Origin of the sequence: Deinococcus frigens DSM 12807 (genome assembly GCF_000701425.1) — a bacterium.
In the GTDB taxonomy this organism is placed as follows: domain Bacteria; phylum Deinococcota; class Deinococci; order Deinococcales; family Deinococcaceae; genus Deinococcus; species Deinococcus frigens.
The window spans coordinates 115,344-159,653 of record NZ_JNIW01000001.1 but is presented as its reverse complement, the minus strand read 5'-3'; the positions used below and the strand labels follow the sequence as shown (position 1 = coordinate 159,653).

Here is a 44,310-nt window from a genome sequence, read left to right as displayed (position 1 = left end):
TGAATGGTTCTTGTCCATGACGCTGTCATCGAAGATGACATAGCCCCTGTCGCTGAATTGGACGTGTGGGCGCACCTGCGTCCACAGCTCCGCTGCCGTCAGGCGATCTCCTTGCAAGTACCGCTGAACTGCGTCATGAGCAAAATCGTCGATGTGATCGGCAAAATAGGTTTGCGTTCGGTTGATCTGTGTGGCAGCCAAAAACTCGCAGTACCGTTGCCGACTGACTTTCCGAGGTCTTCCCATCAGCTCAGAATCTCAAATTTGTCCAGTTTCGCGTAAGCCCTAAGTTATGAAATGACTGCGAAACCCGACCAACGGGAGAAGGAAAAGTACGGATTCCAGAATGGTGTTGGCTTTTGGTGCTGTCCCAAAAGATAACTGAATGACCGCAATCCGCATCAGCTCTGTTCGCCTGACATTCTGCGGCAGCGGACGTGCCTTCGCCCATCAGCCTCCGGGGCGCTCAGATGTAGGCGGCCCCGCAGCCCGCAGCAGTTGCAGCTTGATCATGCCCAGGCGGGCCGGACTCAGGACGCCGCGCGCCAGCACCCGTTCACCCAGCGCCAGCACCGGCACGTCGTCGCCGTACTGCCGCCGCCACTCGGCGCGCGAATCCACATCCAGCAGTTGGACCCGGAATTCCAGCCGGGTCAGGTGCTCCTGCGCCTGCTCGCACAGGTGGCAGCCCGTTCGGGTGTAGAGGGTCAGCAGCGGCAAGTCAGACATCGGCAGTTCAGATGTTAGAGCAGGCGCGGGGGAATGCTTGTGCCAGGGAGAGTCGGGGCATGGTCAGGAGCGATTCAGGAGCCTGCGGTGTTGACGAATTCCCGGACCGGACACTGATGGCAGTCTGGGGGCCGCGCTGCGCCGGGACGGCCTCCTCCGCATCCAGTTTCTCGGCCACCGTCTTGCCCGGTGGGGGCGTGGCTGCGCCGATTTGTGGGCGGTCCAGCAGCGTCATGGCCTGTACCGGGGCGTACATGTCGCGGCTGGAGATGGGATCGCCCGCGCTGGAGATGGTCCGCAGCATCTGCCCACCCTGGCGCACCGCGTAGATCTGGCCCTCCGGCCCCACGCTGATCAGCCACGGGGCCGCAGTGGGTTCGCCCACCAGCGTGTCCAGCGCAAAGGTCAAGCCGGGGGTGCCGTCGGCCCCGATCTTGCGCAGTTTCCGGGCCACGCCGTCCACGATGTACACCGCGCCCAGGCGGTCCACGCCCAGGCCCTCCAGGGTACGCAGACCCTCGCTGTGGCGGTCCAGACGGAAGGCGTAGCGGCTGAGGTACTCGCCCTGCGCGGTGAAACGCTGGACCTCGTTGTTGCCGGTGTCCAGCACGTACAGGTGGCCGTCCGGGGAGGCCACCAGGCGGCGCGGCCTGTCAAAGCGGCCCAGGCCTGGCCCGCGCCCGCCGAATCTCCGCACGAACTGCCCAGCGGTGTTGTACACGACAACGTGGTGCGCCTCGCCGTCCAGCACGTAAACGTGACCCTGCGTGAAGGCGATGTCCAGCGGTTGCAGCAGTTCGCCCTCGCCCAGGCCGTAGGGACCGAAGGACAGCAGTTCCTGGCCCTGCGGACCGAGCTTGCGGACCAGCGCGCCCGACTCGCCCTGGCGGTAGTCCTGCAAGGTGACATACAGGTTGCCGTCGGCGTCCCCGGCCAGGGCGTTGGGCACGCTGGGCAGGCCCTGCGACGTGCCGCCATCACTGCCACCACTGCCCCCCTGGTCACACAGGCTGGCGCGCAACTTGCCGTGCAGGTCCAGCAACCTCACGGTGCCGCGCTTTTCCTGCACGCTCAGGACCAGGGCCTGCGGATCGCCAAAGACCTCGTCGCTCAGCAGGCCCGCATCGATGCGGGCGATCACCTCGTCCAGGGTGGGGCGCTGCGCCGGGTCCTTCTCGATCATGTTCAGGATCAGGTCGTTGAGGCGGCCCGGCACCTCCAGCTGGATCTGCTTGGGCGGCTTGGGAGACTCGAAGACCTGCTGGTGGACCACCGCCTCGTAGCTGCCCCGAAAGGCGGTCTGGCCGCTGACCAGCTCGTAGGCCAGCAGACCCAGCGAATACACGTCGCTGCGGGCGTCCACGCGGTTGCCCTTGGCCTGCTCGGGGGCCATGTAGATCGGGGTGCCCACCCGCGCGCCGCTCATGGTCAGGCGGGTCAGAACCTTGCCCACCGCGATGCCAAAGTCCATCAGCTTGACGCCGCCCTCGCGGAGCTGGCCCCCGTGGAAAGCGTTTTTAAGGATCATCACGTTGCCGGGCTTGATATCGCGGTGAACCACATTCTGCATGTGGATGTGGCGCAGGGCGTCGGCCAGCGCGCGGATAACCTGCACCGACTCGCCAAAGGCCAGGCTGCGGTCTTCCAGCATGTGTTCCAGGCTCTCGCCGTCCAGAAACTCCATGACGATGTAGTGCTCGGGGTCCTGCATGCGGTAGTCGTAGACCCGCACGATGTTGGGATGGCTGAAGCGCTTGAGCACCTCGGCCTCACGGTAAAAGCGCTTGACGAATTTGGCGTCGGCCAGGTATTTCTCCTGCGGCACCTTGAGGGCCACGATGCGCCCGTCGTGGTTGCGCCGCGCCCGGTACACGCTGCCCATCCCGCCGATGCCGATGCGGTCCATGACCTCGTACTCCTGGAACCTGAGGTCCGATCTGGTCACCGACAGGGGACTGCGCCGCGTCAGGGTGGGCGTGCGGGTGACCCGCGTGGGTTTGCTGGTGGGCAGCCTGATCCCCCTGCGGCGCGCAGTCTGCGCGTGCAGGCCAGAAGCCTGATGCAAAGAGATCAGGCTGCCGCCCAGAATCACGGCCAGCACGCTCAGCGCGCCCTGCGCCCGGTCCAGCGCGGCGGTCCAGGGTGCCTCCTGCGCCGCGCCGCCCAGTGCCAGCGCCAGCCCGATCAGGGTGCCCACCAGTCCCAGCCCCAGCAGCGCCGCCAGAACGCTCAGGGCACGTTCCGGAAAGCGCACCAGCAACAGCAGACCCACCACGAACAGGGCGGCCAGCAGCAGGGCGGTCACGGGCGCTGGCCTCGGCTGAGCAGGGACAGGACGCGGAAATGGATCATCTCACCCCGTTATACCCTTCGGCTCCTTGCGCCACGCTTACAAATGGGGGATTCAGCCTCCCAGAGCGGGAGAAATCTCGCACCCCACGAGGGCATATAAAAGGCGCGGAAGACAGATCCAGAGTCTGGTACGGATTCCGTTTGTTTCGCGCATGAATGGAGAAAGCTCCGCTTCAGCCATTCCACGTCCAGAACCCTTCGTCCTCCCTCCTACGGTCGTCCAGGGCAATGCCCATGAGGACGCCTGGACGCCCGCTTGGATCTTCGCTGAAGCTGACGGCGGCCAGCAGCGCCTCCGAGCCGTACACGCTGCGGCTGCTGAGCTGATCTTGCGGGATTTTCCCGCCGCCGATCATCGCCCACCAGGGCTGGAACTCCTGGGGCCACCGCCGCGTGCTGGGCAAGGATCAGGCCGAGGCGGGCAAGCTGGTATACGGACAGGACGGGCCGGGCTGACCTTTCTTCCAAGACAGAGTGGGGGAAAAATTCATGCCAGTGAAGGTGCTTCGGCCCCACTGGCATGACCCTCCTTCTGGTAGCTGACCCAAACGCGGGGCAACCCCCTGAACATCAATCCGACTTGCTCTCACTCTTACCGTCCAGCTCGTTGAATTCCCGTTCGGCCCCGCTCTTGATCGGGTTGTGGAGGGTCAACGGGGTCTCGGCCTCGCTGCCGGGAATGGCGTCATCGCCGGGGATGGGGGCGGGCAGGAAGCGGGTGCCCAGCGCCAGCAGATCGGCGGTGAGCTGCGGGGCCAGCGCCTGGGCGTACTTGAGGACGAAAGCAGAGCCGCCGATGGGGGCCTCAGCGTCGCCGCGCACCAGAGCGTCCACCATGCGGCGGGCGGCCACGCGGGCGTCCAGCGAGATCAGCGGCAGGTTGTCCACCGTGGCAAACAGGGCGTATTCCTTCTGGTGCTGTCCCTTGACCTGCGCCTGACGCGGGCTGCCCGTCCGCATGACCGTGGGGCAGACGGTGGTCACGCCGATGCCGTCCCCCGCCAGCTCGGCGCGCAGGGCCTGCCCGATGCCGGTCAGGGCAAATTTGCTGACGCTGTAGGGGGCCAGGTGCGGCACGGCCACCTTGCCGCCCACCGAGGACACCAGCAGCACCCGCCCGCCCCGGCGGCGCAATTCGGGCACGGCCAGCCGGGTCAGGATCAGCGGCGCAAAGGCGTTGACCTCCATGATGTCGCGGAAGTCGGCCTCGGTCATGTTGGCCAGCGGGCCGCTCTGGATCAGGCCCGCGTTGTTGACCAGCACGTCCAGACCGCCGTGAACACGCGTGGCCTCGGCCAGGGCGCGGCGCAGGTCTTCCTGGCGGGTCACGTCGCCAGCCACGGTCTGCACGCGCCCACCCGCGCCGAGTTGCGTGGCCGCGCGCTCCAACTCCGCAGGATCGCGCGCCATCAACGTGACGGCGGACCCGCGTTTCAGGAATTCGGCGGCCAGCGCCAGCCCCAGGCCGCGCGAACCACCAGTAATCAGCACGCTCTTGCCGGTCAGCTCGTAGGGCGCGGTGAACTTGCGGCGCGCGGCGATGGCCGTGATCGCCGCCGCCACCATCAGGCGTTTGGGAATTCGCATTCCCGCATTGTGGGGACTGGCCTGGACGCGTGGGCGGCGGGTGAAGGCCCGCTCAAGAGCCTGTGGCAACGGGGTGAAGTTTGCCTGGCGAGGAGAACAAGACGGATCGCGGTTGAGAATTAATCTCAGCCGCGATCCGTCTTGCCTGCACCTCCTACTTTCTCAAAAGGGCGTCTCGTCTTCTACCACGGCCACCGGCGCGGGGCGCGCTGCCGCCACAGGCTGGGGCCGGGGCGCGGACGGGCGGGCGGCCTGCTGAGGTCCACTGCCTGCGCGGCCCCCCGGCACGGCGTAACGGTCCTGCCGCTTCCCACCCCGGAAGATCGCCAGCGTCACGTATTCAAATTCGCCGTCGGCCTTCTCGCGCACATGTTCGGGATCGGTCCCGCGCGCGCCCCGGCTGTATTTGACGGCGGCGGGCAGCTTCATCTTGCGGCTGTCCACGGCCTCCAGTTCGCGGCGGCGGTAGGCCAGCCCCCGGTGAATGACCATGTCCTCGCCCTCGGCATTGGTCCATTTCCTGGCCCCGATCAAAGACCAGTCAAAGTCGCTCTCGTTGTCCAGCGGGAACTGGTAGCCGCCGCCGGGAACCGCACCACTGGTCCAGCCCAGACGGCCATACTGACGCTGCACGTCCAGCAACTTGTCGGCACCCTCCACATCCACGGTGACCGTCGCGCCCAGATCGGTGACGAATTCTATGTGCAACATTCAGACCTCCTTATGTAAATAACATAACACAGTTGGGAGAGGCGGGTGCTGGGCTGGCGGCTCTGGTGAGGATATGTCTAAAGGCCATGCCGTCGAACGGTCTGACCGCAGAATGAACCGTCTTTTGGCAGGTGGAACGTCTGACCTGTGGATGGTTAGACTGCCCGCGTCAGCACGTAGAACACCCGCTCCCCTTCCGAGGCCAAGTCCGTGACCCCGTAGCCGCGCGCCAGATACTCGCCCAGCGCCTCACGCAGCGCCAGCCGCCAGCTCAGGCGCAGCGCCTCGTTCATCAGCTCGGCCTTGCGGGGCACCTCGGCCAGCACTTGCGGGCTGTTCAGATTCAGGATCGGCGCATCCGGCTCCTCGCCCTCTGGCACGGCGGCCAGGACCACCTCGCCGTCGGGAGCGGGGGGTGGGTGCGAGGCGCGGGGACGTGTCAGGTCCCACTCGATCATCAGGCGGTCTGCCGGAAAGGCGGTGGCCGGATCGTCGCCCAGCGCGTACCAGTCGGGGTGATAAGACACGGCCCGCGCGCCCAGTTTGCCCAGATTCAGGCGGGCGTTGCGGGCGATCAGCGGGTCAAAGGTCCAGGTCATGCGCCCTATCCCCTGCGCCAGCACCCGCTCGCGCTGCGCGTGCTTGAGGGCCACGGCCAGCCCACTGCCGCGCCAGTCGGGGTGAACCGCCAGCAGGTGCGAGTGGTGCCACAGTTGCCCGCCCACCAGCGCCGGAAAGCCGTAGGCCAGCCCGAAGGGAAGCTGCGGCCCACTTTCGGGTGCGTCTGCCGCATAGGCCCCCAGCACCACGCCGCCGCACGCCGAGCTGATGCGGAACATGCTGCTGGGCAGCACCTCGCGGTCCGGGTAGCCCCAGGCGTCCACCTGCACGGCCTCCAGACCACGCATGGCCCAGGGATCGGTCACGTCGCGGATCACGTAGGGCCGCCGGGGCAGCGGGGCTTCTGGCAGCGGGCCGGACGCCTCGCTCAAGGGCGGTGTTCCTCCGTCAGCTCGGCCACGCTTTCGATAAAGTCACGGTTGAGGGTCACGCCGATGCCCGGCCCCTCCGGCACGGGCATCAGGCCGTCCACCGCTTCCAGCGGTTCGTTGATGATGTCGGTGTCCCAGTAGCGGCTGGCGCTGGAGGTATCTCCCGGCAGCGTGAAATTGGGCAGGGTGGACAGGTGAATGTTGTGCGCCCGGCCCACGCCGCCCTCCAGCATGCCGCCGCACCACACCGGCGCGCCGAACGCCTGCGCCACGTCATGCACGCGCCTGGCCTCGGCGTGCCCGCCCACGCGGGCCACCTTGAGGTTGATGACACCGCCCGCACCAATCGCCAGGGCCTTGCGGGCATCTGCCGCGCTGGCGATGCTCTCGTCTAGGCACAGCGGGGTCTGGAGGCGGGTTTGCAGCGTGGCGTGGTCCACCAGGTCATCCCAGGCCAGCGGCTGCTCGATGTAGGTCATCTTGTACTCGTCCAGCGCCCGCAACCGCACCGAATCGGCCAGCGTGTAGGCGCTGTTGGCGTCCACGGTCAGGCGGATGTCGGGGAAGGCCTCGCGGGTGGCGCGCACCGGGGCCTCGTCCCAGCCGGGCTTGATCTTGAGCTTGATCCGGCGGTAGCCCTGCTCGACATGGCGGCGCACGGCGTCCACGGTGGCGGCCTCATCGGCCTGAATGCCCAGGCTGACGCCCACCTCCACCTGCGTCTTGCGTCCGCCCAGCAGCGTTCCCAGCGGCACGTTCAATGTCCGCGCCCACAGGTCCCACGCAGCCATCTCCACCATCGCGCGGGCCATCCTGTTGCCCCGGAATGCGCCCAGGGCGTCGTTCAGCTCCTCCGGGTTGGCAAAGGTCTTGCCCAGGATGCGCGGCAAGAAAACCCCACGCAACAGGTCCAGCGCCCCGGCCAGGGTTTCCTCGCGGTACATCGGGGCGACTTCCATCGTGCCTTCCGACACCCCCTGAATGCCGTCGCCGTGCAGCACCAGCAGCGGCACCGTGCGGGCGGTCTGCACCCCGAAACTGGTCTCGAAGCGGAATTTCAGCGGCAGGCGGACAACCATGATCTCGGCGGCTTCTATTCGCAGCATGGCACACAGTATGGGGGCTGAGACCTAGAATGGGGGCTGGAAAACAGGCGGGCGTGGGATCAGAGAAGACGGGACGACGAACCGGGTTCTGGCCCGCCGCAGCCCGACGGCACTCCAGTCTGGTTGCCCACTTTCGAGGAGAGGCACATGAACGAACCGGATACGAACGCGGCCCAGTCGGCAGCGCAACTCATCACGGACAAAATTGCCGGACTCGGAGACTGGCGCGGCGAGACGCTGGGCAGACTGCGCGGGCTGATTCTGGACGCAGAACCGGACGTGACCGAGACCTGGAAATGGGGCAGGACGCCGGTCTGGGAGCATGACGGCGTCATCTGCACCGGCGAGACATACAAAAAGGCCGTCAAGCTGACCTTCGCCAGAGGTGCGTCCCTGGACGATCCAGCCCGGCTGTTCAACGCCAGTCTGGACGGCAACACGCGCCGTGCCATCGACGTCCATGAGGGCGAGGAGGTAGATGGGGCGGCCTTCAAAATCCTGATTCAGCAGGCGGTGGACCTCAACAGCGCGGGAAAGACACCACCGAAAGGGGCGAGGTCCTGAGCCTCCACCGTCCCCACATCAGTCACAGCCGCCGGGCGGCCAATCGCGCGGACGCGGTATAACTACAGGCACTATGGCGGACATCAAAGTTCCAGTTTTTTCCGAATCGGTCAGCGAGGGCACGCTGCTGACCTGGCACAAGCAACCCGGCGAGGCGGTCAAGCGCGGCGACGTGCTGGCCGAGATCGAGACCGACAAGGTGGTGCTGGAGGTCACGGCGCAGGCCGACGGCGTGTTGCAAAGCGTCGCCAAGAACGAGGGCGATACGGTGCTGAGCGAGGAAGTGCTGGGCGTGATGGGCGACGCGGGCAGCGCGCCCGCCGCCCAGGCTCCAGCCGCCGGTGCGTCCCAAGCTGGCTCCACTGAAGAGGAAACCAGCGGCCCCATTCCCGACGAGAAGAGCGCGGGCGGCACCGCCGTTCAGCCGGACAGCGCGGGAACGCAGCCTGCCGCCCAGGGTGCGGAGCGGCGTGAAGACCTCTCCCCCGCCGTCCGCAAGGTGGTCGCCGAGAACGATCTGGACGTAAGCCAGATTCCAGCCAGCGGCCCGCGCGGCAACATCACCAAGCAGGACGCGGTGGTGGCGGCGCAGGGCGGCAGCACGGACCAGGGACCGCAGAAAGCGGCGGCTCCGGCAGCGGCACAGCCGGCTCAGCCCTCACCCCCGGCGACCATTCCCAGCGGCCCGCGCACCGAGCAGCGGGTGCCCATGACCCGCATTCGCGCCCGCATCGCCGAACGCCTCAAGGAAGTGCAGAACACCGCCGCGCTGCTGACCACCTTCAACGAGGTCAACATGCAGCCCAGCATGGACCTGCGCAAGAAGTACCAGGATCAATTTGTCGCAAAACACGGCGTCAAGCTGGGCTTCATGAGCCTGTTCGTGCGCGCCGCCACCGAGGCCCTGAAAGCCTTCCCGCTGGTCAATGCCAGCATCGACGGCAAGGACATCGTGTACCACGGCTTCTACGACATCGGAATCGCGGTTGCCAGCGAGCGCGGCCTAGTGGTCCCGATCCTGCGCGACACCGACGCCATGGGCCTGGCGACGATTGAGAAAGAGATTGCCAACTTCGCCGGAAAGGCCCGCAGTGGCAAGCTGACCATGGAGGACATGAGTGGCGGCACCTTCTCGATCACCAACGGCGGCACCTTTGGCAGCATGATGAGCACCCCGATCATCAACGCCCCGCAGAGCGCCATCCTGGGCATGCACAACATCATCGAGCGGCCCATCGCGCAGAATGGTCAGGTGGTTATCGCGCCGATGATGTACCTGGCGCTGTCGTATGACCACCGGATTATTGACGGCAAGGAAGCCGTGCAGTTTCTGGTGATGATCAAGAACCTGCTGGAAGACCCGGCGCGGATGCTGCTGGAGCTGTAAAGAGGGTTGATTGGGGGCGGCTTCCGAGGGGTGGAGGCCGCCTTTTCGTTTCTGTTCCGGCATAATGCCCACTGCCACCGCCCGCGCTGCCGTCTGCTGGGCCAGTTCCCACAGCTCCGGGAATTTGGCCAGCGCCTGAGCGGAGCGGGCGCGCCAGCAGCTCCATGGCGGGGCAGGACCTCGTGGGGGCCCTGACGGGGGATAGCCTGGCTGGACGGGCGGACAGTTGCCGTTTGAATGCGGGAGCGTCGGCCCGGTTGACGTCACACTCCTGGTCAGTGTGCAGAGGTTTTACGGTGTTCGGGCTGAATCTCTGAAAACGAAAAAACCCCGGACTAAGCGGGGTTCTCTGTACCTTGGTGCGGATGCCCAGACTTGAACTGGGGACCTCACGCTTATCAGGCGTGCGCTCTAACCAACTGAGCTACACCCGCGCACCTCTCGCACTACCGGCTCAGGACCGAACAGGCGGCAGTCAATGTAGCAAGGGGGCGGCGGGGTGTCAACGTATGCCCGAATGGCCGCAAAAAAGCCCCCAAAGGCCCACAAGCAAAAACCCCCGCCGAGGCGGAGGCTCAAGTTGGTGACCCCAACGGGATTCGAACCCGTATCGCTACCTTGAAAGGGTAGTGTCCTAACCGTTAGACGATGGGGCCACACCCTCAGCATTCACTTTTTTCAGTGTGTCCGCCGCCCTTTCAAGGGGTGCTTTTCAGCACGGCGAGAATCATAGCCCAGCCAGGGTGGTACGTCAATGGGCAGACGCCGTCTGGGCGCGCCCCGGCAAAAAGTGGCAGGGCAAATCCGTGAACTGTGCGGAACGGGGGGAGAGTTGATCTCCTGACCCATCACCACGGTGGTCAGGGCGTTCCTGGCGTCAACGCCCACGCGCAGCCACCGCCGTGCCGTCCCAGTCACAGATTCTCCTTGAAAAAGGCCACGCTGCGGTCCAGGGCCAGCCGCAGGTTGCCACTCAGGTTGTGGTCATCGCCGGGATACTTGTAGGCGCTGAAGCGCTGCCTGGCGGCCCGCAGATCATCAGCGAAGTCCTTTTGAAAGCTGTACGGCACGTCCTTGTCGGCGGTGCCCTGGTGAAGCTGAATGGGCCGTCCATCCAGCTCTTGCAGGGAGGCGTTGGGACTCAGGGCACGCAGGTAACGGCGGTTGAGGTTGTCCAGCGTCGGCTGCTGCTCGCCGCTCGGCGGGTTCCAGTCGGTGGCCAGGATGTCGTAACTGGCCATCACGCCTGCCCACAGCGAGGCGGCCTTGAGGTCCGGGTCCACCAGCATGGCGCGTAAGGACAGTTGACCGCCCATGCTGTGGCCCCACACGCCCATGCGCCCTCGGTTCACGCGCGGGTCTTTTTTGAGGCTGGCGGCGGCGTTCAGCACGTCCACCGTGTAGCCGGGATCGTTGTAGCCACCACGGGCCGTGCCCTCGGAGTCGCCGTGGCCCCGGTAGTCGCTCTTGAGGGTCACGTACCCGGCCCGCGCGAAGGCGTCCTGGTACGCCACGTAACGCTCGGTGGTGCGGTAGACGTTGGGCGGAATATAGCCGTGGTTGAACACGATGGTGGGCCAGCCTCCTTTTGGAACGACGCCACGCGGCACGGTGAGCAGCGCAAAGATCTTGAGTCCGTCGGACTGGTAGCTGATCACCTGACGGCTGTAGTTGCTGCCGGGGTTGAGATTCCGTACCACACCCATTGTGCTGCCCGGATACTCGCGCGCCCGCAGCGCCTGAATGCTGATGGGCTGCCGGGCCACCAGCGCCCCGATGGCCGCGTCGGTGATCTCGCCCAGCGGGCCGGTCTGGACGGTGGGACCAGGGGCTGGCTGGTCAGGTGCCGGAGTCGGCTCAACCTGCGGGCCTGGGGCCGGCGTCCGCCACGGCACCTTGAAAGGCAGGGTCTGCGGCTGCGTCACGGCGAGATACCCGACCCCCAGCACCAGCAGCCACACCACCACATTGATCAGCCGCCTCATGGGTTCAGAGGTGCTCCTTGAAGAACTGCACGCTGCGGTTCAGGGCGGTTCGCAGGTTCCGGCTGAGGTTGTGGTTGTCGCTGGGATAGACGTAACTGGCCGCCGACTGGCCCGCCGCCTTCATCTGCTGACTGAGCGTGGTGTGGAAAACAAGCGGCACGTCCTCGTCCGCCGTGCCGATGTGAAGCTGGAGGGGGCCGCCCAGATCCCCCAGGTAGCTGTTGGCGCTCAGCGAATTCCAGAATTTGGGATTGCTGGCCGGGGTGCCGTATCTGGCGACAGCCTTCTTGCGGAGGTCCAGTACGCGCTGCGGGATGCTGGCGGGCACCGGGCTGTTCCACTTGGTCATCATGTCGCCGTAATCGCCCACCACCCCGGCCCAGATCACCCCGGCCTTGATGCCCGGATCGATGACCATCGCCCGCAGCGTCAGAAAGCCGCCCATGCTGTGGCCCCACATGCCGATGCGCGCGGCGTTGACCCGTTTGTCCTGTTTCAGGCTGCCCAGCGCGTTCATCACGTCGTCGGTGTAGCCGGGCGAGTAATAGCCGCCCAGCGCCTCGCCCTGGCTGCTGCCGTGGCCCCGGTAATCGCTCTTGAGGGTCACGAAGCCCGCGCGGGCAAAGGCGTCCTGGTACGCCACGTAGCGTTCGGTGGTGCGGTAGGCGTTGGGCGGAATATAGCCGTGGTTGAACACGATGGCGGGCCAGCCTCCCCTGGGCGGCGTGCCGCCGGGTACGGTCAGCAGGGCGCGGATGCTCAGGCCGCCAGACTGGTAGGACACCACCTGGCGGCTGTAGTTGCTGCCCGCGCGCAGGTTGGTCAGCACCTTCAGGGCGCTGCCGGGATACTTCTTTTCGCGGGCCGTCTGGATGCCCATGTCGGCCACGTCCACCTTTGCAAGAGCGGCGGCGGACTGTGCCCCGGCCTGTGCGCCCACAACGGGTGCGCCGAACAGCAGGGGCAGCGTAAGCAAGAAGACAGGTTTCATCCCCCCAGGCTAGAGCCAGGTTAGCCCCGCAAAAGCGTCAGGGCCGACGTTATAACCCACGGGCGAAGTCGCGGGCCGGCCCACCATGTCAGCGGCTGATGTCGTAGCCCGTGATTTTCGTGACCGGGCGCGGGTTGCCGTCGCCCAGCGTCTGGGAGCGGTCATACAGGTTCCAGCCGCGCGTGACTTTCATTTCGGGCAGCAGTTCGGCCCCGCCGCCGGGCCAGTTGTCGGGCAGCTCGAAGGGACCGAAGGTGCCGCCCGCCGGGCTGAAGACCAGCCACAGGCGGTTGCGCGCCACCGTCTCGCCGAGGCTCAGACGCGCGTCGTTGTTGGCGTCGTCGTAGGCCACCACCTGATACACGCCCGCCACACCGGGAATGTTCGGCAAATCGAAGCCGTACTGCCAGGTGTTCACTCCCGTGCTGACCACGTTCTGGGCCACGGCGCTGTCATTGGTCACGGCCACCGGCACGCCTGTCCCCACCAGCGCCAGCCGCAGCTTCGGCGAGCTGCCCCAGTCGCCTCCCAGGCTGCCGCTCAGGGGGTAATCGGCAGGGGCTTTGACGCCCTGTTGCCCGCAGGCGGCCAGGGTCAGGGGAAAGAGAAGAAAGCCGGGCAGGAGCTTACGCATGGCCTCAGGATAAGCTGCGCCGGGGTGAGAACCAGCCCGTCACTTGATGAACACATCATGCCATTTACAGCGGTCAGAAGTTGGCATTTGCACAGCCCACAGGAGTTCTCTGTCGCATTTGTTAGCAAAGGCCCAGGACGCCAGTAGATGAGACATTGCGAGACGCTTGCTCACCTGAACTTCACGCGCTATCTTGCGCCCGTCCCACAAACAGCTTGATGCCGCAGTCAAGCGCCTCAGTCTCAGAGGAATGCCCTCACGCGTTCATTGGCCTGTGTTCATTCTTCATTGCACCTAAGGCCCCCCACCGGACCACGCAAACCACTCGGAGACTGGTCCAAAGGAGATCACATGAAGCGATCCTCACCCCTCGCATTGCTGGCCCTCACCGGGTTGCTCCTCACCGCCTGTGGCGGCTCGGACACCCCCCAGCCCCAGCCCGGCGACACCACCAAGCCCACCGTCACCCTGACCGCCGCCCCCAAAACCGTGCAGGCCGGCGGCACCGTGACCCTGACCGCCACCGCCGACGACAATGTGGGCGTCATCAAGGTCAGCTTCTACCGGGGCAGCACCCTGATCAGTGAGGACACCGCCGACCCCTACACCGCCACCGACACGCTGGGCGCAGGGATCGGCGGCCCCCTGACCTACCGCGCCGTCGCCAGTGACGCCGCCGGCAACACCGCAGAAGCCACCGACTCCGTGACCGTGAACCAGGTCACGAGTACCGTGGGCAGCGGCAGCGCCACGGTTCCCGGTTATCTGGCGAACTCGCAGGGCGGCGCGGTGGTGCCGGGCAGCGCCATCACGGTCCAGGGACCAGGCGGCACCCAGAACGGCGTCACCGATGCCAGGGGGCAGTTCACCCTCAAGCTGGACCCCGGCACGTACAGCATCGAGTTCAAGAAAGCTGGCTACGCCGCGTCACGCATCGAGGGCTTCAAGGTGGTGGCCGGCACCAACGAGACCCTGCAAACGATCCAGAAAAACGCCTTTGCCACCACGCTGCCCACCACCGCACCGGCTGTGAGCGTCAAGCAGCTCGTGGGCGCGGACGCCAAGGATTTTGACCCCGCCAAGCCCGCCGAGTTCAAGGCCAGCGCGGGCGTGCCGGTGCAGGTGACCAACACGGCCACCAACGCGCAGAACAGCCCGGTCTACACCTACGTCGGCGTGGGCGGCGTTCCCGGCGCAGGCTTCTTTGGCACGCGCGCCATCGCCACCAACGATCCCAAGAACACCTCCTTTACCACCACCGTCACGCTGGCCAAGAACAGCCTGCGCGGCGTGCGCGGGCCGACGCAACTGTACGTGGTGGCCTACGACAGCAACGAGAACCGCACCGAGGTCCGGGTGCCCATTGTGATCACCGACGACCAGCCCAACGACACGCCGCTGGCCAGCGTCAGGGACGCCAAGGCCCGCGCCGTCACCATCGCCCAGAAGGTCGGCTTCAACAGCCCGATCCGCCCCACCGGCGCTCCGACCGAAATGAGCACGCTGTGGGTAGACCTGACCTGGAATGCTCCCTCGGGTGTCCTGGGCGGTCCGCTGGGCGCGCGCATCTGGAAAAGCGACGACAACAAGACCTTTATGGTGTACAAGACCGTGCAGGGAACGGCCAGCACGGCCCGCGACGGCAGCGCCAGCCTGGAAGTCGGTAAGCCGGTCTACTACCAGATCGAGGTCTTCAACAGCACCCAGAGCGTCCGCAGCGACGTCCTTCAGACCACACCGCTGGACAGCTTTACCCTGACCAACATCAAGCCCAGCGAGAACAGCACCGGGGTCTCGCGCACGCCCACGATTTCCTGGGACGTCAGCAAGAAGGTGGGCGATGTGCGCAACTTCTACGTGATGGTCAACGATTACCCGCAGCAGAGTGCCAACTGCTTCTGGGGCGACCTGCTGTGCAGCGGCGAGGCCACCGACAACATGTTCACCGACGACGGCAAGACCCCGGCCCTGATGAACACCGGCAACAGCTATTCGGTGGCCTTCAATGTCAACAAGACCGCGCTGCTGCCCGCGCTGGAGAGCAACCACGCCTACACCCTGGACTTCTCGGCTGCCGCTTACAGCAAATCCGGCGACGCCGTGAGCATCGCGCAGGATTACCACAAGGTCTTCTATGATCTGGATCTGTGTAACTTCGGCGGACCGGTCTGCGAGGGCCAGGTCAGCAACTTCACCACAGGAGACAAATAATGAACCGACGCCTCGTTTTCGGCGCTCTGAGCGCGGCGCTGCTGCTCGCGGGCTGTAACACGGCCAGCACGCCCCAGACCACCACCGCAACGCCCCCGAAGCTGGACCTGAGCAGCTACCGGACCCTGGGCAGCGCGCTGGGCCAGACCCTGCCGCCGGTCAGCAGCATGCTCAAGACGGGCCAGGAGGGCGACAGCTCGCAGGAACTGGTCATCGCGTACCAGGACCGCGCCTTTGTGGACCGCCTGGCCGCCCATCTGAGTGCCCGTGTGGGGGGCGACCTGCCACAACTGGGGCTGGCGCTGCTCGCCTTGCCGGAGCAGTACAGCGCCAAGCGCGCCGCCGCCGCCCTGAGCCTGTCGCCGCACAGCGGCCTGCGCTTCGCCGAGGCCAACAACTACGACGCCAAACTGCCCGAGATTCCCCAGTCCAGCGAGGCGGGCAGCAAGCTGTCCGCGCAGGCGACGGACCCCGATCCCCTGAGCATCAAGCAGTGGTGGATCGCGCAGGTCAGTGCCGACAAGGTGCGTGACCTGGCCACCGGCAAGGGCGTCATCGTGGGCGTGGTGGACGACGACTTCGACCGCCAGCACGAGGACCTCAAGGCGGCGGGCAAGATCGTGACCGGCATCGACACCAGCACCGGCAAGGAACTGACCCCCGACATGCCGCTGACCAACGGGGCGCACGGCAGCGGCTCGGCGGGCACCATTGCCGAACGCCTGGGTAACGGCGTGGGCGGCGCGGGGATTGCGCCCGACGCCATCCTGATGCCCGTCCGTATCTTTTCGCCGGGCTTCAGCGGTAGCTTCAACGTCGCCAGGGGCCTGGTCTATGCGGTGGACCACGGCGCACAGGTGCTGAATAACTCCTGGGGCGGCGGCGGCTACACCCAGATTATCAAGGAAGCGGTGGACTATGCGCTGAGCAAGAACGTCGTGGTGGTCGGTTCTGCGGGCAATGATTACCGCGCGCAGATGAGCGGTCCGGGAGCCTACACCGGAGCCATCAACGTCGGGGCCAGCGCGGGCGACGACATGAAGGCCAATTTCAGCAACATCGGCCTGCGCAACGACATCTACGCGCCCGGCGACAACGGCCTGACCACCTACATCAACGCGGGCCTGAAGTCGCCCGAACGGGAGCAGAGCTACGGCCTGTTCAACGGCACCAGCATGGCGGCCCCGGTCATCTCGGGCGCAGCGGCGCTGCTGCTGGAGGTCAACCCCAAGCTGACTCCCTATCAGGTCAAGAAGATTCTCGCCGCTACCGGCGATCCCATGAAGGACCCCAGAACGCAGGGCTTCAACCGGGTCAATGTCCTCAAGGCGGTTCAGGCCGTCAAGGCCGGGCAGATCCCCGCCGACGGCGGCAGCGTGGAGGTCGTGGTGGTGGACAAGGCCGAGGCCTCACCGATCACGGGAACGGACGTGAATCTGGTGCCGCTGGACGGGCAGAACCGGGGCATGCCCTATCTCGGGCGCACCGGCAACGGACGACTGGCGGCGTCCCTGCCCGGGGCCTTCGATCCCAGCGGCGCGGCGCGCTTCTTTGGCGTCGAACCGGGCCGTTACCGGGTCACGGTGGCCGGACCCAGCGTCAATGTCTTCGGGGGAACCCGCGACAATATCGTCGGCGAGATCAACGTGCAGAGCGGGAAGAACCAGCAGCTCAGCTACACGCATCAGGTGGATTTCTACGAGTACAGCCAGGACGCCAAGGGCAACGATGGCCGCAACAACACGCCCGCCCTGGCGACGGATCTTACCTTTATCCCAGCGTCGGCCTTTGCCCAGGGCCTGCTGTTCGGCGGCACCTTTGACAACGCCAACTATGTCTACGCCCCGCCCACGACCGGTAAGGACGTGGACCACCTGAAATTTGCGGTGGGGGCCGGGCAGACCCTGACGGTCGAGGCCCTGGCCCGCGCGCTCGGCTCCTCTGCCGTGGTGCAGGCCGATCTGCTGGACGCCAGCGGGGCCGTCGTGGCGACGGGCAAACCCAGTGCCGCGACTGGCCGCGATAGTGTGGTCAGCTTCAAGGCACCGGCCAAGGGCAATTACATCGTGCGGTTCAGCAACCAGACGGCCAACGAGGGACTGGGCGCGTTCTACACCAGTATCGTCGCCATCAAGTAAGCCTGGCCGGGCGCTCTGTCGCCCGCACTCTGCACCAGCAACAGAAGGGGGCCGCCAACGTTTCAGGCGGCCCCCTTCTGTTGCTGGTGATTTGCCGTGGTGACCATGCGAAGGAGCTATCAGTCCGGCGTCATCAAACGCAGGCAGGATGGATCCATGTCCACCCGTCTCCTTCTGGGCGTTTCGTGCTGCGCCGCGCTGCTGCTCGGCGCGTGGCTGCCTGCGGCTCTGGCGCAGGGACCCTCGGACCTGCCCACCGCACTACCGCCCATCTATCGGCCCGCACCGCCACAGCGGGGTCCGGGCGCTGGAGAGGTGCGTCCGCCCTCCCTGCCAGTTGAGGCGGGCGTCGTGGACCTCACGCCTGTGCCCCGCCTGATCCGGGCGGCGCAGGGGGGACGCGGCACCCTGCTGGCTGAATCGGGGCTGGCCGAACTGGGGTTGGTTGAAGCGGGGCTGGCCAGAGCGGGCCTCTGGCAGGTGCAGTTGCTGAGCAGCGCGCTGTCCCGTGATCTGCGCAGCGCCCGCCTGACCTTCCGTTTTCGGGCGCTCGGCGGCAGCCCGCCCACGCTGCCGCAAGTCCACGCGCAGGTATGGGGAGAGCTGGGGTCCCGGCTGCCGACGCGCTGGGAGACGCCGGAGCCGGGCGGCACCGTGGCCCTGACCGTCTTCCTGCCCAGCGAGGGCCAGGGCGCACGCGAGATTCGCGGGGGCGAGCGGCCCAGCCGGCTGATCCTGTACACCGGACGCTCTGGACTGGTCCTTCAACTGTCCTTTTAGCCTCGACTGTCCTTTTGGGCTGCTGTCCCTCAACACCTTGCCCCAAGAGGCGATACCGTATCTTGCGGCGCGAGTCAATCCGGAACTCCAGACATCGAACCGGCCCTCCGTTCCGCCCTCCCAAAGGAGTTTCCATGCCGCGCCCCCACTCCCCCCTGCTGCTGCTGGCCCTGAGCGCCGTGCTGGCGGCCTGCGCCGACACCCAGCCGCCACCGCCGCTCACAGCCAGCGAAACCGAGCCAAACGACAGCGCCGCCGCCGCCAACGCGCTGAGCATCGGCACACCGCTGAATGGGCGGATTGCCGGGCAGCCGCGCGACGTGGACTCCTTCAAATTCAGTGCGGAGGCCGGCGCGAGGTTGAAGCTGACGGTCAGAAGCGTGGGTGTGGACCCGCAAAGCACGCTGGACCCCTACGTGGAAGTGCGGCTGCCGGATGGATTCACTGTGCTGGAACACGACGACGACGGCGGCGCGGGCCTGGAATCCGAGCTGCGTTTTAATGTGACGCAGGCGGGAGCCTACTTTGTAACCGTAACCAGCTTCAAGATTCACGACGACGAGCGGGCCAGTGACGACCGGGCCACCAACACCTACCAGATTGCCCTGACGCGCCGATGAAAGGAGACGCCATGAAAGGTCCGCTCAGAATCTCGCTGCTGGGGCTGACTGGGGTGCTGGCGGCCTGCGGCCCAGGTCAGGGCACCACAGCGCCCATACCGCCCACGGCAACCACCGGACCTGGCATCAGACTTCCGGGCGGCGCGGCCCCGGCCAGCGACAGATGGTTCGTGGAACTGGCCGGCGATCCCACTAACCTCAGCGCCCAGGGTCTCGGCGCGCAGCAGACCAGCTTCCGGGCGCAGGCTGCTGGCAGCGGGATCGAGTACCAGGAAATCGCCAGCTACCGCACGCTGTTCAACGGCTTCGCGGTGGGGGCCAGTCCGGCGGAACTGGGCCGTCTGTCGCGCCTGCCGGGGGTGACCGGCGTGTACCCGGTGCGGCAGATCGCCCCGCTCAGAACTGTCCGGCGGCCCAGTGATCAGCCCAGTGGTCAGCCCAGTGATCAGCTCAGTGCCCAGGCCCTCAGCCCCGACGTCCTGAGCGCGCTGGGCATGACTGGCGCGGACCTCGCCCAGTCGCAACTGGGGTTGAGCGGCAAGGGCGTCCAGGTGGGCATCATCGACACCGGGCTGGACCTGAGCCATCCGGCCTTCCGGGGCCGCGTGGTGGCCGGATACGACTTCGTGGGCGACAGCTACGACGCCTCGCAACCCGGCTCGCAGCCAGCGCCGGACAGCAGTCCGGACGACTGCCAGGGCAACGGCACGAATGTGGCGGGCCTGGTGGGCGGGAGCGATCCGGCAGGGGGGTTCGTGGGCGTGGCCCCCGCCGTCAGCCTGGGCATCTACAAGGTCTTCGGGTGCCAGGGGACCACCGACAGCGCCACGCTGCTCACGGCGATGGAACGCGCCGGGGCGGACGGCATGCAGGTGCTGAACATCAGCCTGGGCGTGCCGTTCCAGTGGCCCCAGTACCCCACCGCGCGGGCCGCCAGCCGGCTGGTCAAGCGGGGCGTGGTGGTCAGCGCCGCCGCCGGGGACAGCGCCAGTGACAGTGCCGGTAATAGCGCAGTGGGCGCAGTGGCCGGGCCGTACAGCGTTGGCGCACCCGCCCTGGGCGAGAACGTGCTGGCGGTGGCTTCGGTGGAGAACACCAGAATTCAACTGGGCAACTTCACTCTGAGTTCGGGGGGGGCGCCGGTCGGCTACCGGCCCGTCAGTGGCGCACCCCTCCCGCCCGTGGGCCTGAGTCTGCCCGTAGGCAAACTGCCGTCCAGCACGCCGGGAACCGACAACGACGGCTGCTCCATCGACGGCCTCAATCCCTTTGCGCCAGGCAGCCTGAATGGGCAGGCCGCGCTGATCCGCCTGGGCAACTGCCCCGCGCGCGAGAAGACCATCAACGCCCGGAACGCCGGGGCGCGGGCGGTGGTGCTGTACAACAACCAGCCGGGCTTCGCCAGCGTGACCGCCGCGCCGGTCAATCCAGGCGACAGCACGGCCATCGACATCCCCGTCGTCTCGGTCCTGGCCGGGGACGGCGCGCGAATTGACGCGGCCATTGCGGCGGGCGTGCGGCTGACCATTGGCGCGGCCCCGCAGACGTTTGACAACCCCGGCGGCAATACCCTCAGCCGGTTCTCGGCACTGGGCGCGTCGCCGGACCTAGAACTCAAGCCCGATCTGGCCGCGCCGGGGGGCTGGGTCCGCACCACCACGCCTCTGAAGACAGATGCCAGCGGGTACGCGGTCCTCAGCGGCACCGGACTGGCCGCGCCGCAGGTGGCCGGAATCGCCGCGCTGCTGCTTCAAGCCCGGCCCGGCATTCCGGCCAGGGACATGGCGGCGCTGCTGATGAACAATTCTTCCTTCCGCACCAGCCCAGACGGCAGCGCACCGGCCCCCGTCCAGCAGCAGGGCGCGGGGATGGTGAACGTGCTGGCAGCTTACGGCAATCCGGTCACGGCCACCCCTGTCAAACTGAGCCTGGGCGCGAGTCAGACCTTCGGCACCCGCAGCAAGGTGATCGTGCTGAGGAACAGCGGCACACAGCCGGAAACGTTCACGGCGAAGAACGTTGTGGCCCAGACGCTGGACCGCCTGGGCAACGTCATGCCACCGCAGCCCACCGGCATGACCATCAACGGCCAGAACGCGAACGGCGGCGGGGTCAGCGTGACCGTACCTGCGGGCGGCCAGACCGAGTTGAATGTGGTGGTGACGCCGCCCACCCGCCCCACTCTGGGACAGTACGGCGGCTCCGTGTCGCTAAACAGCGTCGGCGGACACGCGCTGGTCATCCCCTACAGCGGTTTCGTGGGCAACTATCAGGGCCTGACCGTGCTGGGCGACGTGAGTTTCGACGGGGGCCGGACCTTCAAGAACTTCCCGGCGCTGTACGATCCCAAGACCTTCGAGTTCTACCCGGAAGGCCTGAACATCGCCAGTCCGCCCGCCTATACCCTGAAAGACGTGCAGGTCTTCGACGACAACGGCCAGAGGATCACCGTGCTGGACGCGCCGCAACTGCTGGTTCACTTCGGCCACCAGGCCCGCCGCCTGACGCTGGAGGTGCTGGATGCGGGCGGCGGGAGCCTGGGCAGCGTGTTCACGCAGGAGTACCTCGGGCGCAGCGCCACCGACATCTACACGGACCCCAACAGCGACGCCTTCGGTTTCGTGGGCTGGGACGGCACGCTGGCGGGCGGTCAGCTCGCCCCCGCCGGAACGTATCAACTCAGGTTGAGGGTGCTCAAGGCGCTGGGGAATCCCGCCGTTGCCGCCGACACCGAGACGTATCTGAGCCAGAAGTTCACGGTGGTGCGGGAATAGAGCGTCTGTCAAAAGAGCTGTCCACCTTTGACCGAACAAAGTGACTAAACGACCCTGCACTGAAAGTGCAGGAGTTTGGGAGCGACTGAAAGTCGCCGTCAACGCCACAGCACTCCGCCTATCAGCACGTCATATCTCTGGCTCGATGCTCTTTTGACACGCCAAGCTTCCTCTTCTTACTGCCCAGCCGCTCAGTTTTTCGTGACGGCGCAGGTCTGAAAGACTTGCACTGAAGTGCATGGCTTCGGACCAGCGCGCTCGGAGAGTGAATTTTACCGGGTATTCGGGACTGGCACAGCTCCGTAGGAAAGAGTGGAAGCATCGGGATTCTCCTTTTCCGCTGATGTCATTCGGACAAATGCTCTGGTACAGCGTCAAGCGATCAAATGAGAGGTTGGGATGAGGCGATACGCGCTCTGAGCGAAATCAGCTCCTCTTAGAAGATCGGTGGACCGTTTAGTAGACGGGAGTGGCCCGCCCAGAAACCTGCTTTTCAGACCACAGTCCTTCCGGCAACTCGGCCAGGATGGTCTGAATCACGCCGTCCAGGGTCAGCGGGCCGGTGTCGATCACCACCGCGTCGGGGGCGGGCGCACTCTGCACGCGGTCCAGGGCGTCGCGGCGGACCAATGCGGCCTCGATGGCGGGAACATCTTCCGGGCGCTCGCTGGCGCGGCGCTGGGCGCGGATGTGGGGGCTAGCGGTCAGGTAGAACTTGGCCCCCGCGTGCGGAAAGACATTGGTGCCCATGTCCCGGCCCTCGGCCACAAAGGGGGACGGCAGAGCGCGCAGTTGGGCGTCCACCCAGCCGCGTACCTCGGGCAGCGCGGCCACCACGCTCACGCCCGCATCCACGCGCGTGGAGTGCAGTTCGCCGGTCAGCTCGCGCTCGCCCTGCCAGATGCGGTTGCCCCCGGCCAGCGGTTCCAGACGCAGCGAATGGGCCAGAAGGTGGACCAGCAGGCCAGAGGCGTCGTGCAGATCCAGCGCGGCCTCCAGGCCCAGCAATGTCGCGGCGCGGTAGAGCAGGCCGCTGCTGACATACGGCACGCCCAGCGCCCGCGCCACGCCCGAGGACACACTGGATTTACCGCTGGCCGCCACGCCGTCAATGGTCACGATCATCAACTGGGCAGTGTACAGGAGGCAGGCTGACGCTGGGGCCGGGCCTTCAGGACAACTTGCCGGAAGAAAAGTCTGCCAGAGCGGGACAGCGGCGCGCCGGACGGCCCGTTTTCCCGGCCCACAGCCCAGCGCCGCCGCAGCGATGCCCTAGAATGCCTCCCAAACGCCCGTTAGGAGGCCCGTATGGACCGCAACAAGAGTGAAATATCAGACCGCCGGATACGGGTCCTGATCGCCAAGCCGGGCATGGATGGGCATGACCGGGGCGCAAAAGTGGTGGCCCGCGCCCTGCGCGACGCCGGGATGGAGGTTATTTACACTGGCCTGCGCCAGACCGCCGAGATGATCGTGAACGCCGCCGTGCAGGAGGACGTGGACGCCATCGGCCTGAGCGTGCTGTCCGGCGCACACATGCACTACTTCCGCGACGTGATGGCCCTGCTGAGGGAAAAAGACGCCACCGACATTATCGTCTTCGGCGGCGGCATCATTCCCGATCAGGACCTGCCCAAGCTGAAAGAACTGGGCGTGGGCAAAGTCTTCACGCCCGGCGCAAATACCGGCGACGCCGCCACCTACCTTCAGGAAGCGGTCACCGAGCGCTGGCGGGCGCAGGGGGAAGGGTGAGCGTACCGCCTTCACCTCTGTGCGGCCCTCGCCCATGAGTAAAGCCGCGCCCGCCCCCCAGCAAACATCCCGCATTGAATTGGGCCGTCTGGTGCCGCTTTACGCCGCACAGGCGCTGGCCACCGGGGCCACGACGGTCAGTACCATCCTGGCGAGCATCATCATGGGCACGCTGGGCTTTGGCAGTTTGTCGGGCCTGCCCAGCACGCTGATCAGCGTGTCGGCGGCGCTGTCGGCGGGGTTCTTCGGGGCGCTGATGCTGCGTTCGGGGCGCAGGCTGGGGCTGGGGCTGGCCTTTGCGCTGGGCACGCTGGGCGCAGTGCTGGGCTTTTTTGGCGGCAAGCTGGGCCTCACGCCGCTGTTTCTGGTGGGCGCGTCGATGATGGGCGCGGCGCAGGGCGGTTACCAGCAGGCACGTTACGCCGCTGCCGAGAGCGTGCCGGACAACCGGCGCGGCACCGCTCTCGGCGCACTGATGCTGATGAGCGTGCTGGGATCGTTTTTGATGACCGGCTTCTCGCGCCCCATCGAGCGCCTGGCCGTCACCTTCGGCACCACGCCCGAAATTGTCGGCTGGCTGGTGGGCGGCGGCCTGCTGGGCGTGGCCGCGCTATTGATGCTGTTCTGGACCCCGGTGCGCGAACCCGTCGCGGCGACAGTGGCCGGGGCCACGCGCAAGACGCCAACTTTCTCGGAGGCGTTCCGCACGCCGGGCGTTCGCAGCACCGCGCTGGCACTGGCCACCGCACAGGGCCTGATGGTCACGCTGATGAGCCTGACGCCGCTGCGGGCGCACAACATGGGCATGGACCACACGGGGATCGCCGCGCTGATCAGCGGGCATATCCTGGGCATGTTCGGCTTCGGCTGGCTGACCGGGCCGCTGATTGACCGCCTGGGCGTGCGCGTGGGCTACGTGGGCGGCGCAGTACTGCTCTGCGCGGCAGCCCTGACCGCAGCGCAGCCCGGGGCAGGGGCGCTGGGCCTGAGCATGTTCCTGCTGGGGCTGGGCTGGAACCTGGCCTTTGTGTCGGGCAGCAAGGCGCTGACCCACTTTCCCGCCGTGCAGGGCGTCACCGATGGTCTGGGATACATCACGGCGGGCGCGGGAACGCTGCTGGGCGGTTTCCTGATCGCCCGCGCGGGCTTTCCGGCGCTGGCCTACACCTGCGCCGTGCTGGCCGTGCTGCCGCTGTTCAGCGCGTGGCGGGCCGGAAAATCTTCTCAGCCCATGCAGAAGGCCGCATGAACGCCGCCGAGACCCGCACCCTGCTGGACGCCCTGAACGCCGCCCACGCCAGAGGCCAGCGCGCCGCCATCGCCACCGTCGTGGGCGTGCAGGGCAGCGCCTACCGCCGCGAGGGAACGCGCATGCTGGTGCTGGACGACGGCGCGCAGGTGTGCATGCTCTCCGGCGGCTGTCTGGAGGCGGAGGTGGTGGAGGTGGCCCTGGAAGTGATTCGCACTGGAACGCCCACCATCACCCATTACGACCTGTCAGAAGATGCCACCTGGGGCCTGGGCATCGGCTGCGGCGGCAGCGTGGACGTGCGGGTGGAGCGGGTGGATCGGGATGACCCCGTGATGGGCGCGTGGCTGCGAGCGCTGGCGAACGGGGCGCTAGCGGCGCTGGCCGTGCCGCTGAAGGGCGAGGGCCGCCTCCTGATTAAGCCGGATGGGGAAACGACAGGCCACCTCTCCCCCGCCCCGCTGCGCGACTTTGCCGTTCAGGCCGCACGGGAACGGCTGGGCCAGCTTGAGCCGCGCGCCGTGACGCTGGCCGCGCCGGACGGAACACCCATGTTCATCGACATCAGCACGCCGCCGCCCGTGCTGGTGCTGTATGGGGCGGGACATGACGCCATGCCACTGGCGCGTGGGGCACATGACCTGGGGTACGAGGTGCATGTGATCGACCCGCGCGGCGCGTACCTCACGCCCGGACGTTTTCCGGGGGCCATCCTGCATGACCTCGCGCCGGAGGAACTGGGGCAGTTCACGCCGCCCGCCCGCGCCAGCCTGCTGATCATGAACCACCACCTGGACCGGGACCGCACCTGCTTGCAGCACGCGCTGAATTCTGGCGCACCCTACGTGGGCGTGCTGGGGCCGCTGAGCCGCGCCCAGGGTCTGCTGGACGAATTAGCGGCAGAAGGCGTGACCTTCGGCAACGCGCAACGCTCCCGCCTGCGCGCCCCAGTGGGCCTGCGACTGGGTGCCGAGGCCCCCGAAGAGGTGGCCCTGAGCATCCTGGCCGAGCTGATGGCGTGGCGGCGCGGCTACGACGGCGGCTTCCTGAGCGGCCACAACGGGCGCATCCACGACGCCCACACACACGCAGCCAGTCCAGCACTAGGCGCGTCCCCGGAACAGTAACCGCCTCTGTGCCTGCCCAACAGGTTCAATGCAGCATGACCCCCTTCACGCCCACCTCTGACCTGTGCGACGCCCACCCGGAAGCGCAGGTCTTCGCGCCTGTATTTCAGGATTTTGGAGGACAGGCGCAGTTCAGTGGCCCTGCCCTCACCCTGCGCGTTTACGAGAACAACACGCTGGTGCGCGCCACGCTGGAGACACCCGGCAAAGGCCGCGTTTTGGTGGTGGACGGCGGCGGCAGCCTCAACTGCGCGCTGGTGGGCGATCAACTGGCCGGGCTGGGCGTGCAGTACGGCTGGGCGGGCATCATCGTCCACGGCTGCGTGCGCGACACGGCGCAGTTGGCAACCATGCCCATCGGCATCCGGGCGCTGGCCGCCCATCCCCGGCGCAGCGGCAAGGCGGACGTGGGGGAGCGGGATGTGGTCCTGACTTTTGCGGGCGTGACGGTGCGGCCCGGCGATAGGGTTCACACCGACGAGGACGGGATTTGCGTGCTGCCCCAGAGCTGAATCAGTAAACGCAGCTAAACTGACCCCATGAGCGAGCCTGCATACCAGCACATGACCGAGGAGGAATACCTGGCGAGCGAGGAACTCAGCCCGGTCAAGCGCGAGTATGTCGGCGGTTACGTGTACGCGCTGCACGGCGACACGCTGGCGCAGGCGGGGGCCAGCAGTCGGCACGGCGAGGTGTGCGTCAATCTGATTCTGGCGCTTGGCCCCAGCACGAAAAAACGACGCTGCTCTATCTACCAGTCCGACATGCGCGTGAACTGCACCACGCCCGTGGGCAAGCGGGTCTACTACTACCCCGATGTCGTCGCCACCTGCGAGAAGGTGGACGGCAGGGCAGCGAGCATCAGCGCCCCCAGCCTGATCGTGGAAGTCCTCAGCCCACGCACCCGCCACACGGACCTGACCGACAAGATCTGGGCCTACACCAGTCTGGCAAGCTTGCAAACCTACCTGATCGTGGAAACCGATACCCGCCTCGTCCGGGCCATTGAGCGGCAGCCGGACGACAGTTGGGGCGAGCGGGAATTGAGCGACGCGGGTGAGATCGAGTTAGCGTATCTGGGCACGACTTTAACGCTGGATGATGTTTACGACGGAGTTTTTCAGAGCAACGCATAGAAAAGCCCCTCACCCAGACCATCGCAAAGATGGAGTTGGGTAAAGGGTCTTTCAACTGCCTGGGGTTTTAGCTCAGGCCCCGCAAAGCCTCCCGCATAATTTCCAATCCCGTCTCCGCATCCTCGCGCGTCAGGATCAGGGGCGGGCTGACGCGGATCACGGCCTCGCCGCAGTCCAGGTTGAGGAGGCCGCGCTCGAAGATGGCGGTGCTGGCGCGGTCCCGCAGTTGGCCGTCGGGGCTACCATCGGGCTTGACGAATTCCATGCCGATAAACAGCCCCTCGCCGCGCACATCGCCCAGGAAGGGGAATTCGGACTGCATGGCCTTCAGCTCGGACAGCAGGTAAGCGCCCACGTCGGCGGCGTTCTTCATCAGGCTCTCGCCGCAGCCAGGGTGTTTGACCACGCCTTCAATCAGGTCCAGGGTGGCGTGGGCCGCCGCCGCCGCCACCGGGTTGCCGCCATAGGTGCTGCCGTGCGAGCCGACAGGCCAGGTCATCACCGATTCCTTTGCCAGCAGCGCGGAAATGGGCATCCCCGAGGCGATTCCCTTCGCCACCGTGATCATGTCGGGCTGAACCTCGCCGTAAATTTCAAACTGCTGATAAGAGAACATCTTGCCGGTGCGGCCCATTCCGGCCTGCACCTCATCGTAGATAAGCATGATGCCGTGTTCGTCGCACAGCACCCGCAAGCCGGGCAGGAAGTCGGCAGGCGGCACGATGTATCCGCCCTCGCCCTGCATGGGTTCCACGATGATGGCGGCGACCTCATCGGCGGGAATGACACCCACGAATAACTCGCGGATGTGGTTCAGCACGGCCTGACCGCAGGCTTCGGGGGTGGACCCCAGCGGCGGGCGGAAGGGATTGGGATACGGCACATGCGACACGGCGGGCAGCAGCGGCCCAAAGCCGCGCTTGTACTTGGTCTTGCTGCCCGTCAGCGTGATCGCGCCGTAGGTGCGCCCGTGGAAACTGCCCATCGTGGAGATGATGTGGCTGCGTCCGGTATGGTTGCGGGCCAGCTTGACGGCGGCCTCCACAGCCTCCGCGCCAGAGTTGCCGAAGAAGACACGCCACTTCTCCGTGCTTCCATCGGGCAGGGGCCGCTCCACATGTTTGACCAGACGCTCCGCGAGGCTGGTGGTGATTTCCTGCGGGTAGTCGGACAGGCAGACGTGCGTGAACTTGGTGATCTGCTCCTGCACGGCCCTCACCACATGCGGGTGGGCGTGGCCGGTGGTGGACACAGCGATGCCCGCGAAGAAATCCAGCATGGTATTGCCGTCCGGGTCAGACAGCCACACGCCCTCGCCGTGGTCCGGCACGAAGGGATACGGGCGCGTGTAGGAAGTGGACAGGTGCTGGGCGTCGCGGTCCATGATGGCCTTGGTCTTCGGGCCAGGGAGGGCGGTTTTGAGGATGGGTTGGCGGGCTTTGGTGGCAGTGGTCATGGCTGCTCCTTCGGAGGTCTAAAGGTCTGAGGGTCAAGGGTCTAAGGGAACGACAGGAGAAATGAGCTGAAGGGTAGGGTTTGGAAGTAGATGAAACGTATTTTCCGTTTGAGGAGCTGGGTGTTTATTCACTGGCACTTGATTTCGCCGCTGAGATTTACCGCGTATCCGAGGGGTTTGCAAACCATGAGCGGTTCGGACTGACCAATCAGATGCGGCGGGCGGCTGTGTCCATTTCTCTAAACAGTGCTGAGGGCCGGGGCCGGGGGACAGACCGTGAGTTCATCCGGTTCCTGATGATCTCGCGTGGCCGCCTGTTTGAAGTGATCAGCGCCTCTCAGATCGCCCACCGCCTCCACTATCTAACCGCAGATGATCTGGCCCATATTCGCCAGCAGGCCAAAGTCCTCTCCGCCAAACTGATGGCCCTTATCAAATGTCTCGGTCCCGTCCCTAGCCCTTAGACCCCTTGGCCCTTAGACAGCGGCAAAGCCGCCCTAATCCCCGCTATGCACCGGAATCGGCACATTGACCTTCCCATCCGGCGAGGTGTCGCTGACGCTGGCCGCGTTCGGTGCGCCCACGCCATACGCCGCCCATTTGTCCTCACGGCTGTTCAGGCGGTGGCTCACCTCGCCGGGGCGGTGGTGCGTCTCGCTGAATCCGGCGGGTTCAATGGAAATGCGCTCGCCCTGCATCAAGCCGTAAATGCCGCTCTGACCGGGTTCCTTGCGCTCCCAGTCTTCGGGAACCATCATGTCCGGCCCGGTGTAGTCGGTGGGTTCGGTGTACGCGGCGATGTAGCCCTCAAAGTTCCGCAGAATCAGCTTGTCGGGGCTGTGCGAGAGGACATAATTGGGCGCAACCGGAATCTTGCCGCCGCCGCCGGGTGCGTCCACCACGTAGGTGGGAATGCTGTAGCCGGAGGTATGCCCGCGCAGGCTCTCCATGATCTCCAGCCCCTTGCTGACGGTGGTTCGCAGGTGGCCCGCCCCGTGAACGAGGTCACACTGGTAGATGTAATACGGGCGCACCCGAATCTTGACCAGCTCGCGCAGCAGCTTTTGCATGATCACCGGATGGTCATTGATGCCCCTCAAGAGAACGCTCTGGTTGCCCAGCGGCACGCCTGCGCGGGTCAGGCGGTCACAGGCGTCGGCCACTTCGGGGGTGATTTCCTTGGGGTGGTTGACGTGAATGTTCATCCACAGCGGGTGGTTTTCTGCCAGCACGTCGCACAGTTCCTCGGTCACGCGCATGGGCATAAAGACCGGAACGCGGGTGCCAATGCGGATGATCTCGATATGCTCGATCTTGCGGAGTTCCGAGAGCAGCCGCCCCAGCACTTTCGGCGCGAGGGTCAGCGGATCGCCGCCGGACAGCAGCACGTCGCGCACCTGGGGCGTGTTCCGCAGGTACTTCAGTTGTGCCTCGTACTCGGCGGGATTAAACGTCTCGGTGGGATCACCCACGATGCGGCTGCGGGTGCAGTAGCGGCAGTAGCTGGCGCATTGTGTGGTCACCAGCATCAGCACGCGGTCCGGGTAGCGGTGGACCAGGCCGGGGACGGGGCTGTGCTTGTCCTCGGCCAGCGAGTCTTCCATCATGGACATAAACGGCTCTAGCTCGTGGTGCGTGGGGATCACCTGACGGCGCACCGGGCAGGTGGGATCATCGGCGTCCATCAGCGAGGCAAAATACGGCGTGATGTCCAGCCGGAAGATGCCCTCGGCGCTGGCTCCAGCGTGTTCGCTCTCGGTCAGGCGGATGACTTCCTCCAGCTCTGAGACGGAATTGATGCGGTTCTTGAGCTGCCATTTCCAGTCGTACCACTTTTCGTCAGGAACGTCGGCCCATTTGGGGGCGCGGTGGCCACGCGGCAGCATCTGCTGACTGCGGGTGGTGGCCTGCGGGTGTCGGGGGGCATGGGACATTGGAGCCTCCTGGGAGAGAGAAACGTGGGGTGCTTGACTCCCATTCTTGCCGCTCAAGCACCCGCTTTGGAAGGCGCATAGGCCGTCAAAGTGATGGGGTCAGGTGGACGTTTCTTGAGCAAACGCCATGTCTGACCTTGCATATGCCAACTGCGGTGCTAAGCTGGGCACATGAGACAGATTGGCGGCTCCCTGGATTCGCTGGACCACCGGATTTTGCAGGAACTCCAGACCGATTCGCGGCTCTCAATGCGCGAGCTGGGCCGCCGGGTGGAGTTGTCGGCCCCCGCCGTGACCGAGCGCGTGCGGCGCTTGGAGGACGCGGGCGTAATTCTGGGCTACGGCGTGCGCGTCGCCAGCAAGCCGCTGGGCCGCACCATCACCGCGTTTATTGGCGTGCAGGACAGCGGGCGCAACGATCCCACGCTGGTGCGCTGGGCCACCGCCCACGACAGCGTGCTGGAATGCCACAGCGTCACTGGCGACAACTCCTGCATCCTGAAGGTGGCCGTGCCGGACGTGGGCGCACTGGAAACCATTCTGGGCGACCTGATCGGCATGGGCTTTACCTGCGATACCAGCATCGTGCTGAGTACGCCACTGGAAGGAAAATTACTGCTGCCGCCGAGGTAGGAACTCAGGAGCAGGATCTAGAGAGTGCGGCGAGACAAAAGGCAGACCCCTCAATCGACTACGCCGCCAATTCCCTTCAAGAGGAGGCGAGAAGCGCGCCTGGCCGGACAATTCCGCACCCCTTACTTCCTCCCCACGGAGAGGTGGCCCCCGGGGTTGGACTTGCAAAGCTGCGAAGCCGAGGGGTCAGACCGTGGCGGCAACCCCGACACCTCACGTTCGATCCTCAGCCTCCCGCGTTCCCTCTTCTCCCAGGAACAGGTCCAGCAGATCACCCACGCGGCGGTGCGCGTCCAGCGGGTGCCGCAGCGGGCGGTTGGCCTCGATCTGGTAGGTGTTGCGGCGGCCCACGCGCTGGCGGGTCAGGATTGCGGCGTCCTCCAGATCGCGCACGATGCGCTGCACGGCGCGTTCGGTGATGCCCACATCCAAGGCCACCTGACGCAACGTGGCGTCTGGCTGGCGTTTTAAGCACAGCAGAACGCGGCTGTGGTTCGACAGAAACGTCCACGAGGGTTCATGCGGGGGCAGGGGCTGGGTCATGGCGGGTTGAACCGAGTGTAGCGGAGAGGGCAGGGCAGACATGGCTAGACCTCCAGATGGAGAGGGCGGCGGGGTGCTTGCAATCCTGATATACGAACTCTAATATGCGAAACGTAGTTCGTATATTAATAGACCAATACCCAGGAGACTGCCTATGCCTACCACCAAAGAGCCTGTCCAGACCGCTCACGCCCAGACTGCCAACACCCAGACCGCCCTTATTCCCATTTCTGTCGTCCACGGCGACGGCATCGGCCCCGAGATCATGGACGCCACCCTGCGGATTCTGGCGGCGGCGGGAGCGCGGATTGCCCCCCAGGAAGTCCGCATGGGCGAGGCGCTGTACAGGGAGGGCTTTACCTCCGGCTTCGTGCCCGATGCCTGGGACACGTTGCGGCAGACCGGGGTGATGCTCAAAGCGCCGATTACCACGCCACAGGGCGGGGGCTACAAGAGCCTGAACGTGACCCTGCGCAAGACGCTGGGCCTGTACGCCAACGTGCGCCCCTGCCGCGCCTACGCGCCGTATGTGCCGACGCACCACCCCGAGATGAATCTGGTGATCATCCGTGAGAACGAGGAAGACCTGTACGCGGGCATCGAACACCGCCAGACGCGCGAGGTGATGCAGTGCCTGAAGCTGATCACCCGCCCCGGCTGCGAGAAGATCGTGCGTTACGCCTTTGAATATGCCCGTGCCAATGGCCGCAAAAAGGTCACGGCGCTGACCAAAGACAACATCATGAAGATGTGCGACGGGCTGTTTCACACCGTCTTCGATGAGATCAGCGCCGAGTACCCCGACATTCAGGCCGAACACCAGATCATCGACATCGGCACGGCGCGGGTGGCGGCCAAACCCGAGCAATACGACGTGATCGTGACCCTCAACCTGTACGGCGACATCATCTCGGACGTGGCGGCAGAGGTGGCCGGTTCGGTGGGGCTGGCGGGCAGCGCGAACATCGGCGAGACTTTTGCCATGTTCGAGGCCATCCACGGCTCGGCCCCCGATCTGGCCGGGCAGGACGCAGCCAATCCCGGCGGCCTGATCTCGGCGGCGGCGCTGATGCTGGGGCATCTGGGCCAGCATGAGATAGCCGCGAAAGTTCAAAACGCCCTGCTGTGCGCGCTGGAGGACGGCATGCACACCCGCGATATTGCCGGGCCGCACACGAAAGGACTGCTGGGAACCCAGGGCTTTGCCGACGCCGTGATCGAACGGCTGGGACGCGTGCCGCAGCACCTGCCCGCCGTCACCGCTGATACACAGGCAAAGGCGATGCCTATCCGGCAGCCCGTGGAACCGGCCTACATCGACAAGCAGCTCGTCGGCACCGATGTCTTTTTTGAGTGGACCGACTCGGGGCGTGACCCGGACGCGCTGGCCGCCATCCTGCAAGAAGCGCAGCTCCGCAACGTGCCGCTGAAGATGATCACCAACCGGGGCGTCAAGGTCTGGCCCGGCGGGTTGCCCGAAACCTTCAAATCCGATCATTGGCGCTGCCGCTTTCTGTCCGAATCCCCGGTCACGCACGCGGAGCTGCTGGCCCTGCTCACACGCATCCACGAAAAGCATCTGGACTTCATCAAGACTGAACACCTGTACACCTTTGATGGGCAGCCCGGTTACAGTCTGGGGCAGGGGCAGTGAATGCCCGGCAAGATCACGGAGGCAACCGCTGAACAGAGCCTGCTCTGAACCACCCCACAAGGAGACACCATGTTTAATCTGGATACCGTCAAGCACCTGCAAACGCTGACCTCGCGCCCCAGTGTGACCCTCACGCTGCCCACGCACCGCACCGCGCCCGACAATCAGAAAGACCCCATCCGCCTGGGCAATCTGGTCAAGGAGGCCGTGAACCGCCTGGAAACCGAGTTCGGCAAGCGCGAGACGGCGGAGCTGACCGCACAGCTTCAGGAACTGGCCGACGGCATGGACCACGAACACAACCAGAGCGGGCTGGTGCTGTTCGTCAGCAAGGACTACCACAACGTCTTCAAGGTGCCGTACCGCCTGCCGGAGCGCGTCGCCATCGACGATAACTTCCTGACCCGCGACATCGTGTTCGCCATGAACCGCTCGCCGCTGTACTGGGTGCTGATGCTGTCCGAGAAGCCCACCCGCCTGTATCTGGGCCAGCGCGAGGAGCTGACCGAGGTGCGCGATCACGGTTTCCCGCAGGAGTACAGCGGCCCCGGCGCGGGTTCGGCGGTCAACAGCGGCATCGGGGCCAACCCCAGCCAGCAAAAGGACCGGGCGCTGGAAGCGTTCATGCGCGACGTGGACGCCAGCCTGCTGAACGCCGTGCAGGAGGGGCCGTTCCCGGTGCTGCTGGTGGGCCTGCCCCAGAACCTGAGCGCCTTCCGCGAGGTGACCAAGCACGCGGACTTCATCATGCGCGAGATGCCGGGCGGTTACGACAGCCTGAACGCGCACGAACTGGGCGAACTGGTCTGGCCCGAGGCCCGCGCCGCCCTGCGCGAACGCCGCCGCGTGATCTTCGAGCAGCTTGAGACGGCGCGGGGCCAGAACCGCGCCGTCAGCGATCTGAACGAGGCGTGGCAGGCGGCCATCGACGGACGGGTGGACGTCATGGTGGTGGAAGAAAGCATGAGCTACCCCGCCCAGGTCAGCCCCGACGGGCGCAGCCTCACCGCCCTGCCCACCGGCAAGGAGGAGGGCGCGGACGCCTACGCCGACGCGGTGGACGAGATGATGGAAGCCGTGATGCAACACGGTGGCCGCGCAGTCTTCGTGGAGGACGGCGAGCTGAAGGAGTACGGCGGACTGGTGATGCTGACCCGGTACTGAAGCGCTCCATTGCAATGCCCCTTTCCTGCATGGAGAGGGGTTTTTCCTACCGCGTCAGCGCCGCGTACTTCTGCAACACGTCCCAGCCCTGCCCGCCGCGCATGATCTCGCGGGCTTGCTCGACGCCCTCGCGAATGCTGTCCACCCGGCCCGCCGTCCGCAGCGCCGCCCCAGAGTTAAGGGCCACGATGTCCTGCTGGGCAGGAGTGCCGCCGCCGGTCAGCAGGGCGCGGGTGATCCCGGCATTCTCGGCGGGGGTGCCGCCCACCAGCGATTCGCGCGGATGCACGTTCACACCCACCTCTTCGGGATGCAAGGTGCGGTCAATAATCTCGCCGCCCCGCAGGCCGGAGACGGTATTGACGCCGCAGACGGTGAATTCATCCAGTCCGTCGCCATGCACAACAGTGGCTCCCTTCGCCCCCAGCAGCCGCAACACCTCGGCCAGCGTGCGCGTCAGCTCCGGCTTGAAGACGCCCACCACCAGATGCGTGGCCCCGGCAGGGTTGCTCAGCGGCCCCAGGATGTTAAACACTGTGCGGGCCGCCAGATCGGAGCGGACGGGAGCGGCGTGGCGCAGGGCCGGGTGATAATTGCGGGCGAACATAAAGCCCACGCCCAGCGTGTTCACGGCGTCTGCGATGACTTCGGGGGAGGCGTCCAGATTCACGCCTAAAGCTTCCAGCACGTCCGCACTTCCGGCGCGGCTGCTGGCGGCGCGGTTGCCGTGCTTGGCGACCGGCACGCCCGCCCCCGCCACCACAAAAGCCGTCGTGGTGCTGATGTTGAAGGTGTGCGCCCCGTCGCCCCCGGTGCCCACCACGTCCAGCAACACCTCGCGCGGGCGGACATTGACGCGCACGGCGTTCTCGCGCATGGCTTGGGCAAATCCGGCGATTTCATCCGCCGTCTCGCCGCGCACGCGCAAGGCAGCCAGCGCCGCCGCCATCCGCACGCCGCTCATTTCCCCGGCCATGACCTCGCGCATGAAGGCTGCTGCCTCCGACTGGGAGAGGATTTCGCCGTTCATCAATCGGGCGTGGATCATGCCCCCACTGCCTTGACCTGCGCCGCCCGGCGCTGTTCCACTTCATTCAGGAAGTTGCGAATCATGGTTTTGCCGTCCTCTGTAGCGATGCTCTCGGGATGAAATTGCACGCCGAACACCGGGTAATCGCGGTGGCGCAGGGCCATCAGGGCGCGGTATTCACCCGCTGACGTCTGATCGGTGGTCCAGGCAGTGGCCAGCAGTTCCGGCGGCAGGTCTTCCACGATCAGGCTGTGGTAGCGGGTCACGCTGGCCTCGTGCATCAGACCCGCGAACAAATCCTGGCCGTCGTGGGCAACTTTGCTGGTCTTGCCATGCACCGGAATCGGCGCACGCTTGACGGTGGCCCCGAACGCCTCCCCGATGCTCTGGTGGCCCAGGCACACGCCTAATATTGGATATTTCGGCGCGAAGGCCTTGATGACCTCCACGCTCATCCCCGCTTCCAGCGGCGTGCAGGGGCCGGGGGACACCACGATGGCGTCTGGATTCAATTCCTGCACATCTTGCAGCGCAAAAGCGTCATTGCGCCAGACGGTCAACTCACAGCCCAGCTCACCGAAGTATTGGACGAGGTTATAGGTGAAGGAATCATAGTTATCTATCAGGAGGATGTGGGTCATAGCTGATCTCCAGGCGCATCAATTTGAGGGGAATATTTGACGCTTAGAAGTTGCGTCCAATAGACACTGCACAGGGCACAATACAGACCTACCTGACTTTTCCGAGTCATCACAAGCCCCCTGCCGCCCGTTCCGCCGCCCGCATCAACGCCGCCGCCTTGTTGCGCGTCTCCTCTTCCTCGGCCACTGGATCAGAGTCGGCCACAATGCCTGCCCCGGCCTGGATGTGCAGCCTGCCGCCCGCGATCACCATCGTCCGCAGTGTCAGGGCCATATCCAGGCTGCCGTCGAAGGCGATGTAGCCGAATGAGCCGCCATATGGCCCGCGCCGCACGGGTTCCACCTCGTCGATAATTTCCATCGCGCGGATTTTGGGTGCGCCGGATACCGTTCCCATCGGGAGCGTGCTGGCGAGGGCGTGCAGCGGCGTCTGCCCCGCGCGCAATTTGCCGCGCACGCCGCTGACGATGTGCATGACATGGCTGTAGCGCTCGATGGTAAAGGCGTCCTCCACGGTCACGCTGCCGTACTCGGCCACCCGGCCAATGTCGTTGCGGCCCAGGTCCACCAGCATCAGGTGTTCGGCGCGTTCCTTCTCATCGGCCAGCAGTTCTTCGGCCAGAGCCTGATCCTCGGCGGGCGTCTTGCCGCGCGGGCGGGTTCCGGCAATCGGGCGGGTCACGATGCTCACGCCGTCGCTCCGCAGCAGGCTCTCGGGACTGCTCGCCACCAGCGTCACCTCGCCCAGATTCAAAAAACCCAGATACGGGCTGGGATTGATGCCGCGCAGCGCCCGGTACAGCGCGAACGGCTCCACGGTCAGGTCTGCCGAGAACCGCTGGGACGGCACCACCTGAAAGACGTCTCCGGCATGGACGTACTCAATGCAGCGGCTGACGGCGGCTTGATAGCCCTGGGGCGTAAAGTTGCTGGAAAAGGTCATCTGCTCGGCTTTCTCGCGCCCTGGCACATCTGGCAAAGGCCCCCGCAGATCAGCTTCCAACGCGGCCACGATGCGCTCTGCCTCAGCCTCGGTTTCCGAAATCGCCACCGCATACAGCTTGTGCCGCAGGTGGTCAAAAATGACGATGCCTTCGGGGACGATGAACAGGGCGTCGGGAACCTTCAGTTCATCAGGGTTGTTGTCGGGCAGCTTCTCGTACACGCGGATGATGTCGTAAGCGGCATAACCTACCGCGCCGCCGAAGAAAGGAGGCAAACCGTTGAACTTCTCGGCGGGCAACTCCACGGGGCGCAACACGCGGCTGTAAAGCACGTCCAGCGGATCGTCGGTTTCCAGCGTTTCGTCGCCCAGCACGCCGCTGAGGGTGGCGGCGCGTCCGTGCAACGTGAAGCGCCCCACCTCGCCCACGCCGATGAACGAGTAGCGGGCCTGGCGTTCGCCGCCCTCCACGCTTTCGAGCAGGAAGCTGAGCTTCTTCGCGCCATCCGTGACTTTCAGGTAGGCGCTGACGGGCGTGTCCAGATCGGCATTCAATTCCTGCACGGCCACGGCGGTCATGGGTTTGGGATGGGCGGTCTGGGTCATTGCACTCCTGTCAAACGGGATGGGGCCAAAAAAAGCGCCCGGCGGTGTAGAAACCACCTGGGCGCGTCGGACACGGCAAAAAAGAGAGCAGCAGCGCGTTAGACCCAGGCGAAACTGGGCCACCACCACGCGCGGCGAACGGTCATGGGATAGAGCATAGCGCGGGAAGTGGGGTGATGGCGAACAGATCAGCTCCTTTAAGCCTCTGGCGGTTAGACGGTTGGACCGTTTGACGGTTAAACCTTTTCACCCCTTCACGCTTCCCGCCAGCAGCCCGCGCACGAAATACCGCCCCAGCACGATGTACACGATCAAGGTGGGCAACGCCGCCAGGATCGCCCCGGCCATCGGCAGATTCCACGACACCGCCTGCCCCCCCGCCAGTTGAGACAGCGCGTAGGTCACGGGCTGGCTGCCGGTGTTGGTCAGCGTGGCCGCGAACAGAAATTCATTCCAGACCTGCGTGAACTGCCAGATGATGACCACCACGAAGCCGGGAATGCTGATGGGGAAGATGACGCGGGCGTAGATTTCCCAGAAGCCCGCGCCGTCAATCGTGGCGGCCTCTACCAGCGCGTCCGGCACATCGGCATAGAAGTTGCGGAAGATCAGCGTGGTGATGGGAATGCCGTACACCACATGCGCCAGGATCAGGCCCCAGATGCTGCCGTATAGGCCCAGCGCCTTGATAAATTGAAACAGCGGAATCAGCACCGCCTGATACGGAATGAACATGCCAAACAGCATCAGTGCGAACAGGGTATTGGCCCCCCGGAAGCGCCATTTGCTCAGCGCGTAGCCGTTCAGGCTGCCCAGCAGGGCGCTCAGGATGGTGGCAACGACGGCCAGGAACAAGCTGTTGAGCATGTTGCCGCCCACCTTGTCCCACGCCTCGGCAAAGCTGGCCCAGTTGAGCTGTGCGGGCCAGTGCCACGCCGTCGGCAGCGCGATGGCGTCCGGCGTCTTGAGGGCAGTGGCGAACACCAGATAGATGGGAATCAGGAAGAAGAAGGCGGCGACGACGAGCAGGAAGTAGGTCAGGGCGCGGCCCGCAGCACCCGCCCGGCGTGAGGGAGCGGTGGAGGCCGTGGGCTGGGGAAGGGCGGTCATGGCTGCCTCCGAAGCAGGAAGGGAAGGGACGCGAGGGTCAACCATTCACAGGCAGCCTTCACGCGTGTCCCTCCTCGCCCTTAAATTGATTCGCCAGGTACGGCACGATGACAAAGGCCACCAGAATCAGCAAAATGGTGCCAATCGCCGCGCCCAGCGCGAACTGGTTCTGCCGGAAACTGGTCAGGTACATGTTCAGTGCCGGGACGCTGGCAGCGATGTTGTCGGAGCCAGCCATCGCGTACACCAGATCAAAAATCTTGAGGCTGATGTGGCCCAGAATAATCATGGCGCTGAGGGTGATGGGCGACAGCAGCGGGAAGATGACATAGCGGTACATCTGGGCGTCTCTCGCGCCGTCTACCTTGGCGGCCTCGCGCAGTTCCTCGGGGATGCCGCGCAGCCCGGCCAGGTACAGCGCCATGGTGTAGCCGCTCATCTGCCAGACAGCCGCGATGATGATGCCGATCATGGCGAGGTTAAAACCGTGCAATTCGGGCGCAGCCAGCAGCCTGACATTCGGGCCGATAAAGACCGCCCACAGGATCAGCAGCGCGGCGCAGGCGGCGGCCACCAGGGTGCGGGTGCGCTGGCCTTCACGGGCGGCGCGCACGGCCACCACGATCAGCACCGCGCCCACCACGGCGGCGGTGATCAGGGGTAGAGCGTTCCAATCGAATTTGAGAACAGAGTCGTTGCTGGATAGCCACGCGAAGGTAGAGGGTTGACCGCCCAGCAGCGTGGGGGCCTGATTCACCCCGCCCTGCGGTTGCAGCATCCAGCGCCAGATGGTGCCAGTCACGATGAACGACAGGCTCATGGGAAACAGGAAGATGGTGCGCCACAGCCCCTCTCCCTTAGGGTTGCGGTCCAGAATCAGTGCCAGCCCCAGGCCCACGCCCAGACAGCCCAGGATGAAAAACACCGTGAAAAAGAGGGTATTGACCAGCTCCTGCCGGAAGCGGCCTTGCAGAAAGCCGGTGAACAGTTCCTGATAGTTTTGCAATCCCACCCAGCGAATGATCGGGTTCAGCGCCAGCGCCTGCGCCGGATCATTGCCCCAGTCGGTCAGGCTGACATAGATCGTGCGCCCGATGAAGTAATAGACGAAAATGCCCACCAGGATAATGCTGGGCGTCAATACGGCGATGGCCCACAGGCGGTCTTTGCTCAGGGATTTCACAGACGGGGCCTCCTTGTCTCGGACAGACCATCGGCGGTGCGCGGTACGCAGTCGTTCTCACCGCGTACCGCGCACCGCCAATTGTGGCTGCGGGTTGTTACTTGCCGAAGCCCGAGCGGACGGCCAGCGCCTGCGCGGCGGCGGCGGCCCCAGCGCTGTTCCGGGTGGACACGAACTGATCAATCACGGCCCCGAAGGCGCTGGTAAAGCTCTCGGGGGCGACTGCGCCGTGCGCCATGCTGCCCACGATCTTGCTGTTCTTCCAGTCGGTGGCCGCGCTGCGCGAGTAAGTGTTGTACTTGCTCAGATCGCTGTCGGTGCGGGCGGCGATGCTGCCCTTGAGCGGATTAAAGGCGTCCTGACCCGCCTTGCTGCCCAGCAGCCTGAGCCAGTTCGTCGCCTCGGCGCGGTTCTTGACGCCCTTGGGCAGCCCGAAGGAGTCGGCCAGCATCACAAAGGTCTTGGCCGTGCCGGGGGCGGTGGCCCAGCCGAAGCCCTTGCCGGGAGCCAGGTTCTTGGTGGTGGTGAAGTACCCGGCGGCCCAGTCGCCCATGATGTTAAAGGCACTCTGGCCGCTGACCACCCGGTCACTGGCCTGCTGCCAGCTCAGGCCGCTGGCGTCCTTGTTGGCGCAGTCCATGACCTTGCCGAAGGTGGTAAATGCCCCCACCACCTTGGGATCGGTGAACTTGGTCTTGCCCGCCCACAGGTTTTCCCAGCCCTGCGCGCCCAGCGTGCCGATCATCACGTTTTCCCACAGGTGCTGCTGGGTCCAGTTCTCGCCCACCACCAGCGGTGCGGCCACGCCCTTGCCCTTCAGCGTGGCGCAGGTGCTGATGAATTCGGGCCAGGTCTTGGGAACCGTGACGCCCCATTCCTTGAGCTTGGCCGGGTTGTACCACATCACGTTGCTGCGGTGAACGTTGACCGGCACGCTCCAGATGCCGCCCTTGGCGCTGATCAGCTTGAGGACGTCGGCGGGAAACGCCTTGCTCCAGCCCTCGGATTTAAACAGGCTGCTCAGGTCTTCCATCCGCCCGGCCACCACCCAAGTGCCGATCAATTCCTGTCCGGCGTGAACCTGGAAGGAGTCGGGCGGGGTGCCGCCCAGCATGCGGGTCTTGAGCACGGCCCGCGCATTGGTCCCCGCGCCGCCCGTGACGGTGGCGTTGTCCACGGCCACCGTGGGGTACTTTTCCTTGTACAGCTTGACCAGGGCCTCCAGCGCCGGACCCTCATCCCCGGCCCACCACGAGAAGATTTCCAGCTTCCCGGCGGCCAAGGCGCTCGTGGTGGTGGCGAGGGCGGCGGCGATCAGCAGTGCTTTCTTGACGGGTACTTTGCTCATGTATTCCTCCGTGGAAGGTGGGAACAAAAGGAGAAGGAGGCGGCGCACTCAGATGCGGAAGCCTCGTGAACTGGCTGTGTTCGGTTGTCTGTGAAACAGGTACGCCCGTCATGCTGCGCCAATCATGAAGGGTTTGTCAATTGACCGGGCTTGTTTTGCATGGTGATCGGGTCAAGTTCGGACGTCAGACAGCAAAAGCAGGAGCGCTCGGCACATCAAAACTGGCCAGTCCGGGCACGCACACGGACTGGCCTTATATGAATTGAGTTCAGGCTTCTGCGTCGGCCTCGCCCGCCTGCCCTTCGGGGCGCAGCAGCGGGAACAGCAGCACGTCGCGGATGCTGTCACTGTCGGTCAGCAGCATGGCGAGGCGGTCCATGCCCATGCCCATGCCTGCGGCGGGGGGCATGCCGTATTCCAGGGCCAGCAGGAAGTCCTCGTCCTGCTCGTGGGCCTCGTCATCTCCGTCGTCACGCCTCTGCGACTGGGCCTCAAAGCGGGCGCGTTGATCCAGGGCGTCGTTCAGCTCGGAATAGATGGGGGCCAGCTCAAATCCAGCCACGAACAGATCGGCGCGCTCGGCCAGATCGGGGCGGCTGCGGTGCACCTTGACCAGCGGGCTGATCGCCAGCGGCACGTCGATCACGAAGGTGGGCTGGATCAGCTTGTCTTCCACGTACTCGCCGAACAGCTTATCCAGCAGCTTGTAATCCGGCACATTGCGGAGTTCGGGGTGCCTCGCGTCGGTCCACTCGCGCAACTTCGCAAGATCAGTCGGCTCGAAGTCCAGTTCCGCCGCTTCCTTCAAGGCGGTCACAAAATCCAGACGCTTGAACGGCAGCGCGAAGCTCACTTCATTTCCCTGATACGTCAGCCTGTCCGAGCCAGTGACTTCCTGCACCAGACCCGAGAGCATTTCCTCGACCAGCCGCATCATGTCCCCGTAGTCGCCGTAAGCGAAGTAGGCCTCCAGCATGGTGAATTCGGGATTATGGGTGCGGTCCACACCCTCATTGCGGTAGTTGCGGCCAATCTCGTAGACGCGCTCGAAGCCGCCCACCAGCAATCTCTTGAGGTACAGTTCCAGGCTGATCCGCAGGCTGAAATCGTGCGACAGGGCGTTGTGGTGCGTCTTGAAGGGCTTGGCCTCGGTGCCGCCCGCCACCACTTGCAGGGTGGGTCCCTCCACCTCCATGAACTCGCGCGTGTCCAGAAAATTGCGGATGTAACGGATGGCCTTTGAGCGGGTGCGGAAGGCCGCGCGGCGCTCCGGGTTGATCATCAGGTCCAGGTAGCGGCGGCGGGCGCGCAGTTCCTCGTCCTGCAACCCGTGGAACTTGCTGGGCAGCGGGTGCAGGCTCTTGACCAGCGGCTGCCACGAGGTCACGCGCAGGGTCAGTTGCCCGGTGCGGGTCACGAACGGCACGCCGCGCACGCCAATGATGTCGCCGAGGTCAATCTTTTTGGTGGGGTCAAAGTTCTCGGTTTCCTGCTTGGACAGGTGCAGTTGCAGGCTGCCGTGTTCGTCGGTCAGATCGGCAAAGGCTGCCTTGCCCATGTGCCGCAGCAGCGTGACTCGTCCGGCCAGCGCATAGATTTCCCCCGGCCAGTCCTGCCCGGCTTCCAGATCGCCGGGATGGGCCGCCAGCACGTCGCGGGTGCCGTGCGTGCGCGGGTAAGAGTACGGAGAAGCCTCGAAACCCGCCGCCACCTGCGCGTCCAGATTGTTCAGGCGGCTGACCGTCTGCTCATGCAGGTTGTCGGGGCGGGGCGGCCCACCAGGGGCAGCGGAAACGGGAACATCAGACATGGGGGCGAGTATAGACGCCGCCGCAAAGGGAACAGAGTTTGTGGCCCTGGGTGCATCCGTGAAACGGGCCTGGGGCCAATACTCCGCCCATGAAACTGAGCGATGACCTGCTGGTGCTGGAATTGACCACCGATTTCGGAACCGGCCCCACCGTCCTTCACCCCGTCCTGATCCTGGATTCGCAGGCCGGACATACCTTGGTGGACACCGGAATGCCCGACATGGAAGGTGCGATTGAGGCAGCGCTGGCCGAAGTCGGAGTGACTCTTAAAGACATCAGGCAGGTCATCATCACCCATCACGATCTGGACCATATCGGCAGCTTGGAAGCCGTGGTGAAGGCCAGTGGCACGCAGGTGTGGGCCTCGGCACGAGAAACCTCGTTTATTCAGGGCGAGGAATGGCCCGGAAAAATGCCACCGCAGGAGCAGGTGGCCGCCCTGCTGGCCGATCCGCAGACGCCGCCCCGGATGCGCGCCATGCTGGAAAAGCCGCGCCCTGCAAGGCGGCGAGGTGCTACCCCTGGCCGGGGGCGTGCGGGTGATCCTGACGCCAGGCCACACTCCCGGTCACCTGAGCCTGTATCTGGAGCGCATGAGAACGCTGATCACCGGAGACGTGCTGGTGTCTGACGCCGTGCTGGTGGCTGATGCCGGGCAGCTCCACGGCCCCAGGGCACAGATGACGCCGGATATGGCGGCGGCAGGTCAGTCCGTGAATAGGATGGCTGAACTGGACGTGCAAGCCATCGTGACCTACCACGGCGGCGTGGTGCGCGAGGACGCCAATGGGCAATTGAAGCAGGTGGCGGCGGGAATGACTGCGGGCTAACGAGAAAGGCGAAGGGCAGAAGGCTTTCTTTCACGCCCTCTGCCCTTCGTCTTTCACCCTCTGCCCTAATACTCGATGCTCTTGACCTTGTATTTCATCTGTTTGCCGTTGTCCAGGTTGACCACGAACGCCTCGCCCTTCTTGCGGCCCATCAGCTCCTTGCCCACCGGGCTGTCGTCGCTGACGCGGGGCAGGCTGCCGCCGGTGACGGTGGCCTCGGGGGCGCTGACCACCATCACCTTCATGTCCTTTTTGGTGGTCTCGTTACCCAGCACCACGATGGCCCCCAGCTCCACGCGCCCGGCGTTCTCGTGGTCCTCGATGATGGTGGCCTGGCTCAGCGTGTCCTCTAACTCGTCGATGCGCGCCTCAATGTTCATCTTCTCGCGCTTGGCGTCTTCCAGGCCGGTGTCCTCGCTGTCGGCGCTGGTTTCCATCTGCTCTTGCAAAATGCGGGTGGCCTCGGCCAGGCGGCCCTGCTCCTGATCCAGGGCGCGTTGCAGGCGCTCGAAGCCTTCGCGGGTCAGTCGGACGGTCTTGGTTGCTTGGGTCACTGTGGAGCCTCCGTTACGCCGCTGGCCTTGACCGGCGGGACTGGG

Annotated in this window: 40 protein-coding genes, 2 tRNA genes and 1 pseudogene; 18 read left to right on the top strand and 25 right to left on the bottom strand. The window is 65.5% G+C overall.

Annotation, left to right across the window (positions count from 1 at the left end):
- The 8 genes and pseudogenes from Q322_RS24075 to menC form a co-directional block, all read right to left on the bottom strand.
- Nucleotides 1–201, bottom strand: a pseudogene (locus Q322_RS24075) (IS701 family transposase); the annotation flags it as partial.
- 249 nt (nucleotides 202–450) lie between these two features.
- A complete protein-coding gene (locus tag Q322_RS0100720; RefSeq protein WP_029474947.1) occupies nucleotides 451–729 on the bottom strand; it encodes a glutaredoxin family protein in 279 nt (92 codons plus the stop codon).
- A gap of 7 nt (nucleotides 730–736) precedes the next feature.
- Nucleotides 737–3,034 (bottom strand): protein kinase domain-containing protein, encoded by a 2,298-nt coding sequence (locus Q322_RS0100715; protein ID WP_084147683.1) that lies wholly within the window; start codon nucleotides 3,032–3,034, stop codon nucleotides 737–739.
- Nucleotides 3,035–3,254: 220 nt separating this feature from the next.
- Nucleotides 3,255–3,437, bottom strand: coding sequence for a hypothetical protein (locus tag Q322_RS0100710; protein WP_029474943.1), 183 nt, complete (start codon nucleotides 3,435–3,437; stop codon nucleotides 3,255–3,257).
- Between the two features lie 214 nt (nucleotides 3,438–3,651).
- The gene (locus tag Q322_RS0100705; protein WP_029474940.1) at nucleotides 3,652–4,668 is read right to left on the bottom strand and encodes an SDR family NAD(P)-dependent oxidoreductase; all 1,017 of its coding nucleotides are present in this window, start codon (nucleotides 4,666–4,668) and stop codon (nucleotides 3,652–3,654) included.
- Between the two features lie 162 nt (nucleotides 4,669–4,830).
- The gene (locus Q322_RS0100700; protein WP_029474939.1) at nucleotides 4,831–5,379 is read right to left on the bottom strand and encodes a single-stranded DNA-binding protein; all 549 of its coding nucleotides are present in this window, start codon (nucleotides 5,377–5,379) and stop codon (nucleotides 4,831–4,833) included.
- A gap of 155 nt (nucleotides 5,380–5,534) precedes the next feature.
- Entirely contained in the window at nucleotides 5,535–6,287 is a 753-nt protein-coding gene (locus Q322_RS0100695) for an acyl-CoA acyltransferase (protein WP_051667955.1), read from the bottom strand.
- An 80-nt stretch (nucleotides 6,288–6,367) separates the two neighbouring features.
- Nucleotides 6,368–7,477, bottom strand: a complete 1,110-nt coding sequence (gene menC, locus Q322_RS0100690) for an o-succinylbenzoate synthase (protein ID WP_029474935.1) — start codon at nucleotides 7,475–7,477, stop codon at nucleotides 6,368–6,370.
- Nucleotides 7,478–7,624: 147 nt separating this feature from the next.
- Between menC and Q322_RS0100685 the strand changes: the two genes are divergently transcribed.
- The gene (locus Q322_RS0100685; RefSeq protein ID WP_029474932.1) at nucleotides 7,625–8,041 is read left to right on the top strand and encodes a DUF1801 domain-containing protein; all 417 of its coding nucleotides are present in this window, start codon (nucleotides 7,625–7,627) and stop codon (nucleotides 8,039–8,041) included.
- Nucleotides 8,042–8,114: 73 nt separating this feature from the next.
- Nucleotides 8,115–9,428, top strand: a complete 1,314-nt coding sequence (gene odhB / locus Q322_RS0100680; protein WP_029474930.1) for a 2-oxoglutarate dehydrogenase complex dihydrolipoyllysine-residue succinyltransferase — start codon at nucleotides 8,115–8,117, stop codon at nucleotides 9,426–9,428.
- A gap of 357 nt (nucleotides 9,429–9,785) precedes the next feature.
- Here the strand turns inward: odhB and Q322_RS0100675 are convergent.
- From Q322_RS0100675 to Q322_RS0100655, 5 genes are all read right to left on the bottom strand, one after another.
- Nucleotides 9,786–9,862, bottom strand: a tRNA-Ile gene (locus Q322_RS0100675).
- Between the two features lie 147 nt (nucleotides 9,863–10,009).
- Nucleotides 10,010–10,084, bottom strand: a tRNA-Glu gene (locus Q322_RS0100670).
- A gap of 258 nt (nucleotides 10,085–10,342) precedes the next feature.
- Nucleotides 10,343–11,413, bottom strand: a complete 1,071-nt coding sequence (locus tag Q322_RS0100665; RefSeq protein ID WP_029474929.1) for an alpha/beta hydrolase family protein — start codon at nucleotides 11,411–11,413, stop codon at nucleotides 10,343–10,345.
- A gap of 4 nt (nucleotides 11,414–11,417) precedes the next feature.
- Nucleotides 11,418–12,404, bottom strand: a complete 987-nt coding sequence (locus tag Q322_RS0100660; RefSeq protein WP_029474926.1) for an alpha/beta hydrolase family protein — start codon at nucleotides 12,402–12,404, stop codon at nucleotides 11,418–11,420.
- Nucleotides 12,405–12,492: 88 nt separating this feature from the next.
- Complete coding sequence (locus tag Q322_RS0100655) at nucleotides 12,493–13,038, bottom strand: hypothetical protein (protein WP_029474924.1); 546 nt, start codon at nucleotides 13,036–13,038, stop codon at nucleotides 12,493–12,495.
- Nucleotides 13,039–13,389: 351 nt separating this feature from the next.
- Here Q322_RS0100655 and Q322_RS21465 point away from each other — a divergent pair, with 351 nt between their 5' ends.
- The 5 genes from Q322_RS21465 (at nucleotide 13,390) to Q322_RS0100630 (ending at nucleotide 21,561) form a co-directional block, all read left to right on the top strand.
- Nucleotides 13,390–15,249, top strand: a complete 1,860-nt coding sequence (locus Q322_RS21465; protein WP_084147681.1) for a carboxypeptidase regulatory-like domain-containing protein — start codon at nucleotides 13,390–13,392, stop codon at nucleotides 15,247–15,249.
- A complete protein-coding gene (locus Q322_RS0100645; protein ID WP_029474921.1) occupies nucleotides 15,249–17,387 on the top strand; it encodes a S8 family serine peptidase in 2,139 nt (712 codons plus the stop codon). Before Q322_RS21465 ends, Q322_RS0100645 begins: the two co-directional genes overlap by 1 nt.
- A 156-nt stretch (nucleotides 17,388–17,543) precedes the next feature.
- Nucleotides 17,544–18,167, top strand: a complete 624-nt coding sequence (locus Q322_RS24325; protein ID WP_245593090.1) for a hypothetical protein — start codon at nucleotides 17,544–17,546, stop codon at nucleotides 18,165–18,167.
- Nucleotides 18,168–18,301: 134 nt separating this feature from the next.
- Nucleotides 18,302–18,787, top strand: coding sequence for a PPC domain-containing protein (locus Q322_RS24320; protein ID WP_029474919.1), 486 nt, complete (start codon nucleotides 18,302–18,304; stop codon nucleotides 18,785–18,787).
- An 11-nt stretch (nucleotides 18,788–18,798) separates the two neighbouring features.
- Complete coding sequence (locus Q322_RS0100630) at nucleotides 18,799–21,561, top strand: S8 family serine peptidase (protein WP_029474917.1); 2,763 nt, start codon at nucleotides 18,799–18,801, stop codon at nucleotides 21,559–21,561.
- Nucleotides 21,562–22,017: 456 nt separating this feature from the next.
- Here Q322_RS0100630 and cmk read toward each other — a convergent pair whose 3' ends face one another.
- Nucleotides 22,018–22,686, bottom strand: coding sequence for a (d)CMP kinase (gene cmk, locus Q322_RS0100625; protein ID WP_051667944.1), 669 nt, complete (start codon nucleotides 22,684–22,686; stop codon nucleotides 22,018–22,020).
- A 183-nt stretch (nucleotides 22,687–22,869) separates the two neighbouring features.
- On the opposite strand from cmk, the gene Q322_RS0100620 reads away from it, so the two are divergent.
- Genes Q322_RS0100620 through Q322_RS0100600 form a run of 5 tightly spaced genes read left to right on the top strand, consistent with a single transcriptional unit; the run spans nucleotide 22,870 to nucleotide 26,825 of the window.
- The gene (locus Q322_RS0100620) at nucleotides 22,870–23,313 is read left to right on the top strand and encodes a cobalamin B12-binding domain-containing protein (protein WP_029474912.1); all 444 of its coding nucleotides are present in this window, start codon (nucleotides 22,870–22,872) and stop codon (nucleotides 23,311–23,313) included.
- A gap of 34 nt (nucleotides 23,314–23,347) precedes the next feature.
- Complete coding sequence (locus Q322_RS0100615; protein WP_034417133.1) at nucleotides 23,348–24,562, top strand: MFS transporter; 1,215 nt, start codon at nucleotides 23,348–23,350, stop codon at nucleotides 24,560–24,562.
- A complete protein-coding gene (locus tag Q322_RS0100610; RefSeq protein ID WP_029474908.1) occupies nucleotides 24,559–25,689 on the top strand; it encodes an XdhC family protein in 1,131 nt (376 codons plus the stop codon). Before Q322_RS0100615 ends, Q322_RS0100610 begins: the two co-directional genes overlap by 4 nt.
- Before the next feature lie 35 nt (nucleotides 25,690–25,724).
- Nucleotides 25,725–26,201 (top strand): ribonuclease E activity regulator RraA, encoded by a 477-nt coding sequence (gene rraA / locus Q322_RS0100605; RefSeq protein ID WP_029474906.1) that lies wholly within the window; start codon nucleotides 25,725–25,727, stop codon nucleotides 26,199–26,201.
- A gap of 27 nt (nucleotides 26,202–26,228) precedes the next feature.
- Nucleotides 26,229–26,825, top strand: coding sequence for a Uma2 family endonuclease (locus Q322_RS0100600; protein WP_029474904.1), 597 nt, complete (start codon nucleotides 26,229–26,231; stop codon nucleotides 26,823–26,825).
- 67 nt (nucleotides 26,826–26,892) lie between these two features.
- Here Q322_RS0100600 and Q322_RS0100595 read toward each other — a convergent pair whose 3' ends face one another.
- The gene (locus Q322_RS0100595) at nucleotides 26,893–28,281 is read right to left on the bottom strand and encodes an acetyl ornithine aminotransferase family protein (RefSeq protein ID WP_029474902.1); all 1,389 of its coding nucleotides are present in this window, start codon (nucleotides 28,279–28,281) and stop codon (nucleotides 26,893–26,895) included.
- Nucleotides 28,282–28,361: 80 nt separating this feature from the next.
- On the opposite strand from Q322_RS0100595, the gene Q322_RS0100590 reads away from it, so the two are divergent.
- A complete protein-coding gene (locus tag Q322_RS0100590; protein ID WP_029474900.1) occupies nucleotides 28,362–28,745 on the top strand; it encodes a four helix bundle protein in 384 nt (127 codons plus the stop codon).
- Nucleotides 28,746–28,778: 33 nt separating this feature from the next.
- Here Q322_RS0100590 and Q322_RS0100585 read toward each other — a convergent pair whose 3' ends face one another.
- On the bottom strand, nucleotides 28,779–30,215 hold the full coding sequence (locus Q322_RS0100585) for a KamA family radical SAM protein (RefSeq protein ID WP_029474898.1): 1,437 nt from the start codon (nucleotides 30,213–30,215) through the stop codon (nucleotides 28,779–28,781).
- 171 nt (nucleotides 30,216–30,386) lie between these two features.
- On the opposite strand from Q322_RS0100585, the gene Q322_RS0100580 reads away from it, so the two are divergent.
- Nucleotides 30,387–30,848: an Lrp/AsnC family transcriptional regulator gene (locus tag Q322_RS0100580; protein WP_029474896.1), complete on the top strand. Its 462-nt coding sequence runs from the start codon at nucleotides 30,387–30,389 to the stop codon at nucleotides 30,846–30,848.
- Between the two features lie 213 nt (nucleotides 30,849–31,061).
- Here Q322_RS0100580 and Q322_RS20415 read toward each other — a convergent pair whose 3' ends face one another.
- Nucleotides 31,062–31,391: a helix-turn-helix transcriptional regulator gene (locus Q322_RS20415; protein WP_034417176.1), complete on the bottom strand. Its 330-nt coding sequence runs from the start codon at nucleotides 31,389–31,391 to the stop codon at nucleotides 31,062–31,064.
- A gap of 154 nt (nucleotides 31,392–31,545) precedes the next feature.
- Between Q322_RS20415 and Q322_RS0100570 the strand changes: the two genes are divergently transcribed.
- Together Q322_RS0100570 and Q322_RS0100565 are read left to right on the top strand one after the other, a co-directional pair.
- The gene (locus Q322_RS0100570; RefSeq protein ID WP_084147675.1) at nucleotides 31,546–33,045 is read left to right on the top strand and encodes an NADP-dependent isocitrate dehydrogenase; all 1,500 of its coding nucleotides are present in this window, start codon (nucleotides 31,546–31,548) and stop codon (nucleotides 33,043–33,045) included.
- A 69-nt stretch (nucleotides 33,046–33,114) separates the two neighbouring features.
- Nucleotides 33,115–34,209 carry an AOC03_06830 family ribosome hibernation factor gene (locus Q322_RS0100565; RefSeq protein ID WP_029474890.1) on the top strand — a complete coding sequence of 365 codons (1,095 nt, stop codon included), beginning with the start codon at nucleotides 33,115–33,117 and terminating at the stop codon, nucleotides 34,207–34,209.
- A gap of 46 nt (nucleotides 34,210–34,255) precedes the next feature.
- On the opposite strand, the gene trpD is transcribed toward Q322_RS0100565, so the two are convergent.
- From trpD to lysS, 7 genes are all read right to left on the bottom strand, one after another.
- Complete coding sequence (gene trpD / locus Q322_RS0100560) at nucleotides 34,256–35,257, bottom strand: anthranilate phosphoribosyltransferase (protein ID WP_029474888.1); 1,002 nt, start codon at nucleotides 35,255–35,257, stop codon at nucleotides 34,256–34,258.
- Nucleotides 35,254–35,880 (bottom strand): anthranilate synthase component II, encoded by a 627-nt coding sequence (locus Q322_RS0100555; RefSeq protein WP_029474886.1) that lies wholly within the window; start codon nucleotides 35,878–35,880, stop codon nucleotides 35,254–35,256. The genes trpD and Q322_RS0100555 overlap by 4 nt, the downstream gene beginning before the upstream one ends.
- Before the next feature lie 109 nt (nucleotides 35,881–35,989).
- Nucleotides 35,990–37,429 carry an anthranilate synthase component I gene (gene trpE, locus Q322_RS0100550; RefSeq protein WP_029474885.1) on the bottom strand — a complete coding sequence of 480 codons (1,440 nt, stop codon included), beginning with the start codon at nucleotides 37,427–37,429 and terminating at the stop codon, nucleotides 35,990–35,992.
- Nucleotides 37,430–37,675: 246 nt separating this feature from the next.
- Nucleotides 37,676–38,539 carry a carbohydrate ABC transporter permease gene (locus Q322_RS0100545; RefSeq protein WP_029474883.1) on the bottom strand — a complete coding sequence of 288 codons (864 nt, stop codon included), beginning with the start codon at nucleotides 38,537–38,539 and terminating at the stop codon, nucleotides 37,676–37,678.
- A gap of 58 nt (nucleotides 38,540–38,597) precedes the next feature.
- Nucleotides 38,598–39,722, bottom strand: coding sequence for a carbohydrate ABC transporter permease (locus tag Q322_RS0100540; protein WP_029474882.1), 1,125 nt, complete (start codon nucleotides 39,720–39,722; stop codon nucleotides 38,598–38,600).
- 97 nt (nucleotides 39,723–39,819) lie between these two features.
- A complete protein-coding gene (locus Q322_RS0100535; RefSeq protein ID WP_029474879.1) occupies nucleotides 39,820–41,070 on the bottom strand; it encodes an ABC transporter substrate-binding protein in 1,251 nt (416 codons plus the stop codon).
- 268 nt (nucleotides 41,071–41,338) lie between these two features.
- Nucleotides 41,339–42,880: a lysine--tRNA ligase gene (lysS, locus tag Q322_RS0100530; protein ID WP_029474878.1), complete on the bottom strand. Its 1,542-nt coding sequence runs from the start codon at nucleotides 42,878–42,880 to the stop codon at nucleotides 41,339–41,341.
- A gap of 89 nt (nucleotides 42,881–42,969) precedes the next feature.
- On the opposite strand from lysS, the gene Q322_RS24735 reads away from it, so the two are divergent.
- Nucleotides 42,970–43,512, top strand: coding sequence for an MBL fold metallo-hydrolase (locus Q322_RS24735; protein WP_029474876.1), 543 nt, complete (start codon nucleotides 42,970–42,972; stop codon nucleotides 43,510–43,512).
- A complete protein-coding gene (locus Q322_RS24730) occupies nucleotides 43,394–43,711 on the top strand; it encodes an MBL fold metallo-hydrolase (RefSeq protein WP_342667646.1) in 318 nt (105 codons plus the stop codon). Before Q322_RS24735 ends, Q322_RS24730 begins: the two co-directional genes overlap by 119 nt.
- Before the next feature lie 65 nt (nucleotides 43,712–43,776).
- Here the strand turns inward: Q322_RS24730 and Q322_RS0100515 are convergent, their stop codons facing one another.
- Nucleotides 43,777–44,265 carry a GreA/GreB family elongation factor gene (locus tag Q322_RS0100515; protein WP_029474872.1) on the bottom strand — a complete coding sequence of 163 codons (489 nt, stop codon included), beginning with the start codon at nucleotides 44,263–44,265 and terminating at the stop codon, nucleotides 43,777–43,779.
- Nucleotides 44,266–44,310: the final 45 nt, after the last annotated feature.

Bases quoted from the DNA above. Each gene is read 5' to 3' on its own strand.
- Q322_RS0100710 (WP_029474943.1), bottom strand. From the start codon at position 3,437: ATGATCGGCGGCGGGAAAATCCCGCAAGATCAGCTCAGCAGCCGCAGC.
- Q322_RS0100555 (WP_029474886.1), bottom strand. From the start codon at position 35,880: ATGACCCACATCCTCCTGATAGATAACTATGATTCCTTCACCTATAAC.
- Q322_RS0100655 (WP_029474924.1), bottom strand. From the start codon at position 13,038: ATGCGTAAGCTCCTGCCCGGCTTTCTTCTCTTTCCCCTGACCCTGGCC.
- trpD (WP_029474888.1), bottom strand. From the start codon at position 35,257: ATGATCCACGCCCGATTGATGAACGGCGAAATCCTCTCCCAGTCGGAG.
- Q322_RS0100565 (WP_029474890.1), top strand. From the start codon at position 33,115: ATGTTTAATCTGGATACCGTCAAGCACCTGCAAACGCTGACCTCGCGC.
- Q322_RS0100545 (WP_029474883.1), bottom strand. From the start codon at position 38,539: ATGACCGCCCTTCCCCAGCCCACGGCCTCCACCGCTCCCTCACGCCGG.
- Q322_RS0100700 (WP_029474939.1), bottom strand. From the start codon at position 5,379: ATGTTGCACATAGAATTCGTCACCGATCTGGGCGCGACGGTCACCGTG.
- Q322_RS0100535 (WP_029474879.1), bottom strand. From the start codon at position 41,070: ATGAGCAAAGTACCCGTCAAGAAAGCACTGCTGATCGCCGCCGCCCTC.
- Q322_RS0100645 (WP_029474921.1), top strand. From the start codon at position 15,249: ATGAACCGACGCCTCGTTTTCGGCGCTCTGAGCGCGGCGCTGCTGCTC.
- lysS (WP_029474878.1), bottom strand. From the start codon at position 42,880: ATGTCTGATGTTCCCGTTTCCGCTGCCCCTGGTGGGCCGCCCCGCCCC.
- menC (WP_029474935.1), bottom strand. From the start codon at position 7,477: ATGCTGCGAATAGAAGCCGCCGAGATCATGGTTGTCCGCCTGCCGCTG.
- Q322_RS0100660 (WP_029474926.1), bottom strand. From the start codon at position 12,404: ATGAAACCTGTCTTCTTGCTTACGCTGCCCCTGCTGTTCGGCGCACCC.
- Q322_RS0100705 (WP_029474940.1), bottom strand. From the start codon at position 4,668: ATGCGAATTCCCAAACGCCTGATGGTGGCGGCGGCGATCACGGCCATC.
- Q322_RS24320 (WP_029474919.1), top strand. From the start codon at position 18,302: ATGCCGCGCCCCCACTCCCCCCTGCTGCTGCTGGCCCTGAGCGCCGTG.
- cmk (WP_051667944.1), bottom strand. From the start codon at position 22,686: ATGATCGTGACCATTGACGGCGTGGCGGCCAGCGGTAAATCCAGTGTG.
- Q322_RS0100570 (WP_084147675.1), top strand. From the start codon at position 31,546: ATGCCTACCACCAAAGAGCCTGTCCAGACCGCTCACGCCCAGACTGCC.
- Q322_RS0100630 (WP_029474917.1), top strand. From the start codon at position 18,799: ATGAAAGGTCCGCTCAGAATCTCGCTGCTGGGGCTGACTGGGGTGCTG.
- rraA (WP_029474906.1), top strand. From the start codon at position 25,725: ATGACCCCCTTCACGCCCACCTCTGACCTGTGCGACGCCCACCCGGAA.
- Q322_RS24325 (WP_245593090.1), top strand. From the start codon at position 17,544: ATGTCCACCCGTCTCCTTCTGGGCGTTTCGTGCTGCGCCGCGCTGCTG.
- Q322_RS0100600 (WP_029474904.1), top strand. From the start codon at position 26,229: ATGAGCGAGCCTGCATACCAGCACATGACCGAGGAGGAATACCTGGCG.
- Q322_RS0100610 (WP_029474908.1), top strand. From the start codon at position 24,559: ATGAACGCCGCCGAGACCCGCACCCTGCTGGACGCCCTGAACGCCGCC.
- trpE (WP_029474885.1), bottom strand. From the start codon at position 37,429: ATGACCCAGACCGCCCATCCCAAACCCATGACCGCCGTGGCCGTGCAG.
- Q322_RS0100720 (WP_029474947.1), bottom strand. From the start codon at position 729: ATGTCTGACTTGCCGCTGCTGACCCTCTACACCCGAACGGGCTGCCAC.
- Q322_RS0100595 (WP_029474902.1), bottom strand. From the start codon at position 28,281: ATGACCACTGCCACCAAAGCCCGCCAACCCATCCTCAAAACCGCCCTC.
- Q322_RS0100580 (WP_029474896.1), top strand. From the start codon at position 30,387: ATGAGACAGATTGGCGGCTCCCTGGATTCGCTGGACCACCGGATTTTG.
- Q322_RS0100615 (WP_034417133.1), top strand. From the start codon at position 23,348: ATGAGTAAAGCCGCGCCCGCCCCCCAGCAAACATCCCGCATTGAATTG.
- Q322_RS21465 (WP_084147681.1), top strand. From the start codon at position 13,390: ATGAAGCGATCCTCACCCCTCGCATTGCTGGCCCTCACCGGGTTGCTC.
- odhB (WP_029474930.1), top strand. From the start codon at position 8,115: ATGGCGGACATCAAAGTTCCAGTTTTTTCCGAATCGGTCAGCGAGGGC.
- Q322_RS0100620 (WP_029474912.1), top strand. From the start codon at position 22,870: ATGGACCGCAACAAGAGTGAAATATCAGACCGCCGGATACGGGTCCTG.
- Q322_RS20415 (WP_034417176.1), bottom strand. From the start codon at position 31,391: ATGACCCAGCCCCTGCCCCCGCATGAACCCTCGTGGACGTTTCTGTCG.
- Q322_RS0100585 (WP_029474898.1), bottom strand. From the start codon at position 30,215: ATGTCCCATGCCCCCCGACACCCGCAGGCCACCACCCGCAGTCAGCAG.
- Q322_RS0100685 (WP_029474932.1), top strand. From the start codon at position 7,625: ATGAACGAACCGGATACGAACGCGGCCCAGTCGGCAGCGCAACTCATC.
- Q322_RS0100695 (WP_051667955.1), bottom strand. From the start codon at position 6,287: ATGCGTGGTCTGGAGGCCGTGCAGGTGGACGCCTGGGGCTACCCGGAC.
- Q322_RS24735 (WP_029474876.1), top strand. From the start codon at position 42,970: ATGAAACTGAGCGATGACCTGCTGGTGCTGGAATTGACCACCGATTTC.
- Q322_RS0100665 (WP_029474929.1), bottom strand. From the start codon at position 11,413: ATGAGGCGGCTGATCAATGTGGTGGTGTGGCTGCTGGTGCTGGGGGTC.